The 57,671-nt window shown below is 55.0% G+C and carries 51 protein-coding genes and 1 pseudogene (1 of these 52 running past the window's edge); 17 read left to right on the forward strand and 35 right to left on the reverse strand.

Going from position 1 to position 57,671, the window contains the following annotated elements:
- The first annotated feature begins 790 nt into the window (after window positions 1-790).
- Window positions 791-2,083: a peptidoglycan DD-metalloendopeptidase family protein gene (locus ACXAIA_RS18060; RefSeq protein ID WP_475350577.1), complete on the forward strand. Its 1,293-nt coding sequence runs from the start codon at window positions 791-793 to the stop codon at window positions 2,081-2,083.
- A 187-nt stretch (window positions 2,084-2,270) separates the two neighbouring features.
- Here ACXAIA_RS18060 and ACXAIA_RS18065 read toward each other — a convergent pair whose 3' ends face one another.
- Together ACXAIA_RS18065 and cyaY are read right to left on the reverse strand one after the other, a co-directional pair.
- On the reverse strand, window positions 2,271-4,067 hold the full coding sequence (locus tag ACXAIA_RS18065) for an ABC transporter transmembrane domain-containing protein (RefSeq protein WP_475350578.1): 1,797 nt from the start codon (window positions 4,065-4,067) through the stop codon (window positions 2,271-2,273).
- A gap of 46 nt (window positions 4,068-4,113) precedes the next feature.
- Window positions 4,114-4,446, reverse strand: coding sequence for an iron donor protein CyaY (gene cyaY / locus ACXAIA_RS18070; RefSeq protein WP_475346720.1), 333 nt, complete (start codon window positions 4,444-4,446; stop codon window positions 4,114-4,116).
- A gap of 273 nt (window positions 4,447-4,719) precedes the next feature.
- Here cyaY and rpmE point away from each other — a divergent pair, with 273 nt between their 5' ends.
- Together rpmE and ACXAIA_RS18080 are read left to right on the forward strand one after the other, a co-directional pair.
- The gene (gene rpmE / locus ACXAIA_RS18075; RefSeq protein ID WP_008891651.1) at window positions 4,720-4,944 is read left to right on the forward strand and encodes a 50S ribosomal protein L31; all 225 of its coding nucleotides are present in this window, start codon (window positions 4,720-4,722) and stop codon (window positions 4,942-4,944) included.
- Between the two features lie 256 nt (window positions 4,945-5,200).
- Window positions 5,201-7,039 carry an adenylate/guanylate cyclase domain-containing protein gene (locus ACXAIA_RS18080; RefSeq protein ID WP_475350579.1) on the forward strand — a complete coding sequence of 613 codons (1,839 nt, stop codon included), beginning with the start codon at window positions 5,201-5,203 and terminating at the stop codon, window positions 7,037-7,039.
- Between the two features lie 65 nt (window positions 7,040-7,104).
- On the opposite strand, the gene ACXAIA_RS18085 is transcribed toward ACXAIA_RS18080, so the two are convergent.
- Both ACXAIA_RS18085 and ACXAIA_RS18090 read right to left on the reverse strand, forming a co-directional pair.
- The gene (locus ACXAIA_RS18085) at window positions 7,105-7,551 is read right to left on the reverse strand and encodes a DUF1465 family protein (protein WP_475350580.1); all 447 of its coding nucleotides are present in this window, start codon (window positions 7,549-7,551) and stop codon (window positions 7,105-7,107) included.
- Between the two features lie 489 nt (window positions 7,552-8,040).
- Complete coding sequence (locus ACXAIA_RS18090; protein WP_475346723.1) at window positions 8,041-8,235, reverse strand: DUF1192 domain-containing protein; 195 nt, start codon at window positions 8,233-8,235, stop codon at window positions 8,041-8,043.
- 89 nt (window positions 8,236-8,324) lie between these two features.
- Here ACXAIA_RS18090 and ACXAIA_RS18095 point away from each other — a divergent pair, with 89 nt between their 5' ends.
- From ACXAIA_RS18095 to ACXAIA_RS18105, 3 genes are all read left to right on the forward strand, one after another.
- Window positions 8,325-9,332 (forward strand): NAD(P)H-quinone oxidoreductase, encoded by a 1,008-nt coding sequence (locus ACXAIA_RS18095; protein WP_475350581.1) that lies wholly within the window; start codon window positions 8,325-8,327, stop codon window positions 9,330-9,332.
- 300 nt (window positions 9,333-9,632) lie between these two features.
- Window positions 9,633-10,313, forward strand: a complete 681-nt coding sequence (locus ACXAIA_RS18100; protein WP_475350582.1) for a DUF1013 domain-containing protein — start codon at window positions 9,633-9,635, stop codon at window positions 10,311-10,313.
- Window positions 10,314-10,479: 166 nt separating this feature from the next.
- Window positions 10,480-11,289: a DeoR/GlpR family DNA-binding transcription regulator gene (locus ACXAIA_RS18105; RefSeq protein ID WP_475350583.1), complete on the forward strand. Its 810-nt coding sequence runs from the start codon at window positions 10,480-10,482 to the stop codon at window positions 11,287-11,289.
- Here the strand turns inward: ACXAIA_RS18105 and ACXAIA_RS18110 are convergent.
- Window positions 11,286-11,999, reverse strand: a complete 714-nt coding sequence (locus tag ACXAIA_RS18110) for a LysR family transcriptional regulator substrate-binding protein (RefSeq protein ID WP_475350651.1) — start codon at window positions 11,997-11,999, stop codon at window positions 11,286-11,288. The two genes, ACXAIA_RS18105 and ACXAIA_RS18110, sit on opposite strands and share 4 nt — an antisense overlap.
- An 18-nt stretch (window positions 12,000-12,017) precedes the next feature.
- Window positions 12,018-12,197, reverse strand: a pseudogene (locus ACXAIA_RS18115) (helix-turn-helix domain-containing protein); the annotation flags it as partial.
- A gap of 99 nt (window positions 12,198-12,296) precedes the next feature.
- On the opposite strand from ACXAIA_RS18115, the gene ACXAIA_RS18120 reads away from it, so the two are divergent.
- Window positions 12,297-12,866 (forward strand): N-acetyltransferase family protein, encoded by a 570-nt coding sequence (locus ACXAIA_RS18120; protein WP_475350584.1) that lies wholly within the window; start codon window positions 12,297-12,299, stop codon window positions 12,864-12,866.
- 98 nt (window positions 12,867-12,964) lie between these two features.
- On the opposite strand, the gene ACXAIA_RS18125 is transcribed toward ACXAIA_RS18120, so the two are convergent.
- Together ACXAIA_RS18125 and ACXAIA_RS18130 are read right to left on the reverse strand one after the other, a co-directional pair.
- Entirely contained in the window at window positions 12,965-14,860 is a 1,896-nt protein-coding gene (locus ACXAIA_RS18125) for a propionyl-CoA synthetase (protein WP_475350585.1), read from the reverse strand.
- 400 nt (window positions 14,861-15,260) lie between these two features.
- Window positions 15,261-15,425, reverse strand: coding sequence for a YdcH family protein (locus ACXAIA_RS18130; RefSeq protein ID WP_475346729.1), 165 nt, complete (start codon window positions 15,423-15,425; stop codon window positions 15,261-15,263).
- A gap of 115 nt (window positions 15,426-15,540) precedes the next feature.
- Between ACXAIA_RS18130 and ACXAIA_RS18135 the strand changes: the two genes are divergently transcribed.
- Window positions 15,541-16,158: a UbiX family flavin prenyltransferase gene (locus ACXAIA_RS18135; protein ID WP_475350586.1), complete on the forward strand. Its 618-nt coding sequence runs from the start codon at window positions 15,541-15,543 to the stop codon at window positions 16,156-16,158.
- Between the two features lie 24 nt (window positions 16,159-16,182).
- On the opposite strand, the gene ACXAIA_RS18140 is transcribed toward ACXAIA_RS18135, so the two are convergent.
- Together ACXAIA_RS18140 and ACXAIA_RS18145 are read right to left on the reverse strand one after the other, a co-directional pair.
- Window positions 16,183-16,647, reverse strand: coding sequence for a TIGR02444 family protein (locus tag ACXAIA_RS18140; RefSeq protein WP_475350587.1), 465 nt, complete (start codon window positions 16,645-16,647; stop codon window positions 16,183-16,185).
- 28 nt (window positions 16,648-16,675) lie between these two features.
- Entirely contained in the window at window positions 16,676-17,782 is a 1,107-nt protein-coding gene (locus ACXAIA_RS18145) for an ATP-dependent 6-phosphofructokinase (RefSeq protein ID WP_475350588.1), read from the reverse strand.
- A 120-nt stretch (window positions 17,783-17,902) separates the two neighbouring features.
- Here ACXAIA_RS18145 and ACXAIA_RS18150 point away from each other — a divergent pair, with 120 nt between their 5' ends.
- Window positions 17,903-18,109, forward strand: coding sequence for a YdcH family protein (locus ACXAIA_RS18150; RefSeq protein ID WP_475346733.1), 207 nt, complete (start codon window positions 17,903-17,905; stop codon window positions 18,107-18,109).
- Window positions 18,110-18,232: 123 nt separating this feature from the next.
- Here ACXAIA_RS18150 and ACXAIA_RS18155 read toward each other — a convergent pair whose 3' ends face one another.
- Window positions 18,233-19,069 (reverse strand): GGDEF domain-containing protein, encoded by an 837-nt coding sequence (locus tag ACXAIA_RS18155; protein WP_475350589.1) that lies wholly within the window; start codon window positions 19,067-19,069, stop codon window positions 18,233-18,235.
- A 260-nt stretch (window positions 19,070-19,329) separates the two neighbouring features.
- Between ACXAIA_RS18155 and purE the strand changes: the two genes are divergently transcribed.
- The 3 genes from purE to ACXAIA_RS18170 all read left to right on the forward strand — a co-directional run bounded on the left by purE (window position 19,330) and on the right by ACXAIA_RS18170 (window position 21,892).
- Window positions 19,330-19,830, forward strand: coding sequence for a 5-(carboxyamino)imidazole ribonucleotide mutase (purE, locus tag ACXAIA_RS18160; protein WP_475350590.1), 501 nt, complete (start codon window positions 19,330-19,332; stop codon window positions 19,828-19,830).
- Window positions 19,831-19,943: 113 nt separating this feature from the next.
- A complete protein-coding gene (locus ACXAIA_RS18165; RefSeq protein WP_475350652.1) occupies window positions 19,944-21,032 on the forward strand; it encodes a 5-(carboxyamino)imidazole ribonucleotide synthase in 1,089 nt (362 codons plus the stop codon).
- Window positions 21,033-21,211: 179 nt separating this feature from the next.
- Window positions 21,212-21,892, forward strand: a complete 681-nt coding sequence (locus ACXAIA_RS18170; RefSeq protein WP_475350591.1) for a thermonuclease family protein — start codon at window positions 21,212-21,214, stop codon at window positions 21,890-21,892.
- A 111-nt stretch (window positions 21,893-22,003) separates the two neighbouring features.
- Here the strand turns inward: ACXAIA_RS18170 and ACXAIA_RS18175 are convergent, their stop codons facing one another.
- Genes ACXAIA_RS18175 through ACXAIA_RS18190 form a run of 4 tightly spaced genes read right to left on the reverse strand, consistent with a single transcriptional unit; the run spans window position 22,004 to window position 24,973 of the window.
- The gene (locus tag ACXAIA_RS18175) at window positions 22,004-22,699 is read right to left on the reverse strand and encodes a COQ9 family protein (protein ID WP_475350592.1); all 696 of its coding nucleotides are present in this window, start codon (window positions 22,697-22,699) and stop codon (window positions 22,004-22,006) included.
- Window positions 22,700-23,284, reverse strand: coding sequence for a peptide deformylase (gene def / locus ACXAIA_RS18180; protein ID WP_475350593.1), 585 nt, complete (start codon window positions 23,282-23,284; stop codon window positions 22,700-22,702).
- Between the two features lie 38 nt (window positions 23,285-23,322).
- A complete protein-coding gene (locus tag ACXAIA_RS18185) occupies window positions 23,323-24,555 on the reverse strand; it encodes an HlyD family secretion protein (protein WP_475350594.1) in 1,233 nt (410 codons plus the stop codon).
- Entirely contained in the window at window positions 24,548-24,973 is a 426-nt protein-coding gene (locus ACXAIA_RS18190) for a hypothetical protein (RefSeq protein WP_475350595.1), read from the reverse strand. Before ACXAIA_RS18190 ends, ACXAIA_RS18185 begins: the two co-directional genes overlap by 8 nt.
- A gap of 359 nt (window positions 24,974-25,332) precedes the next feature.
- Between ACXAIA_RS18190 and rpsU the strand changes: the two genes are divergently transcribed.
- Window positions 25,333-25,536: a 30S ribosomal protein S21 gene (gene rpsU, locus ACXAIA_RS18195; RefSeq protein WP_008891676.1), complete on the forward strand. Its 204-nt coding sequence runs from the start codon at window positions 25,333-25,335 to the stop codon at window positions 25,534-25,536.
- A 129-nt stretch (window positions 25,537-25,665) separates the two neighbouring features.
- Here the strand turns inward: rpsU and ACXAIA_RS18200 are convergent, their stop codons facing one another.
- From ACXAIA_RS18200 to ACXAIA_RS18220, 5 genes are all read right to left on the reverse strand, one after another.
- Window positions 25,666-26,253: a hypothetical protein gene (locus ACXAIA_RS18200; protein WP_475350596.1), complete on the reverse strand. Its 588-nt coding sequence runs from the start codon at window positions 26,251-26,253 to the stop codon at window positions 25,666-25,668.
- 122 nt (window positions 26,254-26,375) lie between these two features.
- Window positions 26,376-27,773, reverse strand: coding sequence for an NAD(P)(+) transhydrogenase (Re/Si-specific) subunit beta (locus ACXAIA_RS18205; protein ID WP_475350597.1), 1,398 nt, complete (start codon window positions 27,771-27,773; stop codon window positions 26,376-26,378).
- Window positions 27,774-27,785: 12 nt separating this feature from the next.
- The gene (locus ACXAIA_RS18210) at window positions 27,786-28,217 is read right to left on the reverse strand and encodes an NAD(P) transhydrogenase subunit alpha part 2 (RefSeq protein WP_008891680.1); all 432 of its coding nucleotides are present in this window, start codon (window positions 28,215-28,217) and stop codon (window positions 27,786-27,788) included.
- Window positions 28,210-29,373 carry a Re/Si-specific NAD(P)(+) transhydrogenase subunit alpha gene (locus tag ACXAIA_RS18215; protein ID WP_475350598.1) on the reverse strand — a complete coding sequence of 388 codons (1,164 nt, stop codon included), beginning with the start codon at window positions 29,371-29,373 and terminating at the stop codon, window positions 28,210-28,212. The genes ACXAIA_RS18210 and ACXAIA_RS18215 overlap by 8 nt, the downstream gene beginning before the upstream one ends.
- A 738-nt stretch (window positions 29,374-30,111) precedes the next feature.
- Complete coding sequence (locus tag ACXAIA_RS18220) at window positions 30,112-30,264, reverse strand: hypothetical protein (protein ID WP_475350599.1); 153 nt, start codon at window positions 30,262-30,264, stop codon at window positions 30,112-30,114.
- Window positions 30,265-30,457: 193 nt separating this feature from the next.
- Between ACXAIA_RS18220 and ACXAIA_RS18225 the strand changes: the two genes are divergently transcribed.
- On the forward strand, window positions 30,458-32,149 hold the full coding sequence (locus ACXAIA_RS18225) for a hypothetical protein (protein WP_475350600.1): 1,692 nt from the start codon (window positions 30,458-30,460) through the stop codon (window positions 32,147-32,149).
- Window positions 32,150-32,208: 59 nt separating this feature from the next.
- On the opposite strand, the gene ACXAIA_RS18230 is transcribed toward ACXAIA_RS18225, so the two are convergent.
- Complete coding sequence (locus ACXAIA_RS18230; protein WP_475350601.1) at window positions 32,209-33,588, reverse strand: ABC1 kinase family protein; 1,380 nt, start codon at window positions 33,586-33,588, stop codon at window positions 32,209-32,211.
- A 1-nt stretch (window position 33,589) separates the two neighbouring features.
- Window positions 33,590-35,365 carry a M3 family oligoendopeptidase gene (locus ACXAIA_RS18235; RefSeq protein WP_475346748.1) on the reverse strand — a complete coding sequence of 592 codons (1,776 nt, stop codon included), beginning with the start codon at window positions 35,363-35,365 and terminating at the stop codon, window positions 33,590-33,592.
- 473 nt (window positions 35,366-35,838) lie between these two features.
- On the opposite strand from ACXAIA_RS18235, the gene ACXAIA_RS18240 reads away from it, so the two are divergent.
- Together ACXAIA_RS18240 and ACXAIA_RS18245 are read left to right on the forward strand one after the other, a co-directional pair.
- A complete protein-coding gene (locus ACXAIA_RS18240; protein WP_475350602.1) occupies window positions 35,839-37,686 on the forward strand; it encodes an AMP-dependent synthetase/ligase in 1,848 nt (615 codons plus the stop codon).
- 11 nt (window positions 37,687-37,697) lie between these two features.
- Entirely contained in the window at window positions 37,698-38,120 is a 423-nt protein-coding gene (locus ACXAIA_RS18245; RefSeq protein WP_475350603.1) for an ATP-binding protein, read from the forward strand.
- Window positions 38,121-38,131: 11 nt separating this feature from the next.
- Here ACXAIA_RS18245 and ACXAIA_RS18250 read toward each other — a convergent pair whose 3' ends face one another.
- Complete coding sequence (locus tag ACXAIA_RS18250; RefSeq protein WP_475350604.1) at window positions 38,132-38,920, reverse strand: DUF4197 domain-containing protein; 789 nt, start codon at window positions 38,918-38,920, stop codon at window positions 38,132-38,134.
- A 123-nt stretch (window positions 38,921-39,043) separates the two neighbouring features.
- On the reverse strand, window positions 39,044-41,635 hold the full coding sequence (gene clpB, locus ACXAIA_RS18255; protein ID WP_475350605.1) for an ATP-dependent chaperone ClpB: 2,592 nt from the start codon (window positions 41,633-41,635) through the stop codon (window positions 39,044-39,046).
- Window positions 41,636-42,022: 387 nt separating this feature from the next.
- On the opposite strand from clpB, the gene ACXAIA_RS18260 reads away from it, so the two are divergent.
- Window positions 42,023-42,787 (forward strand): MOSC domain-containing protein, encoded by a 765-nt coding sequence (locus ACXAIA_RS18260; protein WP_475350606.1) that lies wholly within the window; start codon window positions 42,023-42,025, stop codon window positions 42,785-42,787.
- 2 nt (window positions 42,788-42,789) lie between these two features.
- Here the strand turns inward: ACXAIA_RS18260 and ACXAIA_RS18265 are convergent, their stop codons facing one another.
- The 11 genes from ACXAIA_RS18265 to ACXAIA_RS18315 all read right to left on the reverse strand — a co-directional run.
- Window positions 42,790-44,385: a type IV secretory system conjugative DNA transfer family protein gene (locus ACXAIA_RS18265; protein WP_475346753.1), complete on the reverse strand. Its 1,596-nt coding sequence runs from the start codon at window positions 44,383-44,385 to the stop codon at window positions 42,790-42,792.
- 283 nt (window positions 44,386-44,668) lie between these two features.
- Window positions 44,669-45,436 (reverse strand): DUF4167 domain-containing protein, encoded by a 768-nt coding sequence (locus tag ACXAIA_RS18270; RefSeq protein WP_475350607.1) that lies wholly within the window; start codon window positions 45,434-45,436, stop codon window positions 44,669-44,671.
- Between the two features lie 289 nt (window positions 45,437-45,725).
- Window positions 45,726-46,628, reverse strand: coding sequence for a peptide chain release factor N(5)-glutamine methyltransferase (prmC, locus tag ACXAIA_RS18275; protein ID WP_475350608.1), 903 nt, complete (start codon window positions 46,626-46,628; stop codon window positions 45,726-45,728).
- Window positions 46,629-46,630: 2 nt separating this feature from the next.
- Window positions 46,631-47,713: a peptide chain release factor 1 gene (prfA, locus tag ACXAIA_RS18280; RefSeq protein ID WP_475350609.1), complete on the reverse strand. Its 1,083-nt coding sequence runs from the start codon at window positions 47,711-47,713 to the stop codon at window positions 46,631-46,633.
- Window positions 47,710-49,056, reverse strand: a complete 1,347-nt coding sequence (gene hemA, locus ACXAIA_RS18285) for a glutamyl-tRNA reductase (protein WP_475350610.1) — start codon at window positions 49,054-49,056, stop codon at window positions 47,710-47,712. The genes prfA and hemA overlap by 4 nt, the downstream gene beginning before the upstream one ends.
- A 7-nt stretch (window positions 49,057-49,063) precedes the next feature.
- A complete protein-coding gene (gene hisS, locus ACXAIA_RS18290) occupies window positions 49,064-50,305 on the reverse strand; it encodes a histidine--tRNA ligase (RefSeq protein ID WP_475350611.1) in 1,242 nt (413 codons plus the stop codon).
- Window positions 50,306-50,433: 128 nt separating this feature from the next.
- Window positions 50,434-51,558 (reverse strand): flavodoxin-dependent (E)-4-hydroxy-3-methylbut-2-enyl-diphosphate synthase, encoded by a 1,125-nt coding sequence (ispG, locus tag ACXAIA_RS18295; protein WP_167724805.1) that lies wholly within the window; start codon window positions 51,556-51,558, stop codon window positions 50,434-50,436.
- A 181-nt stretch (window positions 51,559-51,739) separates the two neighbouring features.
- Window positions 51,740-52,966 (reverse strand): helix-turn-helix domain-containing protein, encoded by a 1,227-nt coding sequence (locus tag ACXAIA_RS18300; protein WP_475350612.1) that lies wholly within the window; start codon window positions 52,964-52,966, stop codon window positions 51,740-51,742.
- Between the two features lie 168 nt (window positions 52,967-53,134).
- Window positions 53,135-55,417, reverse strand: coding sequence for a phosphoenolpyruvate--protein phosphotransferase (gene ptsP / locus ACXAIA_RS18305; RefSeq protein WP_475350613.1), 2,283 nt, complete (start codon window positions 55,415-55,417; stop codon window positions 53,135-53,137).
- A 5-nt stretch (window positions 55,418-55,422) separates the two neighbouring features.
- Entirely contained in the window at window positions 55,423-56,451 is a 1,029-nt protein-coding gene (locus tag ACXAIA_RS18310) for an NAD(P)H-dependent flavin oxidoreductase (RefSeq protein WP_475350614.1), read from the reverse strand.
- A 151-nt stretch (window positions 56,452-56,602) separates the two neighbouring features.
- Window positions 56,603-57,671: the 3' portion of an aspartate kinase gene (locus ACXAIA_RS18315; RefSeq protein WP_475346763.1), read on the reverse strand. It continues 152 nt past the right edge of the window; the window shows 1,069 of its 1,221 coding nt (coding positions 153-1,221); its start codon lies off the right edge, out of view; the stop codon is at window positions 56,603-56,605.

A 57,671-nucleotide genomic window follows, 5' to 3' on the forward strand; every position in this document is an offset into this window, starting at 1 on the left:
TTCAAAATTAACGTCTGCACATTTTGGTGGTTACCACAAATCAATCTGAATAAATTCAAACTGATCCGTCGTCTCCAGGATGCACAGACTTTAGCGCCATAACGCTGCCCGCGCATCCCTTCCTTCTGATCTACAATGTCAAAGAACTCAAAGGCCGAAGCCCCAAACCGTCGTTCCGCGTCGCCGTCTCGTTGGCGCCGCACCTCGTCGGTGGAGGCGGGTTATAGGCCCCACTCCCAAAACTGTCAAACCCTTTTTCGGAAAAAAATGCCGAAAAAATACAAATTTGTGAAAACAGACCAAACAGGCAGGAACCGGGGCTATTTCGCCCTCATCCCGTGGTTGAGAAAGAGGATGCAAACATGGATTGGTCTGTTTGGTGTCTGACGATATAGGCAGCGGCGCCAAACACCAAAAAAGCAACCTGCCGCCCTACCCGCATGAAGCCCTCAAAACACAACACATATATATGTGTCATTTCAGCCCCCGAATTCCGTCCCTTGTGAAGAAGATAATAAGGGCGGCTTTGGTTGCCTTGTTCTTGCCATTCTGCGGTGCGACATCATCGCCGCCCATCAAAGCGAAGGCGGCAGGATTTCCTCAACGGTTCGTAAAGGAAATCGCGCCATTATATCGTGATGGGTTCCACTTTTGCCCGCAGCAATTCGCATTTCACATCGCCAAATCTTTTATGTATAAGGTTTGAGGCGATGTTGCCGGAAAGAGCAACTGCACGGGCAAACTGATTATTGGCTTTTAGGGGAGTTCTACGGCAATGGCCGGAAGAGACTTGGTTTCTATTGCAAGTGTGATGGTTATTCTGGGGGGAACAACCGGATATCTGTTATCCGATCATTATTCCAACGCCTCGGATACAGCCCTGTCCGCAAGTGCCGCCGAGAGCCTCACTCTGGATGGTGACACTGCCATCACAGAAACAGCCAGCATTCCCGACCTTGAACCGCGCCGTGAGACTGTTGTCCTTGAACGGGGCTCCAACCTGATGGCGACACTGACCGCCACCGGACTTGAACGCACATCTGCCTATAACGCCATTGAAGCGCTGCGCGATGTTTTCAATCCGCGCAAGCTGCGTGCCGGTCAGGAGTTTGACCTTGTTTACGCAGCAGACGCACAGGACGATAGCGAACTTCTTGATCAGATGAGCTTCCAGCCGGACCCGGAAACCATTGTTTCGGTTTCGCGTACCTATGACGGCTATCAGGCATCTTCAGACAAGATCGAACTGACCACTGCACGCAACGTTGCATCGGGCACAATTGAACAGAGCCTGTTTCTGGCTGCTGAACGCAACGGCGTTCCGATCCCCGTCCTGATGGACCTGATCGAGCTTTATTCCTATGAAGTCGACTTCCAGCGTGACATTCAGCCGGGTGACAGCTTTGAGGTCATGTATCAGGAACTCAACAATGATGCAGGTGAGCGCGTTCGTTTTGGCGATGTGCTATATGCCAGCATGACGCTGAGTGGCCATGAAGTGCGGCTTTATTCCTATACCGACAGCAATGGCGAGACCGACTTCTACAATCAGAAGGGTGAGTCTTATCGCCGTGCACTGATGCGGACCCCGATCAATGGGGCGCGCCTGTCATCGGGCTATGGCAAACGCAAGCACCCGATCCTTGGCTATACCAAGATGCATAAGGGCATCGACTTTGCCGCCCCGACCGGCACCCCGATCTTTGCCGCAGGTAACGGCACGATTGCCAAGATTGGCCGCAATGGCGGTTATGGCAACTACATCCTGATCCGCCATAACGATTCCTATGACACGGCCTATGCCCACATGAACGGCTTTGCCAAGGGCCTGCGTCAGGGCTCGCGCGTCAAGCAGGGGGATGTTATCGGCTATGTCGGTACGACCGGCCGTTCAACCGGCCCGCATCTGCATTACGAGATCCTGAAAAACCATACCCAGGTCAACCCGATCCGCGTCAAGATGCCGAGCGGCAAGACGCTTAAGGGTGAAGAGCTTGATCGCTTCCTGGCAGATTCAGATGTGCTTCGTAAACAATATGCCGAGCTTTCGATCGGAAATCGCAAGATCGCAAGCGCCGAGTAAGATCGACATTACACAGCATTTCGAAACCCGCCCCCGTGGCGGGTTTTTTGTTTTCTGAAGGATCGTGCGGGCAATGTACCAGGCGTCGCCGTGTCACATCACACTGAAGACGCCCGCCGTCTCATGATCGTTCTGCATGAGGTACAGCTACGACGACCACTGTATCAGTGGGATAAGAGGCCGTTGATCAGGCAGCGTCGCGGTCAAACTGCAGCTTGGCAAGACGCCCATAAAGCGGGGAGCTTTCAAGCAGCTCCTGATGGGTCCCAATTGTCACCAGCTTGCCATCATCAATCACCGCAATGCGGTCTGCATGCAGAACCGTTGCCAGACGATGGGCAATTACCAGCGTCGTACGCTGGGTCATGATGGTTTCAAGCGCCTTTTGCACGACCTGTTCACTTTCGGCATCAAGCGCGCTGGTGGCTTCATCGAGCAGAAGGATCGTCGGATTGCGCAAGATCGCGCGTGCAATCGCAATACGCTGACGCTGCCCACCCGACAGGCGCACACCCTTTTCACCGAGGAAGGTATTGAACCCGTCTGGCAGGCGATCAAGGAACTCGCTGGCATGGGCAGCATCGGCCGCGGCACGGACATCATCATCCGTCGCATCCGGGCGGCCATAGCGAATATTATCCCAGGCGTTGGCTGCAAAGATCACCGGATCCTGTGCGACCAGACCAATGCGTTCACGCACAGCAACCGGATCGGCGGTTTTGATATCAACGCCATCAACCCGGATCACGCCACTTGCCGGATCATAGAAGCGCAGAAGCAACTGGAAGACCGTCGTCTTGCCCGCCCCTGACGGGCCGACAAGCGCGACCGTTTCACCCGGCTTGACTGACAGGCTGACACCTTCAAGTGCTGAGCGATCCGGACGGGCGGGATAGTGGAAGGTAACGTCTTCGAAGCTGACATGGCCCTGATGGGGAACCGGCATCGGCGCCGGGTTTTCGGGCGCCTTGATTTCAGGTTCGGTCGAAAGCAGCGCCACAAGACGTTCCGCCGCACCGGCAGCACGTTGCAGATCGCCGATAACCTCACTGATGGCACCAACCGACCCGGCCACGACCACTGCGTAGAAAACGAAGGCGGAAAGCTCCCCGGCCGAGATTGTGCCATCGAGCACATCATGGCCACCGATCCACAGGATCGTACCAACCGCGCCAAACACCATGACAATGACAATCGCAGTCAGAAGGGCACGCGCGGAAATACGCGCAACGGCCGTTTTGAAGGCCCCTTCGACATGCCCGCTGAAACGGGTACTTTCGATTTCTTCGTGGGTATAGGCCTGAACGGTGCGCAATGCATTCAGCGTTTCTTCGGAAAAGGCGCTGACATCGGCAACCCGATCCTGGGATTCGCGCGACAGACGACGGACCCGGCGGCCATAACCAACAATCGGCACCACAACCAGCGGCACGACCAGCAACACCAAGGCAGTCAGTTTGGGACTAGTGATCGCCAGCATCGTGAGACCGCCAACGAACATCAGGGCATTGCGCAATGCAATCGAGACACTGGAGCCAATAACAGATTGCAAAAGTGTCGTGTCGGTGGTCAGGCGCGAGAGCACCTCACCGGTACGGGTGACTTCAAAAAAGGCCGAGTCCAGTCGAATGATGTGGCGATAGACGGCTGAGCGGATATCGGCCACCACACGTTCCCCGATCCACGAGACCAGGAAAAAGCGCATGTAACTGGCACCAGCCAAAAGAAGGGTCACGGCAAACAGCACAAACAGGGCGCGATCAAGCAGTGCGCCGTCGCCTTCGGCAAAACCTTCGTCGACCAGCATGCGCAGGCCATTGCCAAGGGCCAGCACCGTGCCCGATGCGGTTACCAGTGCTATCAGCGCACCGATCAGCTGCAAGCGATACTTTGTGACAAACGGAACAATGGCGCGGAGCGACGAAAGGTTCCGGCTGGTTTCACGATCGGTGAGTTTTGCAGAAGAAGTCGGTGTACGCGCCAAGGCACTTTATTCCATATGCAACGGGAACCACGCAGCCAATCAAAGATCAGCCAAGATCAAGTTTGTTACCGGTTTTGACCGCAAGATCAGTCGAGAGCTGATCGGGAAGCGTGGTCGAGCCACGGGTCGAGGTCCAGGTTTCGTTGTCTTCGTCAAAATCATAGTGACTCGCACCACTAACCGGTGAAGACAGCCAGACCTGGCGATTTGGACCGTGCTTGTTAATAATGAACTGTTCACCCGAGTCGAGTTCAATGGTCAGGATGCCCGACTGCAGATCGACTTCAAGGTCATCGCCCAGTGCATCATCAATAACGTCAGAAAGCGTTTCGATGGTTTCGTCAGCAATCTGATGGAAGCGGGTTTCCTCAAGGGCCACAGTCTTGTTCTCCGTCTGTCATCGGGGTCAAACGCCCCGGCAAGGCGACAATGAATTGTTGGCGCACCATACTATATAAAGAGGCCTGTGCAAGTATGCATAAGCAAGCTTGCGAGAAAAGCTTGAAACACGGGCCAAGCACTGCTAAACGACCGCCAGATCGCTACTGCACTCCCCTCATTTGGCGTTAATCGGATAATTCCCGGTTACAGGGGTTGCGCGAGCCGATTTTTTACACTATACACCGCGCTTCAAATTCCGGAGTGATAGGCGATGAAAAAAGATATCCATCCCGATTACCATGAGATCACCGTTCAGATGACTGACGGCAGCACCTTCACCACGCAGTCGACCTGGGGCAACCCTGGCGATGTGTTGAAGCTCGACATCGATCCGAAAAGCCACCCGGCTTGGACTGGTGTTCACCGTCTTCTGGACAGCGGCGGGCAGCTTGCGAAATTCAAAAAGCGCTTCGCTGGTTTCAATATCGGCAATTAAGCAAAGAACACGTTTCTGTGTTCTGTGGGATCAGCGCCCGCCGCATCTTCTTGATGCTGCGGGCGTTTTTCTTTGTCTAAACCGCAAAATTGCATAGCTGATCACGCTAAAAAACTGTAGTTAGAACAACTCTTGGCTGTTAATGAGCATAACTGATGGTGATTTTGGCATTTTTTTGCCATAATCCCCTTCGTTAGGGGTAAGGCGGTACAGGTTCACTGCCCGGTCCTGCATGCACGCATCACCAGGCTCTTATATGAATCAAGTGACGGCACGTAACCAGGTTAGCTATGAGGTCTATGTTAAAGACCGTTCAGGCCGATGGCAGATCCACGGCCACTTTTCTGGTGCGCAAAAAAAGCAGGCCGAAGAAGAAGCCAAACAGATCGAACGTGCCAATCACGTCTCGGGCGTAAAGGTTATTCGCGAGGTTTATAACAACGCAACCAATAGTTCTGACGAGTATGTCATCTACGAGACGCGCGGTCAGGGCAAGCTCGAGAATACCAATCCCAAAGCACAGCCCAAGCGTCCGTTGGCCCCGAAACAGCAAGGGCCGCGTCCGACGCACTCGCCTGCCCCCTCACCTTCATCGGCCGAAAAGCCCGGGGACAAGGCAAGTGATCCAGCCGCAGTTGCAGACAAGAAACCATCACCGATCAAACCATCCGGGACCCTGGCCGAAAGCCAAAGTCTTGTCGGGCTCGGCCTCAAGATGGCGGTCGCGTTTTGCTTTGCGATTGCCATTGGCCTTGCAACCATGTTGCTGACGGCCAAGGGGCTGGAATTCCTGCCGGGAATGGGGCTTAAGATCAGTCAGAGCTTTTATGACAAGATCAACTTCCTGTCCTTTACCGTTGGCTTTTTGGCCAGCGTCGTCCCGATGTTGATGGCGCTGACCAAAAAGTTCAAGGGCCGTGCGCGCAAATCATCAAGTGCTTCTTCGCGCCAGACCAAAGCCAGCGCCAACCGTCCCGGCACACGCAGTGGCCGTGGCGCCCAAACCTCTGACAATGGCGCTCGTCGCAAGTCAGCTGCCGAAATGGCAGCAGAGATGGCGCATGAAGATAACGGCGACGCCATGGATGATGCGGGAGCTGTCGACGAACAGACTGATGAACCGCAAGAAGAAGCACCGGCCCCGATCGATAATGCACCTGACAAGCCGATGGTAGAAACGCGTGAAATGCGTGCGACCCGTGAACAGATGCGCGACTTTATCACCGGTTCGATCCAGGCAATTCAGCGCTCGGTCCCGGCACTTGACGCTTATCACAAGTTTGGCGTCAATCTGTATGTTGCCGGGGCTTGTGATGCCTGCAGTGAAAAGCATGCGCTCGATCAAAAAGACGGGCGGATGATCCTGCGTGATTGCATTTCGGCACTGGGCGCCAACAAAGGGTTGGCCGATACATTCTGCAAGAATGTCGACGACTATATCCTTGAGCCGAAATACAAGGATATGTATGGGGCCGGGCGCCAGTCGATGGATGCCTATATCAGGGATGAGAAAAGCATCATTTCATCGGTCTCCAAGGCAATTGCAGACTGGAGCGATAAACCCGCGGCCGGGCCGCAAGGGGCGGCTGGCAAAAAGCTTCATGCCTTGATGTTTACCGACATTGTCAATTCCACCGCCAAGACCCAGGAACTGGGCGATCATGGCGCGCAACAGATGGTGCATATCCATAACCAGATCGTGCGCACTGCGCTCATCAATAACTATGGCAAGGAAGTCAAACATATGGGCGACGGCATCATGGCCGTGTTCCCGTCTTCGGCAAGCTCTGTCGAGGCTGCCATTGAAATCCAGAAGAACATGGCGTCACATAACGCCACACAGGACCTGAAATTCCAAATCCGCATCGGCATCAATGCCGGTGAAGCCATTGCCGAGGAAAACGACCTGTTTGGCAGTGTCGTCCAGCTTGCCGCACGTGTCTGCGCGCAGGCAGGAGGTGATGAAACGCTGGTTTCCGATAACGTCAAGAATACCTATAGCGGCAGCCGGGCGAGCTTTGTGTCCCAGGGTACGCGCCAGATGAAGGGCTTTTCCGAACCGATTGAAGTTTTTCAGGTTCAGGCACGTTCATAACAAGCGCGACCCGGTAATTGGCATCTTCAGACAATTCAGATTCTTGAAAAAATCAGTTAGCGGGATCAGCCGTTGCAACGCGCAGCGACTTGAAGCTCCATGCGTGCCGTCCGCATGTAAAGCGCGTGCGCCCGCCCCATTAGATCAAGCAATCCTGGCGAGATAAAGCCGCATTCTTCGTGGCGATCTGAGGTGCAAACGCGGATATCGACCATCAGGTCATCAATATCAACGGCTTCATCCCAGGCAATCTCACCTTCTTCAACAGCACGCACAGCAAGAAGCCACGCCATTGCCCGGATCAATCGCGTGGTCATGCGCATTTCTTCAACGCATTGTACAACGGCTTCCCGGTTGCCATGTCGCTTGCCTTGCCCACGATTTGCCGAAAGATAATTTCGGGCCTCTACCAACAGGGTGAAGGCTTCGTCGTAAGTACGCGAAAAGTGAACAACCGAGAAATTGCCATGATACGACGCCGCATTGGGCGCCGGTGGATGCTCGTACGTCATCTTGAATATATTGGGAAGGCCATGTGTGGCTTCAAGGCACAAAAATGCCCAAAAAGAAAGACCGCCCACTTTCGGGGCGGCCTCACCTCAACCTGCTAAACTTGCCGGACTTTTTGGTTTTGTTTTTTATTGTGTGCGAACTTTAGCCAGCGCTTCACAAGCGGTCAAGGCTATTCATGGCACAAATGTGACAATACGTATTAACCCGTACCCTTTTGCAGATTAATCCACGCGGAACGCGGCAAAACAGCCGGAAACGTCACGGTTAAGTATTTGAGTATAAATCATAAAGAAAAAGAACCGCCCTAAAAAGGGCGGTCCAGTTTAACAGGGAGGCATCGAAACATCACGTTCGACAAGGGGGTCATCAGATGACCCTCTATTCCACATATAAGACGGCAAGTTTAATTTTCAATTAACCTCAGGTTTAAAAATACCATCCTCACGTCTAGTATTCAGATAACCGTCTTACGCGCGTTTGTCCGGGTATCAGCTTTTGAACAGGGCCTCGGCCCCTGCAACTGCACCTTTGCGATGTGTCAACGCCTCATCCACATGTTTAATTTCGCGCTCCAGCGCGGCACGGTAGTCTTTCAGGCTTTCAACTGACATGCCTTCAAGATTGCGCGGCAGACCAAATTCACCACCTTTGAAGATTGCGCCATCTTCTTCGTCCACGGTCATCCTCCATTGTTTCCGACCCGGTCACGGTCATTGAATCTCTTACTGATGCTAGATAGGTATAAAACGCAGTTTTCGCCAACGAGGTCCCGATGTCCAATCCAGAATTTCCCGAAAAGATGAAAGCCATCGAAATCACGAAAGATGGTGACAAACCTGCCATTGTCCTCGGCGAGGTCGCGGTGCCGGACTATGGCGCCGATGATGTGCTGGTTCGGGTTGCCGCAAGCGGGGTCAACCGGCCGGACCTTATGCAGGTGGCGGGCATGTATCCGCCCCCACCCGGTGCATCGGAAATTCTGGGGCTTGAGCTTTCAGGTGAAATCGTGGCGATTGGTGCCAATGTCTCCGACTGGAAACTTGGCGACAAGGTCTGTGCCCTGGTGACCGGTGGTGGCTATGCCCAATATGCCGCGGTTCCGGCAGCACAATGCCTGCCGGTGACAGATGGCATGTCCATGACCGCCGCGGCCGGCGTTCCGGAGACCTTTTTCACGGTTTGGCACAACGTTTTTGACAAGGCCGGGCTGAAAGCGGGCGAGACGTTTCTGGTCCATGGCGGCACATCGGGGATTGGCACCACCGCCATTCAACTGGCCAAGGCGTTCGGCGCCAAGGTGATCGCAACGGCCGGCACGGACGAGAAATGTCAGGCCTGTCGTGATCTGGGGGCTGATATCGCCATCAACTACAAAACGCAGGATTTTGTCGAAGAGGTCAAATCAGCAACCGATGGCAAGGGGGCTGATGTTATCCTAGATATGGTTGCCGGTGACTATGTCAGCCGGAATTTCAAGGCAGCGGCCTTTGAAGCCCGCATCCTGATCATTGCGTTCTTGCGCGGCCCCAAGGCTGAAACCAACTTTACCCCGCTTTTGCTCAAACGCCTGACGCTGATGGGATCAACACTGCGTGCGCAGCCAGTTGCCAACAAGGGGGCGATTGCCAATGCCTTGCGCGAAAAGGTCTGGCCGCTTCTGGAGGCCGGTACAGTCACGCCCGTGATCTATAAGACCGTCCCGCTTGAACAGGCATCCGAGGCACACGCCATATTGAAGGGTGGCGCGCACATCGGAAAAGTGATACTGGAAGTCGACTGATCGCATTTGGACGAAGGTCTGATATCTTTTATCTGACCAATCCAAGGCAACATGACTATGCTTGCGGTCTGAGAAGAAATATTCTTTTCAGATCACCGCAACAGATTGTTGCATTTACCCGCACATTGATCGAAAAGAACGCAATGGCGGGTCCGACGATGCGCAGCAACCCCCGTGGTTGACCTTGCAGCATTGCCGGACCACCAAAAGAGATTATATTCTGGGGCATACATTCCCGCGCTTTTTGGGCCTTATACCCATCGCCGGTCTCCAGAGAGAAAGAAGGAAACAGGAGGAAATATGGCACAGCCCCTCATGCCCAAAGCAACCGCTGTATGGCTTATCGACAATACCGGCTTGTCGTTCCGGCAGATCGCGTCTTTCACCGAACTGCACGAGCTTGAAATTCAGGCCATTGCAGACGGCGATGTCGGCCAGGGTATTGTCGGCCTTGATCCGGTCGCCAACGGTCAATTGACCCACGAAGAAATTGAACGCTGCGAGAAAGATCCGCGCGAACTTTTGAAAATGGCGAAAACCGATCTGCCGCGCCCGCGTGCGCAGGCGAAAGGTGCCCGTTACACCCCGGTTTCTAAACGTCAGGACCGCCCGAATGCGATCGCCTGGTTGCTTAAGCATCACCCGGAACTTTCCGATGCACAAGTTTGCAAGCTGATCGGCACCACCAAGGACACCATCGGTAAAATCCGTGATCGTTCGCACTGGAACTCGGCCAACCTGGCACCGCGCAACCCGGTGACCATGGGTCTTTGCACCGAGCTTGATCTTGAAAAACAGGTTGTGATCGCGCGTTCGAAAAACCCGGAAAAAATCGCCAAGGATGTCGAGCCGGATCCGCTGCCAGAAGAGCTGCAGATCAATCCGGAACCAGATTACCCGGGCAAAAAAGGCGACGAGAAGAAAGAAGAGCCGAAAACTTCCGATTATATGGAAGCGGCAGAAAACCTCTTCAAATCCTGATCGAATTCAAAGGGCCGCCCGCTGGGCGGCCTTTTTGTTTGGGCATTGCACGCCATACGCGTAAGGTTTGTTTCACAGTAATGCAGCTAAACGGTAACGCAACCGACACGGATGCAAAATACCATTCGCCAGCTTTTCGACCGAACAACACCGAAGAAACGTTTCCATGCAAAAACGTCCCACTGAACGCCAGGCCGGCATTGTCGAACTTGTCCGTGCCGATGGCTTCCGCACCATCGAGCAGCTTGCTGAACGCTTTGTTGTGACCCCGCAGACCATCCGGCGCGATGTTAATGCGCTGTGTGATGAAGGCCTGCTGCGGCGCCGTCATGGCGGGGTCGAACCCGCCCTTGAACATGAAAACATCGCCTATCGGGCGCGCAAGGTTCTTAATGTCAATGACAAGCGCAAGATCGCGGCCCTGGTCGCGCGTGAAATTCCCAATGGCGCATCCCTGTTCTTTTCAATTGGCACCACGCCAGAGCTGGTTGCCAATGCGCTGTTGCAGCACCGTGATCTTCGAATATTTACCAACAACCTCAATGTCGCCTATGTCGCAGCGACCAATGACAGCTTTGAAGTCACCCTGATTGGCGGGCGTCTGCGCAATCGTGACCGTGATGTGCTTGGCCCCGAGGTCGAGGCGTTCTTTAACAGTTACAAGGTCGATTACGGCATCTTTGGCGTTGGCGGGATTGATCCGGACGGAAGCCTTCTGGATTTCGATGAACAGGAAGTCCGTGCCCGGTCCGCGATCCTCAAGAACGCGCGGAAATCCTATCTTGTTGCCGATCACACCAAGTTTGGCCGAAACGCGGTTGTGCGCGGCGGTTCGATCCGCGACGTCAGCGCATTCTTCACCGATTGTCCACCACCAGACCACATCGCCGAGATGATCACGACGGCGGGTGTCGCCCTTCATGCACCGGAACCGGGTGCAGATTTCCCCACCTTTTTCATCTCTGATGACGACTAATTCGCTGTCTGATCAGTCTTGCGGCTTTCTGCAGCAGCTTTGAGGCTGTTACAAACGGCCTTTAGTCCGGGTGTCAGGGTTTTGTCACGCCGCATGACAATGGCGAGTTCGCGCACCAGCGGCGGTGACAGCGGACGGGTCTTGATCGGGAATTGGGTGCGATCCGGTCGCGCGCCCATTGCGGGCAAGATTGTCGCGCCGATCCCTGCCCCGACAATCTCCCTGATGGCTTCGACACTGCCCAGTTCCATCACCGAGCGGCCATTAACACCGAATTTCCGCAGCCATTCATCCACCAGTGTCCGTGTCAGGCCGCCGCGCTCATACAAAACCAGCGGCACGGCTTCCAGATCAACTGGGCTGATGACATCTCCGACTTCGGCATCCGCATGAAAAATGGCAACGAACGGGTCAGTCATGATCGGCGTTACCGAAAGGCTGCGCCCGGTGCATGGCAAAGTGACAAGGCCGACATCAAGCTTGTTGTCTTCAATCGCGCGGACGATATCGCTGGCATTGCCCGTCCGGACCATGACCTCAAGTTTCGGGAAGCTGCGCTGAAGCTTTTCCAGAATGGCGGGCAGAAAATAGATACAAGCTGTTGCACCGGTTCCAATCCGGACACGACCAGCCGCACCGCTTGAAAAGCCAGCAACAGCATCCTCAGCCGCGCGGACAGATGCATCAATGTCGCTGATACGGCCAAGCAACGCTAATCCAGCTGGCGTTGCTTCGGCACGTTTACCGACACGCTCGATCAATTTGACGCCCATTCGGGCTTCAAGCTGTCGCACCTGTTGACTGATAGCTGGTTGGCTCAGGTTAAGCTTGTTGGCAGCTGCGGAAAAGCTACCCAATGCTACGACGTCGGCAAAGGCATGAAGCTGATCAAGGTTAAGCGCACGCATATCAAACTTTTCCTTATGCCATGCATAATTTATCAAAACTTATCTTATGTGATGTTTGGGCTTAGTGTCAGCTCAAACATCATTATGCCGGACAAGAACATGCCCCTGAACACTGCCTCCACAAATATTACTAAGCCATCCTCAGAGACCACCATCCGCGATGCCGTGATTGAAGACATTCCGGCCATCACCAAGATCTATCGCCATCACGTCCTCCGTGGCACGGCCTCGTTTGAGGAAGAAGCCCCGGATGCAGCCGAGATTGGTAATCGCTTTCGCGCCATTCGCGACAAGGGCATGCCCTATCTTGTCGCCATCCGCGGTGAAGTGATCGTGGGCTACTGTTATGCCAGTACCTATCGCCCGCGCACGGCCTATCGCCATACGGTCGAAAATTCGATCTATGTTGCCCCGGATTGTGTCGGCCAGGGACTTGGCAGTTTGTTGATGAGCGCCCTGATCGAACGCTGTGAAGCAGGCCCCTGGCGTCAGATGGTGGCTGCCGTTGGCGATAGTGCCAACAAGGCCTCCATAACCCTGCATCAACGCCACGGCTTTGAAATGGTCGGAACCTTCAAGAAGGTCGGTTACAAGTTTGATCGCTGGCTTGATTCAGTTCTGATGCAACGCCCGCTTGGCGAAGACAGCCCCATCATCCCGAAGTCCTGATAGCACAGAAAAAACACCCGCTTTTGAAAACAAAAGCGGGTGCAAGGCTGCTCCAATAACAAGGGAGCGGGAGTGTGCATCTGTGACGGAAAACTTATCTATTTTGCATAGCCGATCTCTTTGAGGACCTCGGCAATTTCGGGGAGGATTGCCGGATCATCGATCGTTGCCGGGGTGTTGTAGCTTTCACCATCGGCGATGGAGCGCATGGTCTTGCGCAGGATTTTGCCCGATCGGGTTTTGGGCAAACGGTCTACCACTGTGGCCTTTTTGAACGCTGCCACCGGCCCGATCTGATCACGGACCATGGCAACGATTTCGGCCAGAATGGCATCATGCGGGCGGGTCACACCGGATTTCAGGACAATAAAGCCCAGCGGCAATTGCCCCTTGAGGTCATCATGCACGCCAATCACTGCACATTCGGCGACATCCGGGTGGCCTGACAGAACTTCTTCCATTCCCCCGGTCGACAGGCGATGGCCCGCAACGTTGATGATGTCGTCAGTGCGCGACATGACATAGATATAGCCATCTTCATCAATAAAACCGGCATCGCCCGTGGCGTAATATCCCGGGAATTCTTCCAGATAGGATGATTTGAACCGGTCTTCATTCTGCCAAAGGGTTGGAAGCGTGCCCGGTGGCAGTGGCAATTTGGCGGCAAGCGCACCGATCTGTCCGCGTTCAAGCGGTTTGCCAGCCTCGTCAAGAACCTGAACGTCCCAGCCACAGGCAGCAACTGTTGGCGAACCGTATTTGATCGGCAGCAATTCAATCCCGCGCGGATTGGCACAAATCGACCAACCGGTTTCGGTTTGCCACCAGTGATCAATCACCGGCACACCAAGGCTGTTTTCAGCCCATTGCAGGGTATCGGGATCGGAACGTTCCCCGGCAAGATAAAGCGCTTCGAGGCTGCTCAGATCGTAATTGGCCATGTGGGCGGCCTTGGGATCATCACGCTTGATCGCACGAAATGCCGTCGGTGCGGTGAACAGGACCTTGACCTTGTGCTGGGAAATCACCCGCCAGAAGGCCCCGGCATCCGGGGTGCCGACCGGTTTGCCTTCGTACATGATCGTGGTGCAGCCCGCCAGAAGCGGCGCATAAACGATATAGGAATGGCCGACCACCCAGCCAACATCAGATGCCGCCCAGTAAACGTCGCCGGCCTGGACATCATAGATGTTCTTCATCGACCAATGCAGGGCGACCATATGGCCGCCATTGTCACGGACAACGCCCTTGGGCTGCCCGGTCGTGCCGGACGTGTACAGGATGTAAAGCGGATCGGTGGCATCAACCGGCACGCAGTCAGACGGTGCGGCCTTGGCGCATTCGACTTCCCAGTCGTAATCGCGTCCATCAATCAACAACGCATCGCTTTGCGGCCGCTGGAACAAGATGACGCTTTGGGGTTTGTGATCAGCCATGGCGATGGCCTTATCAAGCAGCGGCTTGTATTCGATCACCCGCGCCCCTTCGATGCCACAGCTTGCCGTCAGGATCAGCTTTGGTTTGGCGTCATTGATGCGGGTTGCCAATTCGTTGGAGGCAAAACCGCCAAACACCACAGAATGGATCGCACCGATGCGCGCGCATGCCAGCATCGCCATCGCGGCCTGCGGGATCATCGGCATATAGATAATCACCCGATCGCCCTTGGTCACACCGCGCGCATGCAGCGCACCGGCAAGGCGGGCAACATCATCGCGCAGATGGGAATAGGTGATTGACTGCACCGTGTTGGTGACCGGGCTGTCATAGATCAGGGCGGGCTGATCACCGCGGCCTTCTTCGATATGACGATCAAGCGCATTATAGCAGGTATTGACCTTGCCACCGCTAAACCAGCGATAAAAGGGTGCGTTGCTGTCATCAAGAACGCGATCCCACTTCTTGTACCAGGAAATGTTTTCAGCAGCTTCGGCCCAAAAGCCTTCCTTGTCGGCGATCGAACGTTCGTAGATTTCCTGATAGCGACCGGTCATTGGCGAAATACCCTCCCGCGGCGTTTGGTCTGGTGGCGCCCGAAACCGGACGCATCGGTAGCGTTATGCTCGTAAATCGGCATCATAATACCGATTTAATTCGCACATACCCCTTAGACATTGGTAGAGCCCGGTAATCCCTTATTTTCTGCGGATTACAATTACTCAAAATACAGGCATGACTGATCCCCCAAAGTCGGGGGTTCGTATGCATTTTCACTGATGAGATTTATGTGGGGAGTTGCCCGAAGTTTTGAAGTGCAGACATAAAGTTGCCGCCTCAAGCGTGGGCGATAAGATGAGGCGGCAAAGGCAAGAGTTTGGAAATCTATGAGGTCGTTACACCGTTCACGTGGGAGATCGCGTGTTCTTGCTCACGCGTTTGGCCACGCCCGAACGGCTAATGGGTTATTCGGTTTATCTCGTCCTTGATTTCAAGCTTGCGACGTTTAATGTCTGCGACGATGGAATCGTCGGGCGCCGGGCGGCGCGTCTCGAGGTGGAGTTCCTGCTCAAGTGCAGCATGTTTGGCAGTAAGAGCTTCGATATGGCTTTGAACGCTCATTCGCCTACTCCTTATATCTGACATTGCCCACAAGAAGATGGTATTAATTTCGTAACATGATTTCCAGTGTTTCGATCAGGAACGTGAACAGGAACACAGTGTCGCAGGGAACGGTATGACGCAAAAAGATCGACTTATCATTGGCATAACCGGCGCGTCCGGGGTGATTTACGGCATACGTTTTTTACAGTTGCTGAAAAATGCGCCAACCGAGACTCATCTGGTCCTTTCGAAAGCAGCAGAGCGCACGATTGCCTATGAGACCGATTTTAAAATCCGCGAAATCAAGGAGATGGCAGACATTGTCCATGACAATGCCGACATCGGTGCCCCGATTGCATCGGGATCCTTCCGTGCACGCGGGATGGTCATTGCCCCATGCTCGATGAAGTCCCTGGCCGAGGTCGCAAGCGGAGTCGCAGATAATCTGATCGCGCGTGCGGCCGATGTGATGCTCAAAGAACGTCGCCGTCTGGTGCTGATGGCACGTGAAACGCCGCTGCATGCCGGCCATATCCGGAACATGGCACAAGCCACAGAAAACGGCGCGATCATTGCCCCGCCTGTCCCGGCCTTCTATGCCCGACCGCAATCGCTTGATGAAATGGTCACCCAAAGCTGTGCGCGGGTTCTCGATCTGTTTGATATCGATCTGCCCGAAACCGCCCGCTGGGGCGATAGCGAGGCCGCAAACGCGATCCCGGTCACCGGCAAACCCAAAAACCGCGACTAGGCCCGCTTTGGGGATACCGAAACGCTAGGCGATCCCCATCAACCGGGTCAACTCGCCAAGTGCTTCATCACACGCTGTCTGATCAAGCGCAAACCGGTTGGGTAACAGATAGGCATGTGCCGCGGCAATCGGGTCATTAATCGGCACCGTTTGCACCGCTTCGCACAGAATATGCTGTTCGATGCGTTCGGCCTGAAGTTCTTCTGATTTAACCTTTTGACGCAGGTCCTGCGCACTGGCGCGGGGATCATTGCGCAAATGGCGCCGTGTGTGGCGGAGCGGCTTGATGACGTTTTCGCGCCAATCGCGGACCGCCGTCTCGAGCGAGGAAATACTCATTGGCGCCAAGCCCTTCTGACCGAGAAAGAACATAAAAAGGAGCATGTTCACATCAAGGTCGCAACGATCCTGAAGATCGAGGCACAGCTTGGCCACCCCGTCGCGACCATACATCGCGACCGTAAAGGCCCAGACTTCTTCCTGATCCATTCCCAACCTGCTTGTTTATTATTGGATATCAGACTGTTTTGGCCGTTCTGGCAACTTTCGGCGGATGCCCCAGATAGGCGCCCAGCCCCTTGGCCGTTGACACCATCGTGCCTTCGGTATCGACAAGGCGCGGACCGACAATAACATCTTCCATGGCGACATCGACGACCTTGCGCTGTTGCCACGCGCAGACGCGGTTGAACGTCTTCTGCGCAATCAGGTCCACCGCGTGCACACCAAAGGCCGATGCAATCACCCGGTCGCGCGGCGATGGTGTGCCGCCCCGCTGAACATGACCCAATACCGTCACACGGGTTTCCCAGCCGGTCCGTTCGCCCAGTTCATCGGCAAGCCAGTGACCAATCCCGCCATAGCGGACCTTCTGACCATCATCGCCCACCGTAACCGACGATCCATCGTCACGTTTTACCGCCTCAGCGACGATGACCAGCGCATGGTTGCGGCCGCTTTTACGGATATTCAGGCAATGCTGGGCCAGCTCATCAAGATCATAGTCCATTTCCGGGATCAGGATAACATCCGCGCCACCGGCCACACCGGCAAACAGGGCAATATGCCCGGCATCCCGCCCCATGACTTCAAGGATCATGATCCTGTCATGGGATGCCGCCGTTGGCTGCAAACGATCGAGCGCATCGGTCGCGACATTCACAGCCGTGGTAAAGCCGATGGAATATTCGGTCTGGGCAAGGTCGTTATCGACCGTCTTGGGAATACCGACCAGATTGATCCCCCCCATTTTGGCCAGACGATGCAGGATGGCCATGCTGCCATCGCCGCCAATCCCGATCAGGGCATCAAGGCCAAGCTTGTGATAGCCTTCGATCACTTCGTGTGACCGGTCGGCAAAACTGCCATCGGGCATCGGATAATGGAATGGATCGCCCTTGTTCACGGTCCCCAGGATCGTACCACCAAGGCGGAGCATCCCGTCACTATTGACCTGATCATTAAGGTCAATCGCCTGGGGCGGGTCTTGCATCAGGCCGTGTGTGCCCTGCCGAATGCCGACAACATCCCACCCATAGCCAAGAACCGCACGACGTACGACCGCAAGAATAACCGCATTCAGTCCGGCACAATCACCGCCACTGGTCAAAACTCCGATCCGCATCTGCTTCCTTCCCTATCGTGTCGATATTGTTTTACAGGGTGGTACAAATCATATGGGTTGCCAATATGATATCTGGTATTATCAACTTCCCCTCGCATTGGTTATTAAGCTGGATCAAAAATGGACGAAATCAATCAGATCGAGATTGAGAAGAAACTTCTGTCGCTGCGCGAGGAACACCGCGATCTGGATGTCGCCATCGAACAAATGGTGCAGGCGCCGCACCATGACCAACTGCGTCTGGGCCGCATGAAAAAGCGCAAACTGGCCCTGAAGGACGAGATTCTTTATGTCGAGTCGCAGCTGGTGCCAGACATCATCGCCTGATTTCTGATCCGCACACCGGTCTGCTGCATTTTCCGCACAGCCAATTTATCGTATTCCGGATCGCTCGAAACGCGTTGATCACTGCAGGATCGCCGTTGTCAAAAGGGAAGGATCAGATGCCCGTCAAATTCCCTGCGGAATACGGGCAAGCTGTGCGAGATACATTTCCTTATGCGCACGCAAGGCTGCATCGGCCGCATTCAGGGCCGAGCTTGGCGTATCCCCATTTTGGGCATGATAAAGCCCAAAGACCGGTACGACCGAGATCGGCTGATCATTGTGGATATAGGGATGCTGATCAAGCCAGCGGGTAATGGCATCAACGCGCTGCCAGATATCTTCTTCGTCGACATTATACATCAACGCCGCAAAGTCATTGCACCCAAGATATCCCAGATGGTGCGGTGACATGATAAAATCCGCCATGATCTTGCGGACATAGTTAAACAGGCCTTCCTTGCAGTCCTGCCCATAGCGCTGGAGGATATCATCGATATTGGCCAGTTCGGACATCAGAAGCATCCGGCTGGTGCGATCCTTGCCGACCAGAGTCATTTCATTTTCAAGGATCTGCAGAAAGGCCGGGCGGCTGATTGCCCCGGTAAAGGGATCGCGTCCCTCATTGCGGGCCAGATGGGCCTGACGCTGTTTCAGGTCGCTCAGGTTTTCGGTCAGGCCGTTGATACGTACCATCAAACGACCGATGGCCTGTTCGACTGCGGGCGTTACCTGATTGTCGGGGATGCCCAGAACATTTGCCATATCGGGGGTATGATACGGTGCCTCGTCCACTGTGTCGGCGACATCGTTGGTATCAATGTCGACCTGATGGTCCTGACCGGGCGCACGACGACGGCCAGCATCCTTGCCATAAGCAAAGATCCCATAAGGGCTTGAAGGATATCGTCCATCCCCGCCCCCCATCGAGGGTGTTGTTGATCCGGGTCTTGTGACTTTCATGTCTGACCTTCCCGTGCTACCTGCACAGTTATATGAGGCAATAGTAAATAATAGATCAAAAACGAAACTCTTTCACCAAGATTTTCAATCCAGAGTGAAAAGGATCGCTATTCATCTGTATTTACGGAATTTCTTATTAAGATCGCCATGATATACAAGGCTTTTCTCGATTACACAATGCCTCAAGCAGGCTTGCATGATGGGGCTTGCTGCATATAATGCGGCCCTTCATGAAACCGCCCGAAAACGGAGCCGCCATTATGAGCGATCAAACCCCGGTCATCGGCATTATCATGGGAAGCCAGTCAGACTGGGAAACCATGAAAAATGCAGCAGATGTCCTTGATGCGTTGAACGTCGCGTACGAGACCAAGATTGTCTCCGCCCATCGCACGCCTGATCGCCTTTATGATTATGCCAAAACGGCAAAGTCGCGCGGCCTTAAGGTCATTATTGCCGGTGCTGGCGGTGCTGCCCACCTGCCAGGTATGGCTGCGGCCATGACCCCGCTTCCGGTTTTGGGTGTTCCAGTTCAAAGCCGCGCACTTAAGGGCCTTGATAGCCTGCTTTCCATCGTTCAGATGCCGGGCGGCGTTCCGGTCGGCACCCTTGCCATCGGGTCTGCCGGGGCAAAGAATGCCGGTTTGATGGCAGCCGAAATCATGGCGCTGATGGATGATGCCTTGGCCAGCCGCCTGGATGACTGGCGTGCCGCCCAGAGCGCTTCGGTTGCAGAAGAGCCGGTCGACCCGGCACCTTGATTTCAAAAGGCGCGCCCGCAGGGGCGCGTTTTTGTTTATAAACGACATTTGGACGGTTGCCGCATAAAGGCAGCAACACCTTCCCGCCGGGAAGAGTTTTGATCGAGGATTACATGACGCAGGATTTCGATACGCGCATCATCGCCCCGGGCAGCACGATTGGCATCATGGGCAATGGCCAGCTTGGCCGTATGGCCGCCTTCTGTGCCGCAGAGCTTGGCTACAAGGTGCATGTCTTTGGCCCGGGTGCTGACAGCCCGACCGAACAGGTCTGTGCCAAGGCAACGGTTGCCGATTATAGCGACCTTGATGCGCTGCGCGCCTTTGCCGCGGATGTCGATGTGGTGACGTTTGAATTTGAAAACGTGCCCCATGACAGCGTCAAACTGCTTTCTGAACTCGTACCGGTCCGTCCGGGCTGGAAATGCCTGCATATTTCGCAGAACCGCCTGCGCGAAAAGACGTTTTGCAATGATCATGGCATTGGCACCGCCCCGTTTGAGGCGGTCCGATCGCTCGCCGATCTTGAAGCTGCTGTCGCCAAGCTTGGCCGCCCATCGGTTCTGAAAACCACCGAAATGGGCTATGACGGCAAGGGACAGGTCAAGATTTCCGACGATACCGACCTTGCCGAAGCCTGGGCTGAAATGAACGGGGCGGAAGCCATTCTTGAAGGCTTCATCTCGTTCGAGCGCGAGATTTCCGTGATTGTCGCACGTGGTGTTAAGGGCGATACCGCCTGCTTCTGCCCGGTCGAGAATGTGCATACCAACCACATTCTTGATGTCACCGTGGCCCCGGCTGAAATTGCCGATGATCTTTCCAAAAAGGCCGAAGACATCGCGATCAAGCTGGTCAGTGCGATGGAGTTTGTCGGGCTTCTGGCGGTTGAAATGTTTGTCACCACGGATGGCGACATTCTGGTCAATGAAGTCGCGCCGCGTCCGCACAATTCCGGGCACTGGACGATTGATGCCTGTGTCACCAGCCAGTTCGAACAGTTCATCCGCGCTGTTTGCGGCCTGCCGCTGGGCGATCCGGCGCATCATTCCAAGGCGCGTATGAAGAACCTTCTGGGCGATGACATCAATGACTGGCAGGCAATTTTGACCGAGCCAAATGCAAAACTGCATCTTTATGGCAAGGCCGAAGCAAAGCCCGGCCGCAAGATGGGTCATGTGACCTGGGTTCTGCCGAAATAGGGCAATCCCCATTGCCGACCAAAACAGGAATTCGCCCCGGATGCCACGCGTATCCGGGGCTTTTTCGTATGTGATTCATGGCGTTACGCAAAAGATGACCCGGCTGGCATTTTATGCCCAGTCGATTGGCATCCTGTTTGCTGTTGGTAGGGCAGGAAACTCTTTACGGATGACATGTGATGAAAAAGCTTCTGATCATTCTTTCACTGACCCTTGGCCTGATCGCCATTGAAAGTCGCACCAACCCCGCCATGGCGGTACCAGGTGCGGCAGGCTTCCCCGATGTGATCGAAGGCGACAAGCTTCGCTTTGGCAATATGATTGTCGAACTGTTTGGCATTCGCGCCCCGAAACCCGGCATGATTTGCCGGGCCGGATCGGTTGAATTCCAGTGCGGTGCGGCGGCTGCCCAAGCGCTTGATCGCATCATTGAAAATTACGCCATCAAATGTCAGCAGGTCTCGGACGTGCAACTGTTCCCGATGCTGACCGAATGCCAGATGGGCCAGAACGACCTCAACCGTCTGATCCTGCGTGCCGGTTGGGCGATGGTTGATATGGTCAGTTGCGACAGCCATCCGAGCTGCGCGACCTATCTGCGCGATCAGCAATTCGCCAAGGACAACAAAAAGGGCATCTGGATGGGCACCCCGCCCTCAGAACTGGTTGCGCTGGCCGCCAAACCGAGCAAGCAGGACTTGCAGGATGCCCATGATGCCAACGAGCTTAAAAACATGCTTGATGACGCGGCTGGCCCGAAGCCGGTCGAAAACCCGATCAAGATCGATCTGGCTTCCGAACTGGAAGAAGCCAATGCGCCGGACCCGACCCTGCTGAGCTTCCTGACCAATACCTTCTGACCAAGTCAGCCAAATTCCGAGAGAGTTTCCTTCCCTCAAAACTCAAAACGCCACCGGCAACATGCACGGTGGCGTTTTTGTTTGATCAGGCAGTGGCGACGCTTTGGGCGATCAGCCACCAAACTGGCGGCGCATCCGGCCCGGTGTCGGCATGCAGCGCGCAATCTTTGCCCCCATCTTGAAGGGCGCGGCTGCAACCTTGCCCGCCTTGCCGATCTTGGCGGTGATTTTCGGGATCTGCAGGACATTGCCAATGCGACGATCCAGAAATGCCCAGCTATCAGCATGGCCTTCGGATGTGTCATCAAGCCAATAGGCAAGCGTTGATCCATAGACACCAGCCAGCAACATCCGCTTGGTGTACCAGTTATGATCGGTCGAGGTATCACCGGCAGCGACCCACATCTTATCGACCGTGCCATGGGTCAGTTTCAGACCAAGGGCGGCGTTCTGCGGCAGGGTCATATAGGCAAGGGCTGCGCGCACGGTATCTTTCTGATCTTCGACCAGATCAAGGCGGGTCTTGACCGCGGTTGCAATGCGGTCACGAATTTTAAGGTTCTCAAGGCCCATGTCATCAAGGGCAGCGACCATCTTGCGATCAGTCAGCTCGACATAGGTAACGATGGCCTGACGAATGCCGTTGGGCAGCAGTCGGTCGACCTCGCCCGGGGCAAGGTCCAGGTCCTCTGCGCCGGCCTGCAGGGCCTGTTTGGTCCAGCCATCAAACGGCACATGCTCAAGGGCTGCCTCGACCAGTGCTTCGCGCTGGGCTTGCAGGCGGGTCATGCTTTCAGTGACAGACATTCAGGCCTCCTCGTCATGTGATTCTGCGTCAGTTGTCGCCGACTGTCTAAAGTTAGTCTCGGGCGGATTTTCGCGCAATTCTTCATTAAAACCGAGCAACGACATATCTTCCATACGTTCGGGATACATCACCCCGATCAAATGATCATATTCGTGCTGCACAACGCGCGCATGGAAGCCACCGGCAGTGTGCTCCACGCTTTCGCCCTTTTCATTTAACCCGCGATAACGGATTTTGTTCCATCGGGGCACCACACCCTGCAGGCCCGGAATGGACAAACATCCTTCCCAACCATCGACGATGTCATCGCCAATCGGCTCGATTTCCGGGTTGATCAGGACACTTAGCGGCACTTCCCCATCGTCCGGATCATCGCTTTTGCGAAGGGCAGGCACGTAATAGACCATGATGGCGAGCGACTGAAACACCTGCGGGGCCGCAAGGCCAACGCCCCCGGCATCCTTCATGGTGTCCTTCATGTCCGCAATCAGGCGCTGAATTTCGGGATCAAGCGGGTCTTCGACCCGGTCCGCAACGTGGCGCAGAACCGGGTGGCCCATCCGGGCAATTTTAAGGATCGACATGACCCTATATCCAACCAAAACCGTCTGGCTGTAAAGCCCTAATGCCCTGAAAGGACCAGTGTCTGGATCGGCCAGATCAAGGCCTGCACACGCAACAGGATCGCATGCACCGCGCCCACGGTCTGCACCATATGCAGGAACAGCCACTCACCCGCGCCAACATCGGGAGCTGCAAGCTGATCATGGGTGTTGGTATAGGCATTGGCGACACATTTACTGCCCAAGGGGACATCAGCAACCTGTTCGGGATAAAGCGGCACCATCTTGGCCAGGAACGTGCCCGGCTTGGCGCGCTCGGTTATATCAAGCAACTGGTCACTTGGCCGGAACTGCCCAGCGGCAATGACCGGCTGTACTTCGGTGATCACCATCGGTACGATTTCAAACGGCAGGGATGCACAGGTGACCTCGGTGATCACACCGACTTTAACCACGTGAGCTGCGATCTGCTCGAAGCCCGCCTGATAGATGGTTTCACCTTGTTTCTGCGGGATCAGGATGCCGGCCGGGCGCAGGATCGGACTGACATAGTCCCCGACCTGCAGGGCAAATTGCTGTATCTTGCCGGCAACACCGGCGCGCACCACGGTTTTGGAAAGCTCCGCCTCGGCCGATCTTAGCGCGGCCTGCGCGTTGGCAAGCTGAGCGGGCAGCAGACTTTGCAGCTTGGTTTCAATCACCGTCATGCTGGCAAGGGCCGCATTCAGCCCACCCTGCCGGGTTGTCAGAGAAACTTCAAGACGCTCGACCTCGCGCCGGGAAACGGCATTGGTGCCACGCGACAGAAGGTCGGCTTTGACTTCAAGCTCGTCACGCACCTGATTATAGGACCCGCGCGCCTGTTCGACATTGCCCTCGGCTACGGCAAGATCGGCACGGGAAACTTCCATCTGGGCGCGGATTTCGGCTATGCGCTGCTCGGCCATGGCGACGGCTTCGCGCTCGACCCGGTTATCAATGCGAAACAGTTGATCGCCGCCCGCGACGATCTGATCATTTTCGACATAAATCTCGACCACGCGCCCACCTTTTTCCGGCAGGATCGTGACGGTCCGGAAGAAGGACGACACGTTCATGGTCGATGGATGGAAATAGAAAATCACCGCAATCAGGGTGATGGTCAGGATCGCACAACCGACAATGCCATAACGCAGCTCATACCAGACGGAAAACAGGGTGATTTCCTTGCCGATCCGCTTGCCCTGACGATACCGGCGGATCAGATAATCGGGCAGAATGGTGAAAATCGAACACAGAAGAAGCTCAAACATCTTTGGAAGCCTCCTGCGTCACGGACACCGAGTTCACCGAGTTGCTTGGCCTGTCCGAGTCGTCAATTGCGCCCTTCTTGCGCGCCATCGCCTTTACAGACTCCGCGATTGATTGGATCGGGCTATAGAAATCAGGCACCTGAACCACCGCAATCACAAGGGCAGCCAGCCAGAACAGGTTGTTATGGGTAAACAGTGCCAACAGTGTAAGGATGCTGATCAGCTGGATTTGCGTATGATTGGCATGATGGGCCATCCGTTCAGGCAGGGCATGCAGACTAAGGTAAAGCGCACCAAGCCCGAAGACGGCCAGCACCACGAACCAGACAACAATGGTGAATAAAACATCTGATTCGCCTGGTGCAGTAACAAAGAACGGCGCATGTGCAATCGCCGTCTCGCGCAAGCCACCTTCCATCTCCGATCCTCCGAGCTGTTTGCATCGTGCCCGGAAAACCGGGAAATTGAGATCGTCCGCCTGATAAAAACCCGGCAATAGCTGCTGTTATCTCAAAGCATTATACAACTTTTGGTTCAATTTGCGATATAGGGATCGCCGCCTGATTTTACAGCCACCAAAACGGAAAAATGGTCGCCCTTGCCCAAAGAGTTTGTCACAGCTGGCCAAATAAACGTCAAAGGCGAATATCCTCTTCCCTCTTTTCTTTTTGGCCGCTTTGCACTATATACAGCCCACGGTCATCATGATCGTACAACCAACCGGAGGGCATTCCGCACTCCGGGTGTTTTTGTTTTTTTGAAAGGAGCGTGGTTTCCGTGCAGGTAATCGTTCGCGACAACAATGTCGATCAGGCTCTGAAAGCGCTTAAGAAAAAGATGCAGCGCGAGGGCATTTTCCGTGAGATGAAACTCCGTCGCCACTTTGAAAAGCCGTCGGAGAAGAAAGCTCGCGAAGGGGCGGAAGCAATCCGTCGTGCCCGCAAGCTGGAGCGTAAGCGCATCGAGCGCGAAGGCTTCTAGTCTTTTTCACTTTCGGGGTATCTCGAACGTGACTGTACGATCGAATTTAGCTCGCTAAATTCGGACCCGTGCGCCAAACCCGCCTCGGAGCAATCCGGGCGGGTTTGGTTTTTCTGGACTGTTGTGAACTCAGTTCCCCGACACCCAAGCCTTGATGTCATCAAGCATCGTCGGCTCATAGCCAATCGGATCAGGCATCGGCTCAGACCGCACAATGATGCCAGACTGGGTGCGATAAACGGTATACAGCGTATCTTGCCTGATCTCGGTAAAGGTCGAACTGCCATACTCGGCATCTACCAGGAAGTTCCATTCCGCCAGATAGTTCACCAGATCAAGCGCATCGCCCTGCCCCAGTTCATAGGCCATCTTAGGCCTTGTGTTTTCATCATCGATATCACGATAGCGGCCCTCAAAGCGCACCAGCTTGTAGCGCGCATCCATGCCCATCACATTGGCCCAGGGTTTGAGCTTGATGAACTCCGCATCAATCCGCCACTGATCACCATAAATCTCAAAGATGCCAACATCGCCGCCGGCACCCGCCGCCAGATGGGCTTCAAACACATCCTCGCCCAGCGGCTCGAAATACATCTTGGCAATCGGCTTCTCGGCCGTCAGCCGGACATAGGTCAGGATCGTCAGCCCCATGGACGCCACCAGCGCCACAGACAGCACGACCACCAAAAGCAGAGAAACCCTTACCAACCGAAACATGCGACCTTCCGAACCAGACCTGCAGGGTGAAGAAGCGTGACAGAACTATAAGGCGCTGTAGCGCCGAAAAAAAGGCGGCTCCATCGGAGTCGCCTTTTGTCGCTTCAAACCGGATGGTTTGATCAGTTATCAAGATGCATGACGATTTCTTCGCACATCTTTTTGGCATCGCCGAACAGCATCATGGTGTTGTCCTTGAAGAACAGTTCGTTCTGGATGCCTGCGTAACCGGCTGACATGCCGCGTTTGACGAACAGGACCGTTTTGGCCTTTTCGACTTCAAGGATCGGCATGCCGAAGATCGGGCTGGCCGGGTCGGTTTTGGCAGCCGGGTTGGTGATGTCATTGGCACCAATCACGAAGGCCACGTCAGCCGATCCGAAATCACGGTTGATTTCTTCCATTTCCAGCACGTCGTCATAAGGCACGCTGGCCTCGGCCAGAAGCACGTTCATATGGCCTGGCATACGTCCGGCCACCGGATGGATGGCGTAACGGACATTGACACCCTCAGCTTTAAGGATGTCGGCCATTTCACGCAGCGCATGCTGGGCCTGTGCCACGGCCATGCCGTAGCCCGGAACGATGATGACGCTTGATGCGTTCTTCATGATGAAGGACGCATCATCAGCCGATCCGGATTTGACCGAGCGATCACCATCGCCGCCCGGACCGGCGGCTGCTTCGCCCTCGGCGCCAAAGCCACCAAAGATGACATTGAAGATCGAGCGGTTCATGCCCTTGCACATGATGTAGGACAGGATCGCCCCCGAGGCACCAACAAGCGCACCGGTAATGATCAGGGCGTTGTTTTGCAGGGTAAAGCCGATGCCACATGCCGCCCAACCCGAGTACGAGTTCAGCATGGAGACAACGACCGGCATGTCTGCCCCGCCAATCGGAATGATCAGCGTAATGCCCAGAACAAGTGCAAGCGCGACCAGGATCCAGAAGGCCGTATGGCTTTCGGTCACCACCAGAATGATGCCAAAGACAACGATGCCAATCCCGATGGCAAGGTTGAGCATATGCTGCCCCTTGAACCGGACAGGCGTGCCCGAAACGATGCCTTGCAATTTACCGAACGCGATTAGCGAACCGGTAAAGGTAATCGCACCAATCGCCACGCCCAGCCCCATTTCAATCAGGCTGGCGGCACCGATATTGCCCGCCGTTCCGATGCCATAGGCACCCGGCGAATAAAGCGCTGCCCCGGCGACAAAGACCGCCGCCAAGCCCACCAGCGAGTGGAAGGCCGCAACAAGTTGTGGCAGTGCTGTCATCTGGATTTTAAGCGCGATGACCGTACCGATGGCACCGCCGATAAGGATACCGACGATAATGGTTGTGTATGACAGCACAGCCGGGGAAGCCAGCGTGGTAAAGATGGCGATTGCCATACCCACCATGCCAAGGATGTTCCCGGTACGGGCCGATTCAGGTGACGAAAGTCCGCGCAACGAAAGAATGAAGCAGACCGAGGCCACCAGATACAGGAAAGCCGACAGGTTTTCCGACATTGTGTGTTCCCCCTACTTCTTTTTCTTGAACATATGCAGCATGCGCTGGGCGACGATAAAGCCGCCGAAAATGTTGACGGATGCCAACACCACCGCAATGAAGCCCATCATCTTGGAGAAGTTCATCTCCACCGGGCCTGCTGCCAGAAGCGCACCGACGATAATCACCGACGAGATGGCGTTAGTCACAGCCATCAAGGGTGAATGAAGAGCCGGGGTAACTTTCCACACGACGTAATAGCCAACAAAGCAGGCCAGGACGAAAACAGTCAGACCAAGAACCGTCGGGCTGACGCCTGATCCCTGAACCGCGACCGCGGCCGTGCCAGCGGCATCAGATGCGCCACTTGCCAGGCTATCGGCAAGCTTTGCTGCCTTCTCCGCAAGGCCAAGCGCGGCATCGCGGAGTTCATTTGCATTCTGGGCTACGGATTGATCAGCCATTTGCGACCTCCTCCCCGCCGAATTTCGGATGAACGACCTTTCCATCATGGGTCAGGCGCGTCTCGGCAATGATCTGGTCTTCGCCATCAAACGCGAGTGCGCCTTTTTCCGCATCAACAGAAAGGGTGATGAAGTTCAAAAGGTTCTTGGCATACATCGCCGTCGCATCGGTTGCGACGGAACTGGTGATGTTTTCCGGACCGATCAGCTTCACACCATTATCGGTCATCACCGTTTCACCAAGTTTCACACCGGCAACGTTGCCACCGCGTTCAGCGGCCAAATCAATGATCACCGATCCCGGCTTCATGCCAGCCACCATATCGCTGGTTACGATTTCTGGTGCCGGACGGCCCGGAATAAGGGCCGTGGTAATGACGATGTCGGTTTTGGTCAGGACCTCTTTGAGCTTTTCGGCCTGCTTTTTCTTGTAGTCGTCCGACATTTCCTTGGCATAGCCGCCTGATGTTTCCGCATCAGAGGCATCGTCGTCTTCGACTTCAATAAACGTCCCGCCAAGCGACTGAACCTGTTCTTTCACCGCCGGGCGCACATCAAATGCCGACACAACGGCACCGAGGCGCTTGGCGGTTGCAATCGCCTGCAGGCCGGCAACACCGGCGCCGACGACAACAACACGTGCCGGCGGCAAGGTACCCGCAGCCGTCATCATCATCGGATAGATGCGGCCAAATTCATGGGCGGCATCAAGCACCGCGCGATAGCCCGCAAGGTTGGATTGAGAGGACAGCACATCCATCGACTGCGCACGCGAAATACGCGGCATCAGCTCCATGGAATAGCCATCAATACCGGCCTTTGCCATGGCCTCGATCAGCTCCTTGCGATCGAACGGCTCAAGCAGGGCCACGACTGCGGCCCCCTTTTTATAGGCGGTTAATTCGTTGGTTTTGCCTTCAATGACAGGTGGGCGCACCTTGAAGATGACATCGGCATCCTTCACGGTGGTTTTCATTGTTTTGGCAATGGTTGCACCGGCATCGACAAAGCGATCATCCGGTATGGCGGCGTCAGTTCCGGCACCAGCCTCAATTGCAACGTCAAACCCGAGAGCCTTGAGCTTTTTCACGGTCTCTGGTGTGACGGCAACGCGCTTTTCCCCGGGCCATATTTCCTTTGGAACGGCCAGTTTCATCGCGTTTGACCTCCTTCCCTGTTGATTGGTCAGTTTGACAATCCGTGTTCATTCAAAGCAACCGGTTCCAGAACGTCGTTTCGCGCTCCTTGATCGACCGATCACTGGCAACCCTTGTCCAATTCAATTCTTCGGACCAACACACCTAAACCGAAAGCGGCCCGAAAAAGAAAAAGGCGGTTCTTCAGCAATCGCAGAAGAAACCGCCCACTTTCCCACCACGCATTACAAGGCATAAATCCTTGCTGACATGTCAGGTCCCACCCGCCATTGGTGCTCAGGACAAACAATCAATGACGCCCTGCATGTCTGCGTTGAAAGCAAGATGCGATTTCTCACCGACAACCACAATCCGAAAAAACGACAAAAAAACACTTTAACTTTAAATTGGTTAATTATCTGAAAAATCATCAATGTGCGGATATTCGCACGCTTAATTTCCACTATGGAACAGGTCCTTATCCCACCTGTCACACACCAGATCATTGATTTTCCGCAGTTTCCCCTCTTTTTACCCCACGTTGTAAGTGAATATTATCTTACAAACAAACGCTGGAGTCTGCATTTAATCCCCTTTGATCAACCAACACGTAACGCGCCAACCCCAAAAAGGTTCGCGACATGATTGCTGATTTTTTCAGAATTGTTTCAGGTTAAGCGTGCCAATTTCGGTTTTTCAGCCCGACATTTGCACCAAACGGCGCACGGACTCCGCATTGAAAACTCGACTCGCTTCGATCACTTAAACCCCAACTGCGCGTCGGGGCGCTCCAACCCGATCTGATCAAGGGCGGTTTTCTGACGGGCTTCAAGCTTTGACACATCAAAGTCCCCGACAAGATCATTGAACAAGCGATACCAGTTCACCTGCGCATCCAGACGCAGGAACACCGCGCTAAGTCCGACACCCCTCCAAATCCATACGCCACCTCGGACGCCAAACCTTTAATATAGGTAGAACCACTAAACCTATACGCAATCATAGGTTAATTTTCGTCTTGTGCGTGTTAGTTTAGATCGCCCTAAAGTTAGACGTGACTTCCAGTACGGACATTCTTTAACAGGTAGGAATGGGGACAAAACAATGCGCATGAAACTCGGCCTGCTTACAGCAGCCCTGTCAGCAATGGCTGTTGTAACAACTGCAACGCTGCCAGCAACCGCTCAGACATACTTCCCGACAAATGTGGACAAATCAAAATGCTCTTTGTCGGCGTCGGAGTTCAATGAAGATTGGACCAAGCTAGATTTAGAGTTGTTCAAGCTACCCGGTAAACTTGGCCCCGTTTATGACGCCTCTAGTGGCATGGTGTATGTCTTTCCAACAAACGGACCCGAGTTCTCCAAGGACACCACTGATCACTGCGATTTCTACAAGTGGGGCGCGCAGATGTTCCTTTGGCTGACCTCCACGATTAACGATAAGACAATCCAAACACACGATCCGAAATTCCCTGTCGGTCTGCCTTATGTCTTTAACAGCGAATTTTTCTATCGCTTGTCGGCCGATCATACGCAACTTCTGGCACAGGGTTCGGGTGTTACTTCACCGAACATGGCCGTCAGCCTGCGTACGAAAAAGACCGATGATGACGATGATAGCGTCGGCCAAGCCGGTGAAAAGAGTGGCGTCTTGTTGACACAAGGCGAAACACCATCATTGACCTATTATGCCGTTCACACCAACCGACTTTATGGCTATTTCCTGAAACGTTATAAAGAAACACTATCACAAGTTTTCGATGCTGGGCAGTTCCCGACAACAGCAGATGAGGCATGCGAAACCATTCATTTTGCAAAGGAAAAACACCTTATTGAGCGTGGTTCTGTGCCCGACTTCATTGAACATGCCCTTTGTCCGAAAGCCTTCAAAAACATATTGGACAACTCAAAAACCAAGGAAATCTCCCTCACAATTCCTGAGATCGAACCAGCAGTGGATTACCTCTCACTGGCAGCAGAGGTCAAAACGTCTTGGGTTGATACGGCGACACTGCCTGCAGACAAACTTCATAAGTACATTGTCCAGAACCAAGAAATCCCGGTCTATGACAAATCCAACCCGAAGCGATGGGTCAGAACAGGATCGGAGACAAAGGAATTGGCCATGGTCGGCATGCATGTTGTCGGCTCTGTTGAAGATCATCCGGAAATGATCTGGGCCACCATTGAGCATGAGGACAATGCGCCAAACTCTGTCTATTATTATACAGATTCAAGCAAAAAGGTGGTTGAGGTCACAGGACCACAGAAAGATAGCAAATGGACGTTCTCTAACGGCACGATCTCAGATTCGGTGCTAGAACCCGCCCTCAGCTGCGATAAAAAGACCATGGCTAAAGGCTGCGTTCAGAAAACCGATATCGTCCTTAACCCAACCAGTGGAACCTCGATCCAAGCATCAAATGTGACGCGTCTACATCCCTGGGGCAATGTACAAAGCAAATCGGATATGGATGCCATTTCGCAAAACACCCAGATCATCTCGCTCAACAACGACGTTCGGGCCTTGGTAAACACAAACAATGCCAAAGACCCGAGACAATATTACTTCCTGAGCGGGGCCATCTGGACGAGTGATGGCAGCATCCCAATAAATGGAAATTACGGCAAGAACACCGGCTCAACCATTTTGGCGAACACCACGATGGAAACCTTCCAGCAGAAAACAAGTTGCTTCGGGTGTCATTATTCTTCCAGCGCATCTGATGGGTTAGGCATAAGTCACATTTTTGATGGCATAAGCCCTGACCTACCGAAAGCTCCGGATCACTGATCCAATTGATCCAGATGACAGCCCTGATGTGAAAACCTCGGGGCTGTTACTATTTTCAGTTAATCCTGCGGTCGCTCCAGCCCGACCTGATCAAGGGCGGCTTTCTGGCGGGCTTCGAGCTTTGCCACATCAAAATCCCCGACAAGATCATTAAACAAGCGATACCAGTTCACCTGTGCATCCAGACGCAGGAACACCGCCCCCAGTCCGACAGCCGCACGATCAACCAGAACAAACTCGCGCGGCGGCTTGACACCCCCGACACGCCGCAGTTCCTGATGCACCTTGCCAGCCACCTCGGCCCCATAGGCGACCGAATTGGTTTCACCCATCTTGCGTTCCCGGTCATCCAGGATCGGGCCATACACAAAACTGGCCCAAATGTTGAGCACATCAATCAGTTCACGTGACGGATTTTCAAAGCCCCAACTTTCATAGGCCGAAACCGCCTTTTCCTCGTCCTCGTCGCGGAGCGCTTCATAAAGCGTGATCACCGCCTGAACGAAGTCGGGTTTGAAAATGCGGATACAGCCGAAATCCAGAAGATTGACCGACCGGTCATCACGCAGGGTGTAGTTGCCCAGATGCGGATCGCCATGGATCACGCCATAGCGATAAAACGGCACATACCAGGCACGGAACATATTAAGTGCGACCTGATTGCGCGCGTCCTGATCGGGGTCACTTTCAAGGAAGTGTTTGAACTTCTGCCCCTTTTGCCAGGTCATGGTCAGAAGCCGGCTGGTGGTCAAATCATCAACCGGTTCGGGCACATGCACGCAATCCTCATCGGCCAGCATGTGGCGATACAGGCGCATATGTTTGGCTTCGCGCTCATAATCAAGCTCTTCACGCAGACGCGCCGTCAGTTCTTCCTGAATGTTTTGGGCATCAATCGCGCTGTCATAGCGCTTATAGATCGCAAAGGCCGCGCGCAGCTGCTTGAGATCGGCCTCAACCGTTGCCGACATATCGGGATATTGCAGCTTACAGGCCACATCCTGGCCATCCGGCAAGGTTGCCTTATGCACCTGACCGAGTGATGCGGCGGCCACCGCATCGTGGCTGAATTCGGTGAATTTCGATTGCCATCCCGCGCCGAGTTCGCTGCGCATACGACGCTTGACAAACAGCCAGCCCATGCTGGGCGCGTCGGCCTGAAGCTCCGCCAGGGCCTGGGTATATTCCTTGGGCAGGGCATCGGGGATGGTGGATAGGATCTGGGCGACCTTCATGAGCGGGCCCTTAAGCCCGCCCAGGGCCGAGGTCAGTTCGGCGGCGTATTTGGCGTGATCAACCTCGCCGCCGAACATTTTTCCCGTGGCAAGGCGCGCGGCCAGCTTGCTGGCCGAGGCACCCACCCGTGCATAACGACGAACCCGCCCGCCAAACCTGTTTTCCTCGTTTGCGGCGGTATAATCATCGTCGTCATCACTCATCTCAGGAAAGCTCCTCCAGCTCGTCGATCATGCGCTTGATCATATTAAGGCCCCGCTGCCAGAAGGCCGGGTCCGATGCATCAAGTCCGAACGGTGCCAGAAGTTCCTTGTGCCGTTTGGTGCCGCCAGCTTTCAGCATATCAAGATACTTCTGCTGGAAGCCGTCTTCAGCGCCCTGATAAACATCATACAGCGAGTTCACCAGGCAATCGCCAAAGGCATAAGCATAGACATAGAACGGCGAATGGATGAAGTGCGGAATATAAGACCAGTAGTACTTGTATTCGTCTTCATAGCGGATGGCATCGCCCAGACTTTCATGCTGTACGGCCAACCAGATGTCGCAGATCTCATCAACGGTCAATTCACCTTCGCGGCGCTTGTCATGCACGCGTTTTTCGAACTCGAAGAACGCGATCTGACGCACGACGGTGTTGAGCATATCCTCAACCTTGCCGGCCAGCATGATGCGCTTCATCTTCGGATCGGTTTCCGCACGCAGCATCGACTGGAAGGTCAGCATTTCGCCGAACACCGATGCGGTTTCCGCAAGTGTAAGTGGCGTATCAGACAGGAAGTAGCCCTGCTCACCGGCCAGCACCTGATGCACGCCATGGCCCAGCTCATGGGCAAGCGTCATCACATCGCGCGTCTTGCCGTGATAGTTCAAAAGCAAGTACGGATGGGCGGACGGCACGGTCGGATGGGCAAAGGCGCCCGATGACTTGCCCGCACGCGGTGGCACATCGATCCACGGATTATCGAAGAATTTCTGGCCGACCTCGGCCAGTTCCGGGGAAAACTCGCCGTAAGCCTTAAGCACGGTCGAACGCGCGGTATCCCAATCGATCTGACGATCATCATCATCGGGCAGCGGCGCATTACGATCCCAGTAATCAAGCTGATCAACACCAAACCATTTCGCTTTCAGGCGATAATAGCGGTGCGACAGATCAGCATGGCTGTCTTTGACAGCGGTATTAAGCGCATCGACAACTTCGTCCTCGACCTGGTTGGACAGGTTGCGCGACGATACCGGGGTTGCGAACTTGCGCAGGCGATCATCAATTTCCTTGTCCTTGGCAAGGGTATTGGTGATGTGCGCCAGAAGCTTGATGTTCTTGCCCAGAACGTCGCCGATGGATTTGGCGGCCTTTTTGCGGTCGTCAACCTTGTTCGAGGACAGCATGTTGGCGGCATCTGACATGGTCAGGTCTTCGCCATCAATCGGGAAGCGGAGCTCCGCCATGGTCTGATCAAACAGACGCACCCATGCGGCCGATCCGGCAACGCGGCGCTCATGCAGGACCTGCTCGACCTCGTCGGAAAGCTGATGCGGGCGGAAGGCACGGTTTTCATCAAGCCACGGGCGATAACGACGCAGCGCTTCGCTTTGTTCATACTTCGCATCAAGCGACGCATCTTCGATACGGTTGATTTCAAGACCAAAGAACAGCGACAGGCTGGAAATGCCGGTCATTTCTTCCTGAACGAACTGATAGAACTGACCAATGGCCGCGTCCGAGCTGTCACCGGCATATTTCAGCTGCGCAAACGATCCGATCTTGCCGCAGATTTCGCTGATCGCCTCATATTCGGCAATGGCAGCTGCCAGTTCATCACCGGACAGGTCATTAAGTTTGCCCTGATAGCTTTGCTGGAATGCCTGAGAGCGGCTTTTGGCATCATCAAGATCGCGCCGGATATTCGGGTCTTTCAGATCATTATAGAGATCGGTCAGATCCCAGGTCGGCAAATTCTTGTTGATCGCGTTCATTTGTCCTCCAGACAGTCTCGTTGGCCGCGTGCGTCCGATCCGCACAGCAAAGGGATGTGCCTTTGCTTTTTTAATCGTCCGGATCCGATATATAGCCCGTCAAAGCCATATCACCAGACCAGTTTACAGATACGGTTTCAAATTGCTGGGTCGATCATATCGTTCCCTGTGCCATGGACAACAGCAAAGCCGCATCCAACCCCAAACAAACCGCATTTTACCGGGCTTTTGACCGGAACAAGGTTTCCGGGACCGCGTTTGTGTGACATGGGCGACAATTCGGTCTTTAAAATGTCATTTTCAGGCTGCGCAATTGTGCAATCCCTGATAACAAATTCATCGTGGAACGTTCGTTTATTCCGATCTGCAGCACATCCGCGCGGGTATAAGGAAAAAGGAAATGACAGCGTTACCATCAGGGCAGCGCAAAGATTGCCCGTTCGCGGGAACCAAGAGTGAGGCAAGGAAACGTCATGACAAGTTTGCAGGATTATGCCAATTGGCAAAACTTGCCGACCATGTTTTTTGAAAAGGCCAAGAAACATGGCGACACGCCGTTTCTTTGGACCAAGGATTCAGAGGGCAAGGAATTTGTCCCGACCAGCTGGCAGGAAGCCGCCGATCACGTCCGCGCCCTTGCGCGCGCCCTTTATGACATAGGGGTCCGCCCCGGCGACCGGGTTCTGCTGGTTTCGGAAAACCGCACCGAATGGGGCATTGCCGATCTTGCCATCATGTGCGTTGGCGCCATGACCGTCCCGGCCTACACCACCAATACCGAGCGCGATCATCTGCACGCGATCGAAGACAGTGGTGCGGCGATTGCCATCATCTCGACCAAGAAACTTGCCCAGCCCTTCCTGCATGCCGCCCTTGATAGCGGGCGCTGCCGCCATGCGATCATGATGGAAGAATGGGGACAAAGCTTTGTCGGTGACATCACCATTTCGCGCTGGGATGACCTGATCGCCAAGGGGCGCGGTCTGAGCCATGACGTCGATGACTGGATTTCCAAGATCAATCGCGATGACCTTGCCTGCCTGATTTACACATCTGGCACAGGCGGCTCCCCCAAGGGTGTCATGCTCAGCCACGGGGCGATCATTTCAAACTGCATGGGCGCGTTTGACATCATCGAAACCCTTGGCATCGACAAGGAAATCTTCCTGTCCTTCCTGCCGCTGTCGCATTCCTATGAACATACTGCGGGCCTTTATTTCCCGATCAGTATTGATGCCCAGATCTATTACGCCGAGGGGCTTGATAAGCTGGCCGCCAACCTGGCCGAAGTCAAACCGACCATCATGACCGCTGTGCCGCGCCTTTATGAAATGCTGTATCAGCGCATGAGCCGCATGGTCGAAAAGGAAGGCGGTCTGAAGCAAAAGCTGTTTGACCTGACACTGCGTCTGGGCCGCAAGAATTACGAAGGCGAACGACTTGGCCCGATCGAAAAGCTTCAGAACCTTGCCTGCGAACTGTTGCTGCGTCGCAAGTTGCGCCAACGCTTTGGCGGCCGGATCAAGGCGATGGTCTCGGGTGGTGGTCCGCTGAATTACGAACTGGGCGTTCTGTTCGTCTCGTGCGGCATTCGCATTCTTCAGGGTTACGGTCAAACCGAATTTGCACCGGTGGTTTCATGCAACCGTGCAGAAAACAACAAGCTGCGCACCGTTGGCCCGCCGATGGTGGGTGCTGAGGTCAAGATTGCCGAGGACGGCGAGATCCTGCTTAGCGGTGAAAGCATGATGAAGGGCTACTGGAACCTGCCCGACGTCACCGCAGCGACCATCATTGATGGCTGGCTGCATACCGGTGATATCGGCAAGTTCGATGAACAGGGCAGCCTGATGATCACGGATCGCAAGAAGGACATCATCGTCAATTCCGGCGGTGACAATATCTCGCCGCAGCGGATCGAAGGCCTGATGACGCTTGAAACCGAGATTTCCCAGGCGATGGTCTATGGTGACGACAAACCTTATCTGGTTGCTGTCCTGTGGCCGGAAGAAGACTTCATGCGCGAATTCGCCCGCGAGAATGGCATTTCGAATTCCATCGAAGAACTCGCCAAGAATGATGACTTCCGCAAAACCATCCGTACGGCCATTGACCATGTCAATCAGCGCCTGTCGACGATTGAAAAGGTCCGCAGCTTCATGTTTGCCGAAGCGCCCTTTACCATTGATAACGAAATGCTGACCCCGTCGATGAAGATCCGCCGCCACAAGATCCGCGAAGCCTATGGCAAGCAGCTTGACGGCCTTTATCAGCGCAAGCGCGGCGGCAGCAAAAGCGCCCAAGAAAAGCCCAAAGACTGACCATAAAGACGATGACGCGCCCCAAAGAAATCAAACAAACGCTTACCCTGGTCCGGGGTCTTCCCGGATCGGGTAAATCAACACTCGCCAAAAATCTGTGCCAGGCCACCGGTGCGGTCCATCTCGAAGCGGACATGTTCATGGTCGACCATGAAGGGTTTTACGAGTTTGACGGCACCCGCCTGTCGCAAACCCACGCAAGGTGCGAGGCAGAATGCCACAACGCCCTGTCAGAGGGGTATGACGTTGTTGTCTCCAACACATTCACCCGTTTCTGGGAAATGAAGGCCTATATCGACATGGCCGACAAGCACGACATTTTGCTACAGATTGTCGAATGCCATGGTCGCTTTGGCAGCATCCATATGGTGCCTGACGACACCCTTGCCGATATGCGCGATCGCTGGGAACCGCTGCCGGAAAAATACCGCTAAGCAGCTTGCCGCTAGTTCGCCGCTGAAAAGACCTGTTTGAGGATATCGGTCGTCCAACGGGTCGGATCGCTTCGAATATCGGCTTCCTGAAGTGCGATGTAATGGAACAGGCCATCCATCGCCTTGTCGGTTGCGTGATCGGTCAGCGATGCCTTGAGATCGGGCACAAACGGCAACTGGTCATATTGACCAACCATCTGATCATAAAGCGACAACGCTCCGGTATCTGAAAGGGCATCCGTGATCATCGGGCGCAATCGGCCCTCGATATCCGTGCCCGAAACACGGCGCAGATATTCGGTCGCGGCGTCATCGGGGCCCTGCAAGATGCCCTTGGCATCGGCCAGCGTCATCTGACGCACAGCATTAACCAGAATATCGCTGGCATCCTGCATGGTCTGTTCGGCTGCCCGGTTCATCCGCAATTCGATTTCATCGGCGTAACTGCCAAGACCTGCTGCATTCATCAGTTTCTGCGCCGCCTGAACCTTGTCTGGCAGTGGGATATGCGCCACCGGATCGGCGTTAAAACCATCCATAGCACCAAGTTGATCGGTGACCAGCTCCACCCCAATATCAAGCGCCTGTTTAAGCCCCTGCTCCACCGTGTCCGATGACAGGGCCGATATCCCGGAACCGCCGCCCGATGTACTTCCCGACCCCGATGAATTCATTGCATCGCCCAAGGCATCCTTGGCCTTGTCAAAAAAGGATTGGGCATGCGCAGGTGCCACCAGATAACCGAGCACAAGTGCAACAGCACCGGCCTTGAAAAGATGATTTGAATTGCGGTTGAGCATGCGCGGTCCTGCCGTTTTGGTTAAGGCGTTCTATCGCCAGTATACTGAAAAACAATCATGGCCTGAAAAAGACAAAACCCCGGTTCATCAACCGGGGTTTTGCATGTGGGACATCAAGCGGCCTTAGTCAATGACCTCGACCTTTTTGCCATTCAGCAGAAGGTCTTTACCCTCGGCCGAGACCGGAACCGTATCGCCATCGCTGATCCCGCCTTCGAGGATCTGCATCGCCAGCGGGTTCTGCAGATAACGCTGGATTACGCGTTTGAGCGGACGGGCACCATAGATCGGGTCATAGCCTTTTTCGGCCAACCAATCCTTGGCACCGTCATCAAGCTTGAGATTGATCTTGCGATCAAACAGAAGCTTTTCGAGGCGACCAAGCTGGATATCGACGATCTTGCCCATCTGATCGCGATGCAAACGATGGAACAGGATGGTTTCATCCAGACGGTTAAGGAATTCCGGACGGAACGATGCCCGCACGATTTCCATGACCTGGGCGCGGACTTCGCCGCTGTCATGACCCGGTTCCTGATTGGCAAGGATTTCCCCACCCAGGTTCGAGGTCAGAATGATCAGCGTATTGCGGAAGTCGACAACCCGGCCCTGGCCATCGGTCAGACGCCCTTCATCAAGAACCTGCAGCAAGACGTTGAACACATCGGGATGTGCTTTTTCGACCTCGTCAAACAGGACAACCTGATAGGGACGACGACGCACCGCTTCGGTCAGCGAACCGCCTTCCTCATAGCCGACATAGCCCGGAGGTGCACCGATCAGACGCGCCACCGCATGCTTTTCCATGAATTCGGACATATCAATCCGGACCATGGCTTGTTCATCATCAAACAGGAACTGCGCCAGCGCCTTGGTCAGCTCGGTTTTACCAACACCCGTGGGGCCAAGGAACAGGAACGAACCAATCGGTCGGTTTGGATCCTGCAGGCCTGCCCGCGCACGGCGTACCGCGTTCGAGATCGACCGTACTGCGTCATCCTGACCGACAACCCGTTTGCGCAGCGTGTCTTCCATTTCCAGAAGTTTTTCACGCTCGCCCTCAAGCATCTTGTCGACCGGGATACCGGTCCAGCGCGACACGACAGACGCGATGTGCTTTTCGGTAACCGCTTCTTCCTTGATGCCACGCGACGGATCGTTTTCCGCCTTTTCAAGCAGCGTCATCAGAGCCGGGATTTCTTCGTATTGAAGCTGTCCGGCACGATCAAGCTTGCCATCACGCATCGCACGTTCAAGTTCACCACGCGCCTGATCAAGCTGCTCCTTGATATGGGTCGAAGCTGCCAGTTCTTTCTTCTGGGCTTCCCATTTCGCGGTCAACTCGGCGGATTTGCCTTCAAGCTCGGCCAGCTCCTTGTCCAGACGGCCAAGGCGATCCTTTGATGCACTATCCTGCTCTTTCTTGAGCGCTTCACGCTCGATCTTGAGCTGGATGATGCGGCGGTCAAGTTCGTCGATTTCTTCCGGTTTGGAATCAAGCTCCATACGCAAGCGCGAGGACGCCTCATCCATCAAATCGATCGCCTTATCGGGCAGGAACCGGTCCGTGATGTAACGGTTCGAAAGGGTTGCGGCCGCCACCAGCGCAGCGTCGGCAATACGCACCCCGTGATGGAGTTCGTATTTGTCCTTGATCCCGCGCAGGATCGAAACCGTGTCAGTCACCGACGGCTCATTGACGAATACCGGCTGGAAACGACGGGCAAGCGCCGCGTCCTTTTCGATATGCTGACGGTATTCATCCAAAGTCGTCGCACCAACGCAGTGCAGTTCACCGCGCGCCAAAGCCGGTTTCAGAAGGTTCGATGCATCCATCGACCCTTCGGCCTTACCGGCACCGACAAGCGTGTGCAGCTCGTCGATGAACAGGATGACCTGACCGGCTTCTGATTCAATTTCGCTCAGAACCGCTTTCAGGCGTTCTTCAAATTCACCCCGGAATTTCGCGCCGGCAATCAACGCCCCAAGGTCAAGCGACAGAAGTTTCTTGTCCTTGAGCGTTTCGGGCACGTCACCCTTGACGATCCGCAATGCCAGACCTTCGGCAATCGCGGTTTTACCCACACCGGGTTCGCCGATCATGACCGGGTTGTTCTTGGTCCGGCGTGAGAGAACCTGCACCGCACGACGGATTTCCTCGTCACGGCCAATGACCGGATCGAGTTTGCCTTCGCGCGCGGCCTCGGTCAGGTCGCGGGCATATTTTTTAAGCGCGTCATACTGGTTTTCAGCACCCGCACTATCGGCCGTGCGGCCCTTGCGGATGTCATTGATAGCACCGTTCAGACCTTGTGCGGTGACACCGGCATCGGTCAGCACCTTGCCCGCAGTTGATTTCGGATCAAGTGCAATGGTCAGAAGCAGCCGTTCCGCCGTGACAAAGCTGTCACCGGCCTTCTTGGCGACTTCCTGTGCCTGATCGATCAGACGGGCAAATTCGGATGAAAGATAAATCTGTCCATTGCCACCAGAAACCTTTGGCAGTTTTGCCAGTTCCTGCGCGCAACGTTCCTGGGCAACCTTCGGCTTGCCGCCGGATGCCTTGATCAGATTGGCTGCCAGACCTTCTTCGTCATCAAGCAGCACCTTAAGCAGATGGATCGGGACAAATTGCTGATGGTTTTCACGCAGCGCAAGCGATTGCGCCGACTGCAGAAAGCCTTTTGACCGATCCGTGAAGTTTTCAAATTCCATTCCTGTCACTCCTTGAGCCAACAGTATTCAGACGATGTGGGCCTTCTTGGAAGCGTCCACGACATTGGTGTCATTACCGAATTTTAAAATTATAGATTTTTTCGACAGCGACAACATTGATATGTCTCAGTCTAGCGCGTTTGCAACCATATCCCCCTACAAAAGTTGCAAGAATTATTTGTGCACCGCAACACAACTTTCTGGCATTATTCCAGATAGCAGGCAAGACCGCTGAATCGCGCGCGTTGTCGATGGTGACAGTGGCGAGCGTATCAAAGGTTGCCCTTGGCAAAACAACGTTCTAACGTCGCCCGGACAGATAAAAACAGACATGCCATTCGCCCCACTCTTTCAGGCATGCCAAAGCGCCATACAGGAACACAAATCATGACGATCGAGCTCAAAGCTATCAAACGATACCCGGTCAAGGGAATGCGCGGTGTTGATCTTAAAGAAGCAAAGATCACTGCCCATCAGATGATTACCGATGACCGCCGCTTTGTGATTGCCACCCAGTCCTCGGTCGGGCAGGAAGGCGTGCATGAATGGGCCCGTAAAAGCAATTTCCTGCAGCTGGTGAATACCCCCAAGCTCGCCGAAATCGGCACCGACTATGATGACGCCACCAGCACGCTGACGATCCTTCGAAACGGGCGCGCCATCTGCAAGGGCAAGCTTGACGAGTCCATGGGCCGCACCGTGGTCGAGGATTTCCTCAAGGCGTTTTTAAAGAACGAGATTGCCGGCACGCCAAAAATCTATTCCGTGCCCGATACCCATTTCGGCGACATGAAGGAACCGTTCATATCGTTGCTGAACCTGGCATCAATCCGTGATTTTGGCACCCGCATCGTTCAAAGCGAAATTGATCCGATGCGGTTTCGTGGCAACCTGCTGGTTGACGGACTGGAACCCTGGAAAGAGCTGGAATGGAACGAAGACAAGATCGTCAAGATCAATGATATCTCGTTCCGTGTGGTTCACCCGATCACCCGTTGCAAGGCGACCAGTGTTAATCCCGATACCGCAGTTGCCGATATCAACGTTCCACTGATGCTGCGCAAGGGTGTAAACCACCTTTATATGGGTGTTTACCTTGAGGCCCTTGACGATGGCACGATCACGCCGGGTGATGAACTGGCCCTTGCGTAAGATCAGTCATTGCCGGAATTGAATGTCGGGGCGTGGACAGCCATGCCCTTGAACATTTCATCGTGATACCAGTCGATACGGTGCGCACGAATGGGTGGGCATCCCTTGCGAAACAGGATTTGTTCTTCCTTCGGAAAGCGGGCCACCTCAGCCGATTTCAGGATCGGCTGATTGTCCTGTGATCGCAGATGGACCGGTCGGCTGGTATCCTTGCCGCCACCCGTATCATCAAATTTCGACATTGCCGTCAGACCCGACACCCAATCCAGGTTGAACGCACCTTCCTGACTCAGGACCGAAATGGCATCAACACGGCCAACGACGTTTTCCCAGTTCAAACAAACATCCATCAGGCCACTGACGCCGGTAAAGCCCGGCCAGACCACCATGCCGTCGCCATACCCACCACCCAGAAGGCGCTCGAACAACGGCATGCGGCCAACACTTTCAATGCCGTCTAGCAGAACAAGAAATTCCGGATCGCCCGATTTCCATCCCCGCTGATTGATCAGGTTCATCATGCCAGACAGCATCACGCGGCTAAAGGATGGCTGAACTTCCGGGTTTTCGCCGCCAAGCTGACCAATCACAAAGATCGACACAGGACCGCTGGTAATATCTTCGAGCGTAAAGCTGCTTTTGCTGACCAGTCGCGAGATTTGCGGATTGTCGAATTCTTCGGTGGCTGCCCGGCAGGCCTCGATGATCTTCATGCGCTGATCTTCGGTCATATCAAGGATGTTCAGCGCAACTTCGGAGATGCGGCCATCGGCGGACTCGATGCTCATCATTTCTTCAAGAATCTTGTAGAACCGATGGGACGGCATGATCAGGTTACGGCGCACTTCACCAAGGTTGCGATCTTCCTTCGCACTGCGCTGGATCGTAAAAACAATAAACCCCTGAAGCAGGGTCCGCGCCGTACGGACTTCCTGTTCATCAAGCTCCTTGACGAACATCGGGGCAAGAAGCGTGTCGGCAATAAAGCCGGTATCAGTAATCAGGCCTTCCCCCTGCTGGCGGATAAAATCAAACGGGTTGAACTGTTCTGTTTCCACCCCGGTCTGCTTGTGCGGATCAAGAACGATCAGCCTTTGACCAAGCTTGGTCCTTCGGTCGTGAATGGCGCGAAAAATGCTGCCATGGCGCTCATAAACAAACAGGTTTCCCGTATGCAAAAGGGCGTTCGGCTCGGCCGAGGCGCGGTAATATTCCTCGGGCTTGGTGGCAAAGGTCAAAACGCGTTTCAGACCATTGGCACCGATCAGGCGCTTGTCATCGCCGAAGCGCCCCAGAACAAATGCCGGATTGTTTTCCAGCAATTTACGCGCATTGAGGTCCTCGACACTGGCCCACTCCCCGTCGGCCTTCATCCGCGATCCCTTGGCCCCGAGTTTGGGTTTCTTTGATTTCGAAGAGGACGACGGTTTCAGGCGGTTTAGTACGATGACAACCAGCGGGATGAACATCGGGACGATGAAACAGACAGCCCCCAGAAGGGCCAACTCGTAGTCACCGTTAAACAGCCCAAGGGCGATAACCATACCGCCAAGAGCCCATAGCAAAACCATGACGACCCGAAATAAACCAGTCCCCATCTAACACTCCCCGAGAATGCGCCTGTACCGTGAAAGGATGCCGGTTGTTTGATGCCGGTCTTGGCTTCACGGTTTTATATGTGATTTGTCCCAGAACCCGCGCGAACGTTAATCGACGGTTGCACGGGATATTCGATTATATGCTTATACAGTTTCGCATACCTTAAAGCACTGCATCTTTGGGGGTATGTTTGCATTTGGCGTGTGCGTCCAAACGACAACACCCCTGCAAGCGTTGACTTGCAAGGGTGTTTGTCATGTTGAAAGACCGCTTCTGGTCAGATCAAGCCGAAACCGGCTCGGATCCCTCATCAGAAGTGGCACCTTCTTCGTCATCTCGGCCCGCTGCACGGCTGCGACCACGACGGGCTGTCGGGTGACGGCCGCGCGTACGCGCCGTACCACTTGCTGCCCGGCGGGTTTTCTTTTCACCGTCTTCACCCTGCTCAGCGCTGTCGGCATTTGCCGATGCGTCATCACCAGATGTGTCTGCCGGTGCGTTTTCATCTGCACTGGCATTGGCGTCATCGGATTTGCGCGGGCGACCACGGCCCGGACCACGTCCGTCCGAACGACGGGCACGCGGGGTGCGCTTTGGCTTGCCGCCATCACCCTCAGACGTTTCAGCAGCATTTTTGTCTGCCTCTACCGGGGTGTTGTCGTCACCATTGTTCGACGCATTTTCGGCGTTTTCGTTGGTGTCACCCTGCTGGTCGTCATTCTGGTTTGACTGGGCGTCGTTGCGATCGTCACGGCCACGGTTGTTGCGCTGACGATTGTTTTCACCACGTTCCTCACGGCGCTGGTTTTCCCATTCCTGGGCAGCCTGAAGGATACGATGATAGTGTTCAGCATGCTGGTAGTAGTTTTCTGCCAGAACAGGATCGTCAGTCGCGTCCTTTGCCAGCGAAACATACTTTTCATAGACCTGCTGGGCATTGCCGCGTACACGGCCGTCCGGCCCATTGCTGTCAAAATTCTGGAATTTTGGATTTACTGGACGTTTATTCGACTGTTGCCGTCCGCGCGGACGTTTATTGTTATTTCTCATATCAACATGACTTTGGTGTTGAAGGACAATCCGGCGGCATCATCGGCCCCGGAACCACTCCGTCTGAAAAACATATTTCCCGCTAAACAGCGCCGAACTCGGCATTAATACAAACCTGCCGGGAACCTTGAAAGGAACGGAGATTGTTGACTGTTTACAGGGGAACACGGCGCTTTCATAAGCGCGTCGGGCACCCGGCCCGTTCAATTCAACCTATATGGCTTGGCGGCGTATTCCAACTGTTTTTTTCACTCACCGATGCTTTTTTTACATCACAGGCGTGGATTTATCAGATTACGCAGCGTCCAACCGAACAACGAGTTTTCTTTGCCGCAACGCAGCGAACAATACCGCCCAAATCTTCACGGTATTCCACCCCGACAAAACCGGCTTCGATCAACAACTGCCCGACATCCCTCTCCTGACCGCGACCGATCTCGAAAATGACAAATCCGCCGGGCTTTGCCAGATCAAATGCCACGTTCGACAAGGCACGATAGGCCGCAAGCCCATCACCCTCATCGGTCAGGGCAAGACGCGGATCAAATTTTTGCACTTCTGGCGACAGGGTGCTCATCTCGTCCGCCGCGATATAGGGCGGATTGGACATCACAAGATCAAATCCTTCGGCACGATCTGCGTCACTCAGTGCACTATCCCAATCCGAAACCCGAAACTCGACTTGGTCTTCAAGCTCCAGAAGCCGGGCATTTTCACGCGCGCACGCCACAGCACCTTCGCTCAGATCAAGCCCGACACCCGTCGCACCGGGCAAATCGCCAATCGCAGATAGCAACAAGCATCCGGTACCGGTGCCGAAATCAACAATCCGTGGCGCATCAGCATCTTCAAGGAAATCAATCGCCCATTCGACCAGCGTTTCGCTATCAGGCCGCGGCTCCAGCGTTTCGGGCGACAGCTTGAAGGTATGGCGCCAAAAATCACGCTCGCCAAGGATACGCCCGACAGGTTCATGCCCGATGCGGCGCGCGATCATGTCGCGGAATTTAGCTGCCTTGTCTGGGGCCACGACATCTTCGGGCCAGGCACTGATGCGACCGCCATCAACACCTGCGGCCCGCGCCAGCAAAATGCGCGCATCCATCCGCGCATTTTCAATCCCCGCATCGCTCAGGGCGGCGACGGCCTCGGCCATCAGGGCACCAAGGGTTCGAGACGTGTCAGAAGACATGATCAGCTTTCAATTTCGGCAAGCTTTTGGGCCTGCTCCTCGGCGATCAGGGCATCAATCACTTCATCGACGGCCGGACCACCGGCAATGAAGTCATCCAAGCGATAAAGGGTCAGATTGATGCGATGATCCGATACGCGCCCTTGCGGGAAGTTATAGGTGCGAATGCGTTCCGATCGGTCGCCGGACCCGACCTGCGATTTGCGATCTGCGGCGCGCTCGCTGTCCTTGCTTTCGCGTTCCTGATCATAAAGACGCGACATCAGCATCTTCATCGCTTTTTCTTTGTTCTTGTGCTGCGACTTGGCTTCCTGGCTGGCCGCGACAACACCGGTCGGGATATGGGTAATACGCACCGCACTATCGGTGGTGTTGACGTGCTGACCACCCGCCCCTTGGGAGCGATAGGTATCAATACGCAGATCCTTGGGGTCGATCTTGATATCGACATCCTCGGCCTCAGGCAGCACGGCGACGGTCGCAGCAGACGTATGAATACGTCCGCCCCCTTCGGTCACCGGGACACGCTGAACGCGGTGCACGCCACTTTCAAATTTCAGGCGCGCAAAGACATCTGTACCCGACACATTGACGATCACTTCCTTGAAACCGCCAAGATCGTTTTCGCTGGCATCCATCTGTTCGAATTTCCAGCCGCGCCCCTCGGCATAGCGCTGATACATCCGATACAGATCAGCAGCAAACAGGGCGGCCTCTTCGCCACCGGTCCCGGCACGAATTTCAAGAATGGCGTTTTTGGTGTCTGCACTATCCTTGGGGATCAGCATCAGCTTCATCTGACGCTCTGCCTCGGGCAGCTTTTCCTGAATGTCGTATTTCTCGGCCTCGGCCATTTCGCGCATGTCGCGATCACCTTCCGGATCGGCCAGGATTTCCTCGGCATCTTCCAGATCGCCTAGAAGCTTTTTATAAGCCTCAATCGCCTCGACCACCGGGGCCAGTTCGGCATGTTCGCGCGACAACTTGGAAAAGCCGTCACCATCAAGCTCCCCGCTTGAAAGAAGCGCATTGAGTTCGTCGAACCGGCGCGTAACACCTTCGAGCTTCCCAAGGTCCAAACTCACTCTTTATTCTCCTGTTCAGGGTCGCCGGGCGCCTTATCGATCCCAAGCGGCTTGTCTTCAAGTTCAAACAGACGCGCCAACAATTTCTGGGCCTTGACCCATTCCACGGTGCCAGCACCGTCTGTTGTCGTCGCCAAATCCTTCAATGCCTGCGTCGGCGCATGCAAAAGCCGATTGACCAAAAGCCGGGTCGCCTTTTCTGCGTCCCCGTGACTTTCATTCAACGCATCTGCACGCACGGCTTCGAACCGTTTGCGCAGATCGGCAATCGCCGGTACAGCGGCACGCTGCGCACGGTCCCGCACAAAGCCATCAAGCTCCGCCTCAATCAGGGCCCAGGCCTGATCGGCTTTTTCTTCGCGTCCACCACGCCCTTCGGCTGCGATCTTTTCCAGATCCTCGATCCGGTAGAAGAACACTTCATCGATCTCGTCGACCTGCGGATCAATATCGCCCGGCACAGCCGTATCAATCATCAGAACCGGGCGGAACCGGCGACGCTTGACCGATGCGAGTGCGCGTTCCTTGTCGATCATGTAGCGGCGCGATCCACCGGCCGTCAAAACAAGGTCCGCCTCGGCCAACAGACGATCAAGATCATCAATTTCTGACCAGTGGCAATCCAGTCGGCGTGCCACGAGCCGCGCACGTGCTGTCAGACGGTCAGTCACCAGAATGCGACCAATGCCACGTTCGGCCAGCGACGCTGCAATCAACTCGCCCATGTCACCGGCACCGGCCACCAGCAAAGTACAATCGCCAAGGTCACCATGCAGGTCGCGCGCAACCGATTGTGCTGCTGCCGCGATGGAAACCGCGCCCTGACCGATCCCGGTCTGGTTACGGACCTTTTTGGCGATGCCATAAGCGGTCTGGTAGACCTGCTCCAACTCGCGCCCGACAAGGTTATGCTTGCGCGCGATGCGATGGGCATCCTTGACCTGACCGAAGACTTCCGGCTCGCCAATCACCAGACTGTCGAGCGACGCGGCAACCGCAAACATGTGACGCAACGCATCGCGGCCGGATCGGATATAAAGTTCGCTCGCCAGCTGATCACGATCCAGATCAGCCCAAAGCGACATCAGATCAATCAAACGCTCGCGGCCACGTTCGGCCTCGGACGCCAAAAGATGAATTTCGGTGCGGTTACAGGTCGAAACGACAACCGCCTGCCCCAGTCGGGCCTGCTCAATGGCCGCCAGGAATTGCGGCAATCGGCCTTCGTCGATGAACAGACGGTCGCGGGTATCCTCGCTGGAGCGCCGATGATTGGTGCCGATCACCATCAGGCGATCGAGCGGCCAATCCCCGGCATCCTCATGCGAAATCCCGTCCGTCACACCATTCTCACTTCTTGCCGATCACGCCAGCCAATTGATCAAGCGCCACTTCCTGCTGCTCGCCGCTATCAAGATCGCGCAGCTGGGCAACACCATTGGCAAGCTCATCATCCCCAAGAATCACCGCCAGTTTGGCATTGGCCTTGTCCGCACGCTTGAGGCGCTTTTTCATGTTGCCGGAATAGCCAAGCTCGACCGCGACACCATCTTCGCGCAAGACCTGCGCAAGTGAACGGCATTTGGCTTCGGCAGCATCCCCCATCGGGATCAAGGCCACCGGGCGGGCACCGGCCGGCGCTTCGCCGACCATCAGGGCCAGGCGTTCAACACCGGCAGCCCAGCCAACACCGGCGGTCTGCGGACCACCCATGGTCGAAATCAGCCCGTCATAACGGCCACCGGCCATCACCGTGCCCTGTGCACCAAGGGTGTTGGTGGTGAATTCAAAGCAAGTATGGCAGTAGTAATCCAGCCCGCGCACCAGACGCGGGTTCAGCTCGTAATTGATGCCGATATCGCCAAGGCCTTCGGTCAGGTTCTTGAAGAATTCCTGGGAATGTTCGTTCAGGTACTCGGCAAACAACGGGGCATTGGCCACCAGTTCGCGATCGCCTTCATCCTTGGAATCAAGGATACGCAGCGGGTTCTTATCAAGACGCGCCCGGCTGTCTTCGGACAGCTTGTCAAAATGGCCTTTGAAGTAATCCACCAGCACATCGCGATAGGCCGCACGGCTTTCCGGATCGCCAAGGGTGTTGAGTTCCAGCGTGATGCTGTCCCAAAGACCAAGTGCCTTTAGGATGTGCGCGCCATACCCGATCATCTCGATGTCGCCTGCGACCTGCTCAACGCCAAGCAGTTCAGCACCAATCTGATGGAACTGACGCTGACGGCCTTTTTGCGGGCGTTCATACCGGAACATCGGGCCATAATAGCTGACCTTGACCGGCGACATCTGCTGCATGCCGTTTGAAATATAGGCACGCGCAATACCGGCCGTCCCTTCGGGACGCAGGGTGACCTGTTCACCACCGCGATCCTCAAAAGTGTACATTTCCTTGGTCACGACATCGGACGTATCGCCAAGGGTACGGGCAAAGACTTCGGTAAATTCGAAGATCGGCGTGGTCATGCGATGGTAGCCATACAACTCGCCGATTTCGCGTGCGGTATTCGCGATGTAATCCTGCAGACGGTTCTGTTCCGGCAGAAGGTCGTGCGTGCCACGGACGGGTTGAAGCGATGCCACTTTGGGTCTCCGATCTAACTTGAATTCCTGATATTTGCGCAAAACATCAACGGGCGCAAACACATGCGAACATGAAAATAGCTTTCCGCCGGTGTGGCGGAAAGCCAAAAGTAGTCAATTCTGCCTTGCTATTCCGCCGCGGTTTTCTTGGCGGCTTCTTCGGCTTCGATCTTTGCCGCACGTTCTTCGACCAGCTCGACGATATGGTCGACCATCTTTTCCGTGCTGACATTGTGATCCGGACGGCCGGAAATATACATCTTGTGGTTCCCGCCACCGCCACCGGTCAGACCGATATCGGTTTCACGCGCTTCGCCCGGACCATTGACGATACAGCCAATAATCGACAGCGAGATCGGGGTGGAGATATGCGCCAGACGTTCTTCAAGGGCTGCCACAGTCTCAACCACGTTAAAGCCCTGACGTGCACAGGACGGGCAGGAAATGATCTGAACGCCACGGGTGCGAAGACCAAGCGATTTCAGGATATCAAAACCGACATGGATTTCCTCGACCGGGTCGGCAGAGAGCGACACACGAAGGGTGTCCCCAATCCCGGCCCACAGCAGGTTACCCATACCAATCGATGATTTTACGGTCCCACCACGAAGACCACCGGCCTCGGTAATGCCAAGATGCAGCGGATAGTCACAGGCTTCTGCAAGGCCGTAATAGGCCGCAACCGCAAGGAACACGTCCGATGCCTTGACCGAAATCTTGAATTCGCGGAAGTCCTGATCTTCAAGAACCTTGGCATGGTTCAGCGCACTTTCGACCATCGCTTCCGGGCACGGCTCGCCGTAGCGTTCCAGAAGTTCCTTTTCAAGTGAGCCGGCATTGACACCAATCCGCATGGAACAGCCATGATCCTTGGCCGCCTTGACGACTTCGCGGACGCGGTCGGTCGACCCGATATTGCCCGGGTTGATGCGCAGGCAAGCGGCACCGGCTTCGGCGGCCTCGATTGCGCGTTTGTAATGGAAATGGATATCGGCAACGATCGGGACATGCACCTGCTTGATGATGTCTTTCAGAGCCGCCGTTGATTCCTGATCCGGGCAGGACACACGAACGATATCCGCACCGGCTTCTTCCAGACGATGGATCTGCGCAACAGTCGCGTTCACATCGGTGGTCAGGGTGTTGGTCATCGACTGCACCGAGATCGGTGCATCCCCGCCGACTTCCACATCACCGACACGGATTTTGCGGCTTTGGCGGCGTTCAATATCGCGATATGGGCGGACGCTCATTTCCGGTTCCAAAATGTTCAAAATGTCTTGGGGGAGTATATAGCTTATCAAACGCCGATTAGAAACCGTTGCCTAACAGATTTTCCGCCAGATTTCGCATAGCTGTCACGAAAAAAGGCGACCCGTTTGGATCGCCTTTCGAATTTTGTCTGTTTTCATCGCCAGATGGCGTTGGTGCAAGCTACTGAACCGTCGGTTCTTCGGTCTGGGTCAGATCACCGACATCAAGCGAGAAGTCCGAAATCACCGCGCCATATTCACCGACCGGCTGCGCGTCTGCGCCATCGATACTGTAGGTCAGCGCGCCGGCATTGCCGACTTCAAGTTTCAAACCGTCACGATTCGGAACCTTGTAGGTATCACCCGCCGTCAGCATCCGGGTCAGAAGAACATTCCCGTCTTCTTCGCGGATACGCACCCAACTGGTTTCAACAGCAGAGATGGTCACACGGCTATCAACATTGACCGCGCCAAAGACACGCGCCCCACCCGCATCATCAACTTCCGGCGCTGCCGGAACCGATGCAACTTCGGCTGCTGGTGCAGCCGGGGCTTCGGCAACCTCATCTTCCACAGGTGCCTCTGCAACTTCGGCCACGACCGGGGCTTCTTCAGCGACCGTTTCTTCGCTCACCGTTGCCACATCTTCAGCAACCGGTGCCGCTTCAGGGGCGGCTTCTGCAACTTCTTCGGCAACAGCAGGTGCCTCGGCCGGCTCTGCCGGTGCCTCGGCAATTTCCGTCACAACCTCGGGTGCTGCTTCTTCAGCCGGGGCCTCGGAAACAGTTACCTCTTCAGCCGGGGCTTCTGGCGCGACCGCAGTTTCGGGCGCGCTGGTAACGGATTGCTCCTGCTCGGCAATGACCGATGCGGGTGTTTCCATCTCGGCCTCGGCGGCTTGCGCGTCGGCAGCGTTTTCAAGCGTGCGCGGTTCGGCTTCTTCGGTTGCCGGGGTCGAATAGCTTGCCAGACGTTCCGGCAGCGGATCGACCAGATCAGCAATGGTTTTTCCCTGGCTGGAAAGATAATACCAACCGCCATAGGCACCCAGCCCAAGCATGACCGCAATCAAAAGAACGGCACCACCCGGCACACGGCTTTCCTGAACCGGTTTCGGGAAGGAGAGTTCACTGCGCACTGCAGGCGCGTTGCTTTCTTCACGGAAGCGGCGCGCGATTTCCGCGCCATCCAGTCCGAGATGTTCAGCATATGCCTTTACGAAGCCAAGCCCATAAGGACCGTTCGGCAGAACCGAGTAGTCGCTACTTTCGATGGCTTCGATGTAAATTTTGCGAATACGAAGCATGTGGCAAACGTCATCGACTGATTGCCCCAAACCATTGCGGGTGGCCTTAAGCAGGCTCCCGACTTCGGTGTAACCACCGACCTGGCTATTCTGTTCGTCCATCACAACATCATTTGATGCCTGATCCCCGGACAAAGGCCTGAAACGAAGGCGTCCACGGGTCTCGTCATCCAAATGATCTTCCTTTCGCTTTTTGATCGCCAACTCCGCACCCCCACGTTACGATCTAGCAATAAAACTAGCAGATATCCCCACCAAAAGCGATTGTTTTTAAAGTTTTACACCGTGATCTATTGCGAAAGCCTTAAGACGTGATCGCAATGATCTGGTTGGATTATCCATTATCGTCAGAATATATCGTTCGACTTCAGACTTGCACATACTTCTGACCATTTCCTTTACAGGACCGACAGAGGCTGGCGCCATCGACAAACGCTTGATTCCCAAACCGATCAGGGCCATCGCTTCGAGCGGCCGCCCCGCCATTTCACCACAAATGGTCAGGCGCACACCGCGCTGATCACACAATGTCACCAATTGACGCATAAACGCAAATACACTTGGTGACAAGGTATCATATCGCCCTTCAATGCGCGGATTTCCGCGGTCAGCGGCAAACATGAACTGCAACAGATCGTTGGTACCGACCGACAGGAAATCAACCCGCTCCAACAGGGCGGGAGCCTGCCAGATCAGGGCCGGCACTTCAAGCATCGCACCGACTTCGACCTTGCGCGGGACAAAACCACGTGCGGCTTCACGCTTTAGCTGTTCATCAAGAACCGCCTTGGCCATATCAAACTCGGCAACTTCGGCAATCATCGGGAACATGATGTACAAATCACGATCATGCCCGGCACGGATCAACGCGCGCAGCTGATGAACCAGCACCGCCGGCCGATCCAGCGTGATCCGGATGGATCGCCAACCCATCGCCGGGTTCTCTTCTGTCATATCTTCCCAATAGGGCAGCAGTTTGTCACCGCCGACATCAAGCGTCCTGAACACCACCGGGCGACCGTCCGCTTGCTCGAAAATACGGTCATAGAGCCGGGTCTGGTCGGTGATATCAGGCATGGCAGAGCGCACCATGAACGGAATTTCCGTCCGGTACAGGCCAATCCCATCAGCACCGCTTTCAATCACGTGCGGCACATCAATCAAAAGCCCGGCATTCACATTAAGCGAGATATCCGCCCCATCCGTCGTGCGCGCAGGCATGTCGCGCATCTGGGCATAAAGGGCTTTTCGCTCCGCCCGGGCACGCAGCGCGCCATCAATAACGGATCGGACATCCTCGCTGGGACGCACAAACAGCTGGCTGTTATCGGAATCCACAATCAGCGGATCACCCGCCTCAACCTTATCAAGCACGCCTTTGACACCACCCAACACCGGAATATCGAGCGCACGCGCCACAATCGCCACGTGTGAGGTGTGCGAGCCTTCTTCAAGCGCCAAGCCGCGCAGACGGGTATGGTCATAATCCAGAAGCTCTGCCGGGCCTATATTGCGTGCCACCAGAATGATATCATCGGGCAGATCGCCAAAGGCCGGCGACTGATACTGCCCCGAAAGGTGTTGCAGCAAACGGTTGGCGAGATCTTCAAGATCATGCAGTCGTTCACGCAAATAAGGATCGGTCACCTGCGCCATGCGCGCACGGGTATCGTCATGAACCTTCTGAACGGCGGCCTCGGCCGTAAGGCCGGTATGAACCGCTTCGGTAATTCGGTTCAGCCAGCCGGTATCCTGGGCAATCATCCGATAGGCTTCCAGGATATCACCCGGATCATCGCCCTCATCCATGCCATCAATGCCTGCAACGGCCTCAAGCATCTTATCAAGGTGATTTTGCAGGCCGTGCATGGCTTCACGCAGACGGGTGAGCTCTTCTTCCGGATCGTCAGACACCATGCGGTCAATGACGATGCGTGGCTCATGCAACACGGCAAGGCCCTTGCCAATCCCCGGTGCCAGACGCGCCCCACCCAAACGCAGGGGCAACAGCGCAATACCATCGGCCGGGATCAGTTCTTCGCGGCTGACCAGCTCACCAGCGGCAACCATTTCGGCCAGCACCATGGCGACGTTTTCAAGCGCTTCCTGCTCGTCCTCGGAATAAAGGCGTTCGGTCCGGTTCTGCACGGCCAGCACACCGATAATGCGGCCACCGCGCAGGATCGGCACACCGATCATGGAATGATAGACTTCCTCGCCGGTTTCCGGACGATAGGCAAAGTTTGGATGGCTTTGCGCGTCCTTGAGGTTGAGTGGCCGCGCATGGGCGGCGACAAAACCGACAATCCCCTCACCCACCCGCAGGCGGGTCAAGTGGACTGCTTCCTTGGACAGGCCACAGGTCGCAAACAGCTCAAGCACTTCGCCCGCACGCATGACATAGACCGAGCACACCTCTGCCACCATGTCGGCGGCAATGATGGTCACGATCTGTCCGAGGCGTTCTTCGGCAGTCCCCGGACCAGCCATGACGTCACGCACACGCTTTAAAAGGCGTCGCGGGCCAGAGACTGCGGCGGACGGAATGCTCATTTGACTTAGCTGTCTCTCTTAACCAGGGATTGAACGGCCTGTTCGACCAACTCTTCGAGGATTTCGGAAACCGGTTGTTCTTTCTTTACCATACCAACCGACTGCCCGGCCATAACCGATCCACTTTCGACGTCACCATCGATCACGGCGCGGCGCAATGCACCCGCCCAGAAATGTTCAATTTCAAGCTGTGCAGCACCCTGATCAAGTTCGCCGGCGCGGAACTTTTCGATCACGGCACGCTGGGTATCGCGGAATTCATCCGTACCCTTGTTGGCCAATGCCCGCACCGGGATCACCGGGAAGCGGTCATCAAGCTGCACGGTGGTGACCGCATCGCGCGCACTTGCCCGGATAAAGGCCTTTTTGAAATCGGGATGGGCAATGCATTCCTCGGCACAAACAAGACGCGTGCCGATCTGAACGCCCGATGCGCCCTGCTCAAGCAAACCGGTAATCGCTTCGCCGCGACCAATACCACCGGCACAGAAGACCGGGATATCGGAAACATTCGGCAGGATTTCCTGCGCCAAGACCGTCAGCGACACCGGGCCGATATGGCCACCGGCTTCGCTACCTTCGATCACCAGTGCATCCGCACCCGACCGTACCAGTTTCTTGGCCAGAACCAGTGCCGGGGCAAAGCAGATCACCTTGGCAAATTCCTTGGCCTTCTTGATCGAGGTCGAAGACGGCAAACCACCGGCCAGCACCACATGGCCAACGCCCTGCTCACGGCACACCTCGATCAGCTCATCAAGCTGCGGGTGCATGGTGATCAGGTTGACACCAAACGGCTTGCTGGTCATTTCCTTGGTGGCGGCGATTTCAGCCGACAAAAGATCCGGGGTCATCGACCCGCAGGCAATCACACCAAAACCACCGGCATTGGACACGGCCGCGACAAGGTGACGTTCTGAAACCCAGGACATTGCGCCGGCCATGATGGCGTAATCGGTACCAAGGAATTCCTTGCCCGACGCCCACAATTTTTCCAGGCGCGCCCGTGCGGCGTCAATTTTCGGATCGCTCATATTCTCTGTACCCCAAAGCAGAAACGCAGGGAACCGGTGGTTCCCTGCCATTTCATCAAAACAGCCGAAACCATAAAGCCCCAGCTAGTATGTAGTATTACAGGTAATTTAACAGCGGCTTAATCGTATAGGATCAGCCAACCTGTTGACCTTATTCAGCATCCAGACCGTATGCCGTGTGCAGGGCACGGACGGCAAGTTCGGTATATTCCTCGGCGATCAGCACGCTGACCTTGATTTCCGAGGTCGAGATGACCTGAATGTTGATGCCTTTCTCCGCAAGGGTTTCAAACATCTTGCGGGCAACCCCCACGTGGGAACGCATGCCCACACCGATGATCGACACCTTGGTGACATCAGATGTGCTGAGCAGCTCCTGATAGGCGATCTGCTCTTTGTTCTTTTCGATCACCTGAAGCGCACGCTGGAATTCACCACGCGGAACGGTAAAGGTCATGTCCGTGCTTTTGCCGTCTTCAGAGACGTTCTGCACGATCATGTCGACATTGATATTCGCATCAGCCAGCGGGCTGAAGATTGAAGCGGCAATACCCGGTTTGTCTGCGACTTTAACCAAGGTGATCTTGGCTTCATCACGGCTATAGGCAATTCCGCTGACGACTTCCTGTTCCACGATTTCGTCCTCGTCTACAACAAGTGTTCCTTCTGCTTCGCTAAAGGTCGAGCGGACCTGCACCCGAACGCGATGGTTCATCGCCATCTCGACAGAACGGGTTTGCAGAACCTTCGCACCAAGCGAAGCCAGTTCCAGCATTTCTTCGTAGGTAATTTTTTCGATCTTACGCGCCTTGGGCACGATGCGTGGATCGGTGGTGTAAACACCATCGACATCGGTATAGATGTCACAACGATCCGCATCGAGTGCCGCTGCAAGCGCCACCGCCGAAGTATCCGAACCACCACGACCAAGCGTGGTAATCCGGTTATCCGGTGCAATCCCCTGGAAACCGGCAACACAGACAACTTCGCCGCCATCCATGCGCTTATCAAGCTCGGTGGTGTCGATTTCCTGAATGCGGGCCTTGGCGTGTGCGCCATCGGTCTTGATCGGAATCTGCCAGCCAAGCCAGGAGCGCGCAGGCACATCCATGCTTTGCAGCGCCATCGCCAAAAGGCCAACAGTCACCTGCTCGCCCGACGATACGATCACGTCATATTCACGTGCATCATACATCGGCGAAACTTCCTGCGCCCAGCCA

This window comes from Thalassospira sp. ABL2_045, from assembly GCF_056161285.1.

Coding starts and splice junctions, on each gene's coding strand:
- ACXAIA_RS18155 (WP_475350589.1), bottom strand. CDS start 19,069: ATGAAAGTCACAAGACCCGGATCAACAACACCCTCGATGGGGGGCGGG.
- ACXAIA_RS18130 (WP_475346729.1), bottom strand. CDS start 15,425: ATGAGCGTTCAAAGCCATATCGAAGCTCTTACTGCCAAACATGCTGCA.
- ACXAIA_RS18145 (WP_475350588.1), bottom strand. CDS start 17,782: ATGCGGATCGGAGTTTTGACCAGTGGCGGTGATTGTGCCGGACTGAAT.
- ACXAIA_RS18245 (WP_475350603.1), top strand. CDS start 37,698: ATGACGCGCCCCAAAGAAATCAAACAAACGCTTACCCTGGTCCGGGGT.
- ispG (WP_167724805.1), bottom strand. CDS start 51,558: ATGAGCGTCCGCCCATATCGCGATATTGAACGCCGCCAAAGCCGCAAA.
- ACXAIA_RS18230 (WP_475350601.1), bottom strand. CDS start 33,588: ATGAGTGATGACGACGATGATTATACCGCCGCAAACGAGGAAAACAGG.
- ptsP (WP_475350613.1), bottom strand. CDS start 55,417: ATGAGCATTCCGTCCGCCGCAGTCTCTGGCCCGCGACGCCTTTTAAAG.
- ACXAIA_RS18125 (WP_475350585.1), bottom strand. CDS start 14,860: ATGACCGGTCGCTATCAGGAAATCTACGAACGTTCGATCGCCGACAAG.
- ACXAIA_RS18095 (WP_475350581.1), top strand. CDS start 8,325: ATGTCCAATCCAGAATTTCCCGAAAAGATGAAAGCCATCGAAATCACG.
- ACXAIA_RS18265 (WP_475346753.1), bottom strand. CDS start 44,385: ATGGGGACTGGTTTATTTCGGGTCGTCATGGTTTTGCTATGGGCTCTT.
- ACXAIA_RS18270 (WP_475350607.1), bottom strand. CDS start 45,436: ATGAGAAATAACAATAAACGTCCGCGCGGACGGCAACAGTCGAATAAA.
- ACXAIA_RS18250 (WP_475350604.1), bottom strand. CDS start 38,920: ATGCTCAACCGCAATTCAAATCATCTTTTCAAGGCCGGTGCTGTTGCA.
- def (WP_475350593.1), bottom strand. CDS start 23,284: ATGTCGATCCTTAAAATTGCCCGGATGGGCCACCCGGTTCTGCGCCAC.
- ACXAIA_RS18200 (WP_475350596.1), bottom strand. CDS start 26,253: ATGTTTCGGTTGGTAAGGGTTTCTCTGCTTTTGGTGGTCGTGCTGTCT.
- ACXAIA_RS18260 (WP_475350606.1), top strand. CDS start 42,023: ATGACGATCGAGCTCAAAGCTATCAAACGATACCCGGTCAAGGGAATG.
- ACXAIA_RS18090 (WP_475346723.1), bottom strand. CDS start 8,235: ATGACCGTGGACGAAGAAGATGGCGCAATCTTCAAAGGTGGTGAATTT.
- ACXAIA_RS18240 (WP_475350602.1), top strand. CDS start 35,839: ATGACAAGTTTGCAGGATTATGCCAATTGGCAAAACTTGCCGACCATG.
- rpmE (WP_008891651.1), top strand. CDS start 4,720: ATGAAAAAAGATATCCATCCCGATTACCATGAGATCACCGTTCAGATG.
- ACXAIA_RS18205 (WP_475350597.1), bottom strand. CDS start 27,773: ATGTCGGAAAACCTGTCGGCTTTCCTGTATCTGGTGGCCTCGGTCTGC.
- ACXAIA_RS18120 (WP_475350584.1), top strand. CDS start 12,297: ATGCCCCTGAACACTGCCTCCACAAATATTACTAAGCCATCCTCAGAG.
- ACXAIA_RS18310 (WP_475350614.1), bottom strand. CDS start 56,451: ATGAGCGATCCGAAAATTGACGCCGCACGGGCGCGCCTGGAAAAATTG.
- prmC (WP_475350608.1), bottom strand. CDS start 46,628: ATGTCTTCTGACACGTCTCGAACCCTTGGTGCCCTGATGGCCGAGGCC.
- ACXAIA_RS18085 (WP_475350580.1), bottom strand. CDS start 7,551: ATGACGTACGAGCATCCACCGGCGCCCAATGCGGCGTCGTATCATGGC.
- ACXAIA_RS18170 (WP_475350591.1), top strand. CDS start 21,212: ATGAAAAAGCTTCTGATCATTCTTTCACTGACCCTTGGCCTGATCGCC.
- ACXAIA_RS18135 (WP_475350586.1), top strand. CDS start 15,541: ATGACGCAAAAAGATCGACTTATCATTGGCATAACCGGCGCGTCCGGG.
- ACXAIA_RS18190 (WP_475350595.1), bottom strand. CDS start 24,973: ATGGAAGGTGGCTTGCGCGAGACGGCGATTGCACATGCGCCGTTCTTT.
- ACXAIA_RS18210 (WP_008891680.1), bottom strand. CDS start 28,217: ATGGCTGATCAATCCGTAGCCCAGAATGCAAATGAACTCCGCGATGCC.
- ACXAIA_RS18150 (WP_475346733.1), top strand. CDS start 17,903: ATGGACGAAATCAATCAGATCGAGATTGAGAAGAAACTTCTGTCGCTG.
- ACXAIA_RS18185 (WP_475350594.1), bottom strand. CDS start 24,555: ATGTTTGAGCTTCTTCTGTGTTCGATTTTCACCATTCTGCCCGATTAT.
- clpB (WP_475350605.1), bottom strand. CDS start 41,635: ATGGAATTTGAAAACTTCACGGATCGGTCAAAAGGCTTTCTGCAGTCG.
- ACXAIA_RS18080 (WP_475350579.1), top strand. CDS start 5,201: ATGAATCAAGTGACGGCACGTAACCAGGTTAGCTATGAGGTCTATGTT.
- ACXAIA_RS18140 (WP_475350587.1), bottom strand. CDS start 16,647: ATGGATCAGGAAGAAGTCTGGGCCTTTACGGTCGCGATGTATGGTCGC.
- ACXAIA_RS18105 (WP_475350583.1), top strand. CDS start 10,480: ATGCAAAAACGTCCCACTGAACGCCAGGCCGGCATTGTCGAACTTGTC.
- ACXAIA_RS18225 (WP_475350600.1), top strand. CDS start 30,458: ATGCGCATGAAACTCGGCCTGCTTACAGCAGCCCTGTCAGCAATGGCT.
- ACXAIA_RS18215 (WP_475350598.1), bottom strand. CDS start 29,373: ATGAAACTGGCCGTTCCAAAGGAAATATGGCCCGGGGAAAAGCGCGTT.
- ACXAIA_RS18100 (WP_475350582.1), top strand. CDS start 9,633: ATGGCACAGCCCCTCATGCCCAAAGCAACCGCTGTATGGCTTATCGAC.
- ACXAIA_RS18175 (WP_475350592.1), bottom strand. CDS start 22,699: ATGTCTGTCACTGAAAGCATGACCCGCCTGCAAGCCCAGCGCGAAGCA.
- purE (WP_475350590.1), top strand. CDS start 19,330: ATGAGCGATCAAACCCCGGTCATCGGCATTATCATGGGAAGCCAGTCA.
- ACXAIA_RS18300 (WP_475350612.1), bottom strand. CDS start 52,966: ATGGACGAACAGAATAGCCAGGTCGGTGGTTACACCGAAGTCGGGAGC.
- ACXAIA_RS18165 (WP_475350652.1), top strand. CDS start 19,944: ATGACGCAGGATTTCGATACGCGCATCATCGCCCCGGGCAGCACGATT.
- ACXAIA_RS18235 (WP_475346748.1), bottom strand. CDS start 35,365: ATGAACGCGATCAACAAGAATTTGCCGACCTGGGATCTGACCGATCTC.